Raw genomic sequence first — 55,108 nt, forward strand, 5'->3', positions numbered from 1 at the left:
GCAGCTCCTGCTGCAGATTGGCGATCGCTTCCATCGTCTCCTGATCGATGGGAGGCGTCCCTTCCAAAACGGCGCCCCCTTCCGAAACGGGCATCTCCCCGCTTGACTGCCCCGACGATTCGGTTTTGGTATCGGCTTCGCTCACCATGTTCACGACCGGGTTGATCGCTTCGGGAACCGGAGCGTAGTCGTAGATTTTGACGAATTCTTCCTTGACGGCCTGTACTTTTTCCTTGTTAACGGACGAAAGGGCATAAAGTGCGATAAAGAGCGCAAGCAGAAGGCTGAAAAAGTCGGCCGTCGGAACGGCCCATTTTTCCCCTGCGGGACACTCGGGACATTTTTTACATTTCTTTTTGCCCATTACGCTTGCCCGTTAGTTGAATTGACTGTGTTTCTCTTCGGCCGGAGAGAGGAAATTGAGCAGTTTGGCTTCGAGGGTACGGGGATTGTCGCCGTGAACGATCCCGATGATCCCCTCCAGCATCATTTTCTGTTCCTTGACGATGTGGTGCGATTTGGCCTTCATTTTCTGGCCGAACGGCCCGAGGAGGACGTACGCCGAGAAAATCCCCGTAACCGTCGCCGTAAACGCACCGGCGATACCGGCCGCCATCGCGGCGGGATCGTCGAGTTTCTGCAGTGCTAGAATGAGACCCATAACCGCACCGACAAGACCCATAACCGGAGAGGTTTCCCCCGCGAGGATCCAGTAATGGGCGCACCCGTGATAATATTCCTCGGTCTCTTCGATGACCAGTTCGAGCGCTTCAGCGATCGTATCGACTTCGTTTCCGTCGACAGCCATGCCCAGCCCCTGCTTTAAAAACTCGTTGTCGAGGTTGGCGACTTTTTGCTCAAGGGAGAGCAATCCGTCGCGTCGCGCCATGACCGCCAGACCGATGATCTCTTTGATCCGCTCTTCGAGGTTGACCGTCGATTTTTTAAAGACGATGGGGCCGAGATTTTTGAACGCCCCTTTGACGTAGGGACCGTCGGTCGCAACCATCGCGGCAAACATCGCCGTAGGGAAGATAATCAGCAACGACGAAATGTGAATCAGGTGGGCGGGATTCCCCCCCTCCAGTATGTCTCCGACCGAAAGAGACGTAATCGCCAGCAATATTCCCAATACAACCGTTAAATCCATTCAACACCCTCGCTTTTGTCTAATCGCACGCATCAAGATCATTAATTCTTCCGATAATTGTACCCATAAAAACTTTTAAATAGTTATGGTCTATATCGGCGAAAAAATGAATAAATGATTTTAATCGCGATCATTAAGAAAATTCCGCTCCCCATACTGGCCACGATAAACGCGTAATATTCATCGTGGGTGATGGCTCCGGCACCGTATCCGAGGGTCGCGATGGCCACCGTAAACGTCAGCGGCATCGAATCGCTGAGCGAAAACAAGACCGTGTTGCGAAACCCCAGATAGCCGCCGTAGGCGACAAACGAGCTGAGCAGGCGCACCCCGATGATCGCCCCGGCGATCGCCAACGCCAGCTGCAGGATTTTCGGATCGGTAAACGCATCCAGCGCCAGCGTCGAGCCGACGTGGATGAAAAAGATCGGCACCAGGAACCCGAAACCGAACGACGAAAGTTTCTCGGGAAGCTCGGTTTTGTGTTTGAAATAGGTCGCGATGAAAACGCCCGCCAAGAATGCGCCCAAAACGACGTCGATTTTGAGGTAGAGCATCACCGCGACCATGATAAACATCAGCGCCATGGAAAAGCGGACGTCCTGGTCTTTGCCGTCTTCATGGGGCATGATGAGGGTCTTGAGCCCAGGATACCACCAAAAAAGGATGCGGATTCCTTTGAAGAGCAGTACAAACGCAATAAGGAAAAGAAAAAGTCCTCCCAGCGTAAAGGCGAATTCGCGGTTGTATCCGTATTCGAGCCCTCCGCTGAGGATCGTAAGCGCCATGATACTCACCAGTTCCCCGATAATCCCGATGTTGAGCGCAAGCGCCAGCCACGGTTCGCTCTTCCCGTACTCTTTGACGAGGGCCATGAGCATTCCCAGTGAGAAGATCGGGAATGCGACCAGATAGACCGAACTGAGATCGAAATACAAAAACAGCGCCAACGAACAGGCATAAAGCATCACGAAATAGACGACGGTTCGGCGCAGGAGCGATTTTTTCTCGAAACCGAACGCTTTGAGGTTGACCTCCATCCCGGCCAGGAACATCAAGTACAAGAATCCGACCTTGGCGATAATCTTGAAGAGTTCGTTTTCGACGAGAAAGCCGAAATAGGCGGCCATGCTCCCCAGCAATATCTCGACGACGACAACGGGAATGCGGGTGACGCGCGACAAAAACGGCGAAAGGAGCACCAGTAACGAAAGGGTGATGATAACCGCGCTGTTGCTCATCCCTACCCTCTCAACGCTTTCCAGACCGCGATCGCCTGAACGTGCTCTTTCACGTCGTGAACCCGTAGAACCGTCGCCCCTTCTTCGAGTGCCTTGAGATGAACCGCGAGCGTCCCCGGCAGCCGTTCGGAAACCGCCGAAGGAGACAGCGCGTTGATCAGCGATTTTCGGCTGGCTCCGACGAGCAGCGGTTTGCCCAGCCGAAGAAAATGTTTTTGGTGGGTGATGAGGGCAAGATTGTCTTCGAGTCGTTTCCCAAAGCCGATCCCCGTGTCGAGAATGAGGTCGTTGATCCCGAATCGTTCGGCTTTTTCGATCCGTTCACGGAAAAACAGTTCGACCTCGTGAACGACCGATTCGTAGGTCGGGTTCTCCTGCATTGTCCTGGGGTCTCCCTGCATGTGCATCACGACCGCGGTAGCGCCGTACGTACCGCACAACCGTGCCACTTCGTCGTTGGCGAGTCCCGTGATGTCGTTGACGATCGAGAAACCTCTCTCCAGCGCGTAGGCGATGACCGAAGGTTCGTAACTGTCAAGGCTCAGCCGAACCCTCTCGTGAATTTTTTCACGGTACAACAGGTCGATCACGGGCGAAAGCCGCGCGAGCTCTTCGGCGGGGCTGACGCTTTCGCTGCCCGGACGGCTCGATACGCCTCCCAAATCGATGATGGAGGCCCCCTCTTCGATCATCGTCCGGATCTTCTCCAGTGCCGCTTCCCCCTGAAAACGGCTCTCGCGATGGAAGCTGTCATCGTTTGCGTTGACGATTCCCATGACCTGAACTTCAGGACGGAAAGGGAGTTTCAAAAAGCCCGACAGTTCGGCCGAAAGCTGTTTGAGTCCGAAGGGCTGGGCTTTTTCTTTCTGGATCAGTGCGGCGAGCTGCCGTTCGGTCGCAATGAGCAGCGCATCGACGCGCGGAGCGGACGCAGTGACGGTTCCCCTGGGGACCGCCAGATCGGCACCGACGCTAAGGGCGTCTTGTTTGAGGATATTGGCGGCGCCGACGTGGAGGTCGGAAATTTTGATCACATGGGAGGTTCCCTTGTCGGCGAGGATTGCAATCCCTCTGCCATCAACGCCCAGACGAACCAATTCGCGGCGAAGGTCGGTCGTATCCGAAAGTCTCTCAACGTACACGCTTCACCTCTTTGAGAAAATTCATCAGCACCATCACCAATACGCTCTGAAAACGGGTATTGAGTTCGATGAGGCGGATCGCTTTTTCGAACCCCTCAAGCTGGGACGCCGAAAGACTCAGTTGTTCGACGTGCACGGCCTGATGGGCCAGCCGCTCGATCAGTTCTTTGGCTTCATGCTTTTTGAGCCGATCGTTCTCTTTGACAAAGGAGAACATCGCCGAGAGGTCCAGTCGCCCCAATGTAATCGGCAGCGGTTCGTAGACGCGGCCCTCCCTTTCGACGCTCAGGCTCAGACGCGAGCGGACCGTCGGCAAAAAAGTGCTTTTGTTGGGGGCGAGGAGGACGAAAACGATGTTTCGCGGAGGTTCTTCGAGAATTTTGAGCAGGGCATTCTGCGCCGGTACGGTAAAACTTTTGGCTCCGAGGATGAGGGTTTTGGTTTGTGATTCGCTTTTGTAGGCTTCCGCGATCGCTTCCTTGGCGTCTTCGATCTTGAAATCGTCGCGCAGAAACGTCACGCACCGCAGGGGTCGCAACGATTCTTCGATCTGGGTACACCTCTCTTCGAGGCGTTCGGTGATGATGATGCCTCCCCGCTCACTCGTGAACATCAATCTCCCCGAACAGCATCGCGCCGAGCGTTTTGTCAAACAAACGGTAGAGCTGCAGCAGCTTGATGTCGATCAGCGGATCGAACGACCTCAGCCGCACCGCGTTCTGGAAACTCTCGTCCATGATCCACAGCAGGCTGCTGGCATTGCGTTTGGCGATGTCTGCGCGGCGTTCATCCCCTCTGCCGACGTACCAGAAGAAATATTCACCTTTGAAGGTGATGTCGAGCATGTCGGTGAGCGTATCGATCGCTTCGCCGCCGCTGATATGGTCGTAATGGGGAAAAAGCGCATCGATACAGACGATCGGAATCATCGGACGGTCCTGCATGCGCTTGTTGAGCGACGAGGTGATGTAGTGGGCGAACCACTTTCGATCGTGATCGGTGATGAGGACGATACTTTTCCCCTCCATCACCTGTTCAAGGGCATTGGCAACGGCCGGAGTCCACTCGAAACGCTGTTCTTCGAACCAGCTCATCGCCGCCCCTTCGGAGCGGATCGAATCCAACGTCCATTGATCGAAACGGCGCACTTACTGATCCAGTGAATAAGCGCTGTGCAGCGAGCGCACGGCCAGCTCCGCGTATTTCTCGTCGATCACCATGGATACTTTGATTTCGGAGGTAGAGATCATCATGATGTTGATGTTTTCGGAAGCCATCGTCTGAAACGCCTTGGCCGCTACACCCGTATGGGATTTCATGCCGACGCCGACGATCGATACTTTACAGATCCGCTCGTCGTAGCTCGCTTCGCTGATTTCCCCTTCGGAGATAAAGGTTTCGACCACTTTTTTCGCATCGATCAACTCGGTTTTCGGAACGGTAAAATCGAGATTCGTTTTACCGTCGTGGCCGAGGGTCTGGATAATCATATCGATGTTGACGCTGTTGTCGGCGAGACGGGTAAAAATATCCGAGGCGATCCCCGGACGGTCGATAACGCCGCCGAGTGAAACGCGTGCCTGGTTTTTATCGAGTGCGATACCGCTGACAAGTGGTTTTTCCATAATATTCTCTTCCTTTGTAATTAATGTCCCTTCCGCCTTACTGAAGCTGGAACGGGTAACGAGGTTGACGTTGAGTTTTTTGGCCAGTTCGACGGAGCGGTTCTGGAGAACTTTGGCCCCCAGGGATGCCAGTTCGAGCATCTCGTCGTAACTGATCTTGTCCATTTTGCGGGCTTTGGGCTCGATCCGCGGGTCGGTGGTGTAGATACCGTCGACGTCGGTATAAATTTCACACAGGTCCGCTTCCAGCGCGCCGGCAATCGCAACCGCCGAAAGATCCGATCCTCCGCGTCCGAGCGTCGTGACGTTCCCTTCTTCGGTAACTCCCTGGAAACCGGCAACGACGACGACCTTCCCTTCTGCGAGTTCGGCGTGCATGGCGGCGGGATCGATCGTTTCGATCCGCGCTTTCGTGTGAACGGCGTCGGTGACGATCCCGGCTTTACGGCCGCTCATCGATACCGCTTTATGCCCCATGGCATTGAGGGCGATCGAAAGGAGGGCCGCCGTAACGCGTTCGCCCGAGCTAAGGAGCATATCGACTTCGCGGCGTTCGGGCGAGTCGGTATAGTGTTCGGCATACGCGATCAGTTTGTTGGTCTCACCGCTCATCGCCGAAACGACGACGACGACTTTGTGCCCCTCTTTGAGGGTTTCAGAAACCCGGTTCGCGACGTTTTGGATCCGTTCCAGATCCCCGACGCTGGTTCCGCCGAATTTTTGTACGATTAGCATTACAGGTACCCCTTGGCTCTAAAATGGGAAATCACTTGTTCATAGACCGCTTTTTTGAAATGGGCGATGTGGTCGAACAGTTCATCGACCCCGACGAAACGGTAACGTTTGAATTCGGGGTGTTTGGTATCCAGATCGATCTTGGCTCCGGGTTTCAGCCGCACGAGGTAATAGCGCTGCTTCTGCCCCGCATACGGCGCCATTTTGGCGGCAATGTGGGGTGGAAAATCATACGCGATCCAATCGGGATATTCGGCGATGATCTCGACTTTTTTCGTCCCAATCTCCTCTTTGAGTTCACGGAAAAGGGCTTCTTCGCTCGATTCCCCCTCGTCGATCCCTCCCTGCGGAAACTGCCATACCCCTTCCAAATCGGTGCGCTCGGCGATAAAAATCTGCTTCGTTTCGGGATACTCACTCGAAACGATGATCGCCGCGACGTTCGGCCGGTAGAACAAATTATGTGTCATTCACCATCTTTACATTTTTTTGAGGGGATATTGTAAACTATTCGCCATTAAATAAGTATAATTCCCCATGCTTTTGTACATTCATATCCCTTTTTGCGACAGCAAATGTTCCTATTGCGCCTTTAATTCCTACGTCGACAAATTTTCTCTCCGCAAAAAGTACATGGACGCTCTCCTTGTACAGCTCGAACGGGAACTCGAACGGTTCGGAACGACGATTCAAAAGGGGATCGAGACGGTATTCATCGGCGGAGGAACCCCCTCGACCGTCGACGCTTCGCTGTACGCGCCGCTGTTTGCGAAAATCCGGCCGTTTCTGGCGCAAAAATGCGAAATCACGTCCGAAGCCAACCCCAACAGCGCCACCCCGGAGTGGCTGAGAGGGATGAGAGAACTGGGGGTCAACCGTGTGAGCTTCGGCGTTCAAAGCTTTGACGACGCCAAACTCGCCGCCCTCGGCCGCGCCCACAACGGCGCCCAGGCGACCGGCGCGATCCGCAACGCCGCACAAATCGGGTTCGAGCATCTCTCGCTCGATCTGATCTACGGCGTCGCGGGAGACACTCGTCCCCTTTTGGAACGGGACGTCACGACGGCCTTTTCGCTTCCGATCGACCACATCAGCCTCTATGCGCTGACGATCGAAGAGTCGACCGCTTTCGAAAAAACCCCCGAAAAAGCGCTCGAAGAACTCGACCTCACGCGGTGGCTTTTCCAAGAGATCGCCCTGCGGGGGTTCGAACAGTACGAGATCTCCAATTTCGGACGCTACCGGTGCCGGCACAACCTCGGATACTGGGAGCACAAGCCCTACATCGGACTGGGCAGCGGCGCGGTCGGCTTTTTGGAGAACCGCCGGTTTTATCCCCCGAGCGGCATCGAAACCTACATCGCCGATCCTCTCGCCGAACACGTCGAGGAGCTTTCGTCCAACGATCTTCTCAGCGAAAAACTTTTTTTGGGAATGCGCAGCGCGATCGGCATCGATACCGGGATACTTACCGCCGTACAGAAAAAAGAGGCCGACATTCTGCTCCGCTCCGGCCTCCTCGAAGAACGCGAAGGGCGTTTGTACAATACCGACTTCCTGCTTGCGGACGAAATCGCGCTGCGGATCGAGGGATTTTAGATCCTCCGTTCAGGGGTTTTAAACTTTGTTTCGATAAAATCTCCCGATTATTACCTTAGTTATTAGGATTGAGCGCATGTTTGGAATGGGTCTGGGGGAGATTTTCCTCATCATTATTATTGCGATCCTCTTTTTGGGACCGGACAAGCTTCCGACGACGATGGTCGAAATCGCAAAATTTTTCCGCCAGGTCAAAGGGACGGTAAGTTCCGCGCGTGCCACCCTCGAAGAGGAGATGAAGCTCTCCGAGATGAAGGAAAAAGCCCTCGATTATAAACGCGAACTGACCGATGCGAGCGCCGAGCTCGAGCGTCTTACCAACGTGACCGAAATCGGCAGCGAACTCGCTTCGGTGAAAAACGACCTGAACCTCAATACCCCCGAACCCGCACCCTCGGCCCCGAAAGAACCCGAAGTGATTACGTTCGCCCCGAAATCCAAAGATTCCAAACCCGCTGAAACCAAAACCGAAGAGAATGCCTGATGTTTGACGATTTGAAACCCCACCTCGCCGAGCTGCGCAAGCGGCTGGGCATCAGCGTCGCGACCGTGATCGTAATGTTTTTCGTGATGTTCAATTTCCACGAGCCGATCCTCTCTTGGCTCACCGCACCGCTCAACGAAGCCCTCGCTTCGGTAGGGAAAGTTTCCAAAAACGCCGCGGAAGGAATGGTAACGACGACACAGGTCGGAGGAACCTTTTTCGTCGCGATGAAAGTCGCCTTTTTCGGAGGTCTCCTCGCGTCGCTGCCGGTGATTCTGGCGCAAATGTGGCTTTTTATTTCGCCGGGCCTCTACGAAAACGAGAAAAAGATGCTCTACCCTTTTATTTTCGGGGGTACCATCATGTTCGTGGCGGGGGCGCTGTTTGCCTACTATGTCGTCACGCCGCTGGGATTTGAATTCCTCATTGCCTTCGGGGCGTTCGAATTCGTCCCGTTGATCAACATCGAAGACTACATCGATTTCTTCACCAAGATCATGTTCGGTTTCGGCCTCGCGTTCGAGCTTCCCGTCATTTGCTATTTTCTCGCACTCCTGGGGCTTATCGACGACCGGATGATGACCGCTTTTTTCCGTTACGCGATCGTACTGATCTTTATTATTTCGGCGATTCTGACCCCGCCGGACGTTATGACCCAGATCCTGATGGCCATCCCCCTCACCTTCTTGTACGGGATTTCGATCCTGATTGTCCGTGCGGTCAACCCTGCCCCGAAAGAAGAACCCTACATTGCCGAAGATGAAGAAGAGACAATTGACTAAATGCTCAATCCTCTTCTGACGTCGAGCTACGACTATGAGCTTCCCGAAGAGCTTATAGCCTCTTTCCCCGTCTCCCCGCGCGAACACGCAAAACTTCTTGTTTACAACCGCAGCGATCGCTCCATCACGCACACCCGTTTCGATAAAATCGACGATTTTCTCCCGGAAAACTGTGCGATCATTTTCAATGACACCAAAGTCATCAAAGCCCGTCTTTACGGGCATAAAGAATCGGGCGGAGCAATAGAGCTGCTGATCAACCGCCCGCTGGACGCCTATCGGATCAACGTTTACGTCCGGGGACGGGTCAAGGAAGGGACGAAACTTCTATTTGAACGCGATCTTGTCGCCGTTGTTGTGAAACTACATGAAGACGGCTCCCGTGACGTCGAATTTTCCCTCGGGGGACAACGTCTGCGGTTTGAAGAGCTACTTCCCCTGCTCGACGAAATCGGTCATATCCCCCTTCCCCCCTACCTCGGACGCGAAGACAACAGCGAAGACGAGCGGGAGTACCAGAGCGTCTTTGCACGTCAAGAAGGGGCCGTCGCCGCCCCGACGGCATCGCTGCACTTCAGCGACGAACTCTTCCGCGCGGTATGCGCGCGCCATCCGCACGCCTTCGTCACCCTTCACGTCGGCTCGGGAACCTTCAAACCCGTCGAAGTCGAAAAGATCACGGATCACCCGATGCACTCGGAGTATTTTGCCATCGGCGACGCGGCGTACAATCTTATCCGCGGTGATGCCCCCCTGCTCTGCGTCGGAACGACTTCGACCCGCACGGTCGAGTACCATGTCCGCACCCGCGAGCGCGAGGGGGAGGCAAACCTCTTTTTGCACCCGAACAATCCGCCCCTTCGGGTCAACCATCTTTTGACCAATTTTCACCTTCCGCAGTCGACGCTGCTGATGCTCGTCGCTTCGTTCGTCGGCCTCGAAGAGACCCACCGCATCTATGCCGAAGCGATTGAACAGAAATACCGCTTTTTTTCTTACGGCGATGCCATGCTTATACTCTAAATCAATTCTGTTTATGATAAAATAGTGATATTCCTTCACCAAGGCTTATCATGTTTAACCGCAGACATTTTCTCGGCGCCGGCCTGATCCTCGGCGCTTCTTCTCTCTTTGGCAAAGAGTCCTCTTCCAAAATCATCACCGATGCCAAGGAATTTGTCCCTCCCCACATTGCGTTTCCCCAAAAGAAACCTCTCAAGACAATCTCGGACCGTCCGCCGCTGCTCGAATCGCCGCGCGATATTTTCACCCAGGCGATCACCCCCAACGACCAGTTCTTCGTCCGGTGGCATATGCCCGACATTCCGACCTACATCGATCTGGCGGAGTTTCGCCTCGAAGTCAAAGGATCCGTCGAGACTCCCCTCTCTTTGAGCGTTGACGATCTGAAAAGCAAATTCGAGCCCGTACAGATCACCTCGGTCCTCCAGTGCGGCGGCAACAGTCGCAAATACTACGCCGCCAGCGGGCAGGCGACGCACGGCGTGCAGTGGGGCCACGGAGCGATGGGCAGTGCCGTCTGGAAAGGGGTCCGCCTCAAAGACATCCTCCACCGTGCAGGGGTCAAAGGAAGTGCCAAGTGGGTGGGCGTCAACGGCCTCGAAAAACCGGCGATGGACGCCACGCCCAAATTTTTCCGTGAAATGGCGATCGACGAGGCCCTCAGCGGCGAACTGATCGTCGCCTACGAAATGAACGGCGAAGACCTCCCCTACCTCAACGGCTTTCCGCTGCGCCTCGTCATCCCCGGCCATTTCTCCGACAGCTGGGTCAAAATGCTGAGTGAAATTACCGTTTTCGACGAGTATCAAAACAGCTTTTTCATGGACGTCGCCTACACCGTTCCCGACAACGACTGCGAATGCGTCGTTTCGGGAAGCGACTTCGAGTACAAACGCAAACCGATCGCGGAAATGAAAGTCAAATCGGTCATCGGCTATCCGACGCCCGGCACCGTGATCAAAAAAGGTTCGCGCGTCAAGGTGACCGGGGTCGCCTTCGATCAGGGGAAAGGGATCAAAGAGGTGATGATCTCCGTCGACGGCGGCAAAAGCTGGAGTGCGACGGCGCTACAAAAAGACTACGGTAAATACGCCTACCGTCAATGGGTATACGAATGGGAACCCAAAACCAAAGGGGCCCATACGATCATGGTGCGCGCCATCAACCGCATCGGCAACATCCAGCCGCAGGCGCATGAAATCGGCTGGAATGCCGGCGGATACCAATACAACGCCGTTGACGCCGTCAGCGTGCAAATCGTGTAAGGAGCGATCATGAAAAAATTCCCGTTGCTTGCCCTGTTGCTTGCCGCTTCACTAAACGCCCAGGTGGCCAAACCGATCGAAATGCCTTACGTCGATTATCCGATGGTCAAAGGGGACCACGACGAAGTGGCCCAACAATACTGCCTTATCTGCCACTCCTGGGGATACATCCTCAACCAGGGGAAAAAAAGCCGCCCGTACTGGACCGGTACCGTCCAAAAAATGGTCAATGAATTCAAAGCCCCCATCGGCAAGGAAGATCAGCAGATCATCGTCAACTACCTCGTCAAACACTACGGGTACGAAAGCTCGGCTCAACACTGAGCCGAACCCCTCTCAAACCGGGTAAACCCTTCCGTTTCTTACCTCGATCATGCCCCCCAGTTCCGCTTCGAATATTTCCGCAGGATACACCGTAACCGCTTCTTCGTACGTCGGTCCGTTCCGGCAATAGGCGATAAACGGGGTATCTTCGATCCGCTGACGCGATACACGGCTCAGTGATTCGACGAACCGATCAATGTCCTCGATTGCCGTTGCTTTGTTCTGGGCCAAAAGCCGCCGAGTCCCCCCGCTTTCTCCCAGCCGATGGGGCAGCACGTAGATCGGCTTCCCCATTGCCAACGCGTATTCGGCGCTGCGCATACTTCCGCTGTCGGGTTCGGCTTCGGCGATGACGAGTGCCGAACCCAGCGCAACGACGATTTCGTTGCGCGCCACGAAGCTCCACTCGCGCGCTTCGAATCCCGGTTCGAAATGGCTCAGCACCAGTCCTTGGGTAGCGATCGATTCGATCAGATCACGGTTCGAAGAAGGATAATGTCGGTCAATCCCGCACGGGAGGACCGCAACGGTACGGTTTACTCCCGCCCCTTCATGCGCGACGCGGTCAATCCCCGTTGCGGCACCGCTGATAATCGTCATTCCCGACTGTGAAAGCTTTCTGGAAAGTTCGAAAACCGCGCTACGGGCGTATTGCCCCGCGCGGCGGCTTCCCACGATCGATATTTTGGGAGTTTCGAGCAGTTCAAGCGAACCGCGGTAATAGAGTGTACGGGGATAGCGTTTCATCGATTCGAGTTCGGCGATCACGCCGGGTACGGTATTCACGATCCTCTCTCCTGGATGCTTTGGCAATACTATAGCCAAAACATTCCGTAAAGGGAAAATTATGTCAGGATGTCAAATTTGGTCGATCCCGACCAGCCGCACTTCCCCCAGCACCTCTTTGGACTCTCTCAGCGCGCGGATCGTGTCGGGACGCGGATGCCCGATGGCGACCGCGGTGCCGTGACGCTTGGCTTTTTCGACCGCTTCACGGATTTGGCGTTTCACGTTCGCAACGCCGCTTTGATGATCCAAAAAGACGTCTCGCCCGATGTAGCGCATCCCGTGTTTGGAAGCTGCCTGCGGCACTTTGCTTTTGGGTGTCGTGCGGCTGTCGACAAAGATGATCCCCTCTTTCTTTAACACCCCGATCAGTTTTTCCATCGCTTCGGAGTCGGCGGTATACTTCGATCCCGTGTGGTTGTTCATGTAGCGGACGTTGGGGTAGAGCTGTTTGAGCTGTGCGATTCTTTGGGCGATCTGTGCTTCCGAATCGCCCTGGCGAAGGGTGGAGGGTTCTTCGTCGTCGAAATGTTCCGCTTCCAGCGGAAGATGGACCATGTAGCCGTTTTCTCCCCGCGCCAGATCAGCCGATCCGGGATGGCGCGAGCTGGGGGGGAGAAACGACATCACAAGCGGCAGGCCGGTGGAACGGATCGCCCTGACATCGCGTTCGTACGACACGTCGTCGATGATGATGACCAGTTTCGCCCCGCTGCCCGAGGGGACTTTGGGACGGGTGTATGCCGGGGGGGGAGACGCTTTGGGCTCTTTGGGGGCATACTCGTGCTGGGGTTCGAGAGCACGCAGAGGACGCTCTTCTTCGAGCACCGTCTGCAGTTCCTTCTTCAAACGGCGTATCTCCTCTTCGCGTTTTCCCGCTTCGAGCCCGGTCGCTTCGTCGATCGAGGTGATCATTTTTATCTCATCGATAAGCTGGCGTGTCTGTTCCCTCTCACGGGTCAGTTCCCCCTCCATCTGCCCGTACCCGATGTAATATCCCACAAACAGCGAAAGGATACATAAGAGGGCGACGGCCAGAGCCAGGGCGATACGTTTGAGCCAGATACGAGGAAACGGGGAAGGAGTTTTGTGCATCGAAGGGAAAACCCCTGTAGTGGTGTGCGGGGCGCGTGCCCCGAAGAATCAGTTTTTGGACTGGTCGACGATTTTGTTCGCTTTAATCCACGGCATCATCGCGCGGAGGCGCTCACCCGTCACTTCGACAGGATGGGCAGCCAGGTTTTTGCGCTCGGCGTTCATGCGCGGATAACCCGCCTGTCCTTCGAGGACGAAGTCTTTGGCGAACTGGCCGTTCTGGATCTCTTTGAGAACCTGGCGCATCGCTTTTTTCGACTCTTCGTTGATGACGCGGGGACCGGAAACCATATCGCCGTACTCGGCGGTGTTGGAGATCGAATAACGCATATCTTTGATACCGCCTTCGAAAATCAGGTCGACGATCAGTTTCATTTCGTGCAGACACTCGAAATACGCCATCTCTTCAGGATAACCCGCTTCGACAAGGGTTTCGAATCCGGCCTGGATCAGGGCAGAGACACCGCCGCAAAGAACCGCCTGCTCACCGAAAAGATCGGTTTCGGTTTCGTCTTTGAACGTCGTTTCGATGATACCCGTACGGCCGCCGCCGATTGCCGAAGCATACGAAAGGGCAAGTTCTTTCGTGTTTCCGCTCGGATCCGCGTAAACGGCGATCAGATCGGGGATACCGCCGCCTTTGACGAACTCGCTGCGAACGGTATGTCCGGGTGCTTTAGGGGCAACCATCATAACGTTGATGTCTTTGGCCGGGATGATGCGTCCGTAGTGGATGCTGAACCCGTGTCCGAAAGCGATCGTCGCACCGCTTTTGAGGTTCGGAGCGATTTCGTTTTTGTAGATTTCCGCCTGGTTTTCATCCGGGAGAAGGATCATAACGACATCGGCGTACGCAGATGCTTCGGCGACCGTCATAACTTTGAACCCTTTTGCTTCCGCTTTCGTCCATGAGCTTCCGTCCTTGCGAAGACCGATAACGACTTCGACGCCGCTGTCACGGAGGTTTTCCGCATGTGCGTGACCCTGTGATCCGAAACCGATCATCGCCACTTTTTTGCTTTTGATGAGTGCCGTATTGCAATCTTTGTCGTAGTAAACGTTCAATGCCATAAAGGTATCCTTGAGTAAGCATACAAAGCTTAAAATTTCGCGGATTATACCCCACTTTTGCATAAATAAAAATTAGTGGAGCCTTATACCCCGATGCTAAATCGGCGTGTAAGTGTGTATGAACGGAGGCATGCTACAATTCACCCCAAAAACGGGATATCACGCCATGAAAAAGTTCAACCTCTTCAAAGAGATTATCATCGTCGAGCGCGCCGAACTGCTGCGTGCCGCTTCGTCCCAGAAAAAATTCGCGATTTCCCACCAGGGTGAAATCGTCTACGAACCGTTCCCGCCGACGCTGATTTCCGTTTTCGAAGGTTCGGTTCCTCCCCTCTCTCCTTTGAGTACCACGACGAACCGTCCGATCGGATCGATGCTGGGCGATGCTTACCGCATCGTCGAAGACGAAGACCGCGTCTTGATCAAAGCCGCCGGTGCGTGGCAGAACATCATCGGTTGGAACCGGTCTCGCGCATTGTATGACGACACGACAGGAGACGGCATCGACCGTTTTTCGGACAAGGAGCTCGAAACGATCGGATGGCACGCAACCGAATTTTCGATCACCTATCGCGACATCGTCGAACATCTGGAGGCGGCGACCGAGGGGATCGTGCTGTGCATCGAGCAAGAAGACCCCTACCGCTTCAGCGGCCTCGGCTTCCCTTCCGATATCGTCCATACCCGACAGGCGGGTTTTGCGTATTGCGCGGAAACGATCGAGAACAAACTCCTCACGGATTCCGACTACGCCACCCTGAGCGACGACGAAGAAGAGGCGCTCGCGTATTTTAGAGCACGCGCAGGTAACGTTCCAGGATGATTTTCGCCGCAAGCGAATCGACCCGCCCGTCGCGCTTGTAACGGATCTCTCCGCGCATCAGCGCTTCGGCTTCCTGCGAGCTGTTCGCCTCATCCTGATATGCGATTTCCCCTTTGAAATCGACCAGGTTCATAAAATGGGCGACCCGGCGGCGCATCTCGTCCTCGGTCGTACTCCCCATCGGAATACCGATCACCACCGTCTGCGCTTCGTATTCGTCGAGTACTTTTTTGACGTCGTTCGCCGCCTGATTGCGGTTGCGCCGTTCGACGGCGTTCAGGGGCGTTACGATGCCGTTTCCGTAACTGAGCGCCAGCCCGATCCGCTTGAGACCCAGATCGATCGCGATAACGGCTCCCATCATTTCCCCAGGCAAAACTGTCCGAACATCTTGTCGAACATCTCGTCAAGTTCGTATGGCCGGCTCAGCGAGGCAACGGAGCGGATCGCACGGTTGATGTGAAACGAAAAGAACTCCAGTTCCCCGTCCTGGAGCGGTTCGTGCGCGTCGTCGATGGCGCACAGCGCTTCGGAAACGGCGCTCACCTGCCGCTGCGAAATCAGCATCATCTCTTCGCTTTCGTTGTCGTGATCCATGTACGACGCAAGTGCGTCGGCCAAGGGATGCGTCTGTTCCCTGCAGCTCAGGCGGATCGGATCGTATTTCCCCAGCATCTCCCCCTCGAACCGTTCGGGCAGGTCCGCTTTGTTGAGGACGCAGATAAACGGTTTCTCCCCGCGGTAACGTTCGATCAGATCGATGATGGCACGGTCTTCGTCGTCGATCGTCCGACTCGCATCGAACAAAGCGATGACGATGTCGGCGTTTTCGACCGCGGCGATGGAGCGTTCGATGCCGATCTTTTCGATTTCGTCGCTGGCGGAGCGGATCCCCGCCGTATCCACCAGACGGATCAGATGGGTACCGATGCGTACCTGCTCTTCGATCGTATCGCGCGTCGTCCCCGCAATGTCACTCACGATCGCCCGCTCGTAATCGAGCAGCGCGTTAAGCAACGAACTTTTCCCGACGTTGGGTTTGCCGATAATCGCGACGCGGTACCCCTGCATCAGCCCGCTGCGACGACGGCTTGCTTCGAGGGTGCGCGACAGTTCGCTTTTGATTCGGGAAAGTTTGAGTACGATCTGGTCGACGACGTCGGGGGGAAGATCCTCTTCGGCGTAATCGATCACGACCTCCGAATAGGCGAGAATTTCGAGGAGCGAATCGCGGATCGTTTCGACGTACCCGCGCAGCTCACCCTTCATCTGGCGGGCCAGAATCCGCGCGGCGTCGTCGCTTTTCGCTTCGATCAGCGACGCGATCGCTTCGGCCTGTGTCAGGTCCAGCCGGCCGTTGAGAAACGCCCGCTTGCTGAATTCCCCCGGATCGGCGAGGCGCGCGCCCAAGGTCAGGACCGCGCGGAGGATCTTTTCGGCGACGATCAGCCCGCCGTGACACTGGAATTCGACGACGTCTTCCCCCGTAAAACTCTTGGGTCCCTGAAAATAGATGACAATCGTTTCATCGATCAGGCTTCCGTCCCTCTCGTAGAGTGACGCGAGGGTGGCATAACGGGGAGTGAGGGTTTGTCTGTGCGAGAGCGACAGGGCGATCGAAAGGGCCGCGTCGCCGCTGAGACGGATGATGGCGATCGAGCCGACGCCATGGGCGGTGGCGATCGCGGCGATGGTGGCGTTCATCAATACTCGTGGTAACTGTTGATGACGATGAATTTTCCGCCGTCGCGCGTCGAACGAATCGCCACGTACCGGTCGGGATATCGCTCGCGAAGCTGTTTGAGGGCGATCTGCACCAGGACGCCGTCAAGCACCTTGGTCTGGGCGCGCCCGTCCCGTTCGATCGTTTCGCATATTCCCACGAGATAGCGGGAAATCGATTCTTCCTGATTTTTGAGGAATTCGGCGATTTCGAGACGCAGCTGCATTCCGTAGACGGCATTAATCCAGTTGAAGAGCATGTACGAGAGGGCCTTGTAGCGGTACCCTTCTTTGCCGATCATGAGCGCCGCGTCGGGGCCGGTGAATTCGATGAGAAGGGTATTCTCGTCATACACGCTCACCTGCACCTCGTCGATGTCGAAGCACACCCCCGCGAACAGTTCGTTAATCTGGGCTTTCACTTCGTCGGCGCATTCCTGCGCGCTCATGTCGGGGTAATATTCGTCCCCTTCCTCGCCGTATTCGTCTTCATCGGCACCATAATACTCTTGCGTATCGGGTTCGTCGATTATGGGCTGTACTGGTTCATCAAGCAAAGAGGAAACGGGGGAAGCGGAAGAGGAGGAAGGCTGGGGAAGATTGGCAACGATGAGGGCCGATTTTTTAAACATCCCCAGTATCCCTTTCGAAGGGAAACGGATGATCTCGACCTGCAAGGCGGTGACGGAGCATCCGAACTCCGAAGCCGCCTTGGCATAGGCTTCTTCGAGCGTCGGCGCTTCAATCTTTTTCATGATGCTTTTCCGCAAGATGGGCTTCGTGACGGGCCGCGCGGGCCGCCTCGAACTGTTTGTTCACCAAATACTGCTGCGCGATCGAGAAGATATTGTTCACGAACCAGTACAGTACGAGCCCCGCAGGGAATGTAAAGAAGAAGAACGTGAAAATGATCGGCAGGAATTTGAAAATTTTCTCCTGCAGCGGATCGGTAAAGTTACTCGGCGTAATTTTTTGCTGATAATACATCGTCGCACCCATCAGGATCGGGAGGATGAAGTAAGGGTCCATGCGGGAGAGGTCGGTGACCCACAGCATCCACGGTGCACCCTGCAATTCGACGGCATTGAGAAGCACGCGGTAGATCGCGAAGAAGACCGGGATCTGGAGCAGAAGCGGCAGACATCCGCCCAGCGGGTTGGCGCCGTGCTTTTTATACATCTCCATGACCGCGGCGTTCATGCGCGCGGGATCGCCTTTGTATTTTTCCTGGACTTCTTTGATCTTCGGAGCGATCTCCTTGATCTTCTGCATCGACACCATCCCTTTGTGGGTGAGCGGATAGAGGAAGATACGGATGATAATGGTGAGCGCGATGATCGCCCATCCCCAGTTGCCGAAAATGCCGTGGAGCCACATCAGGACTTTGAAAATCGGGGTGGCAACGAACGTGAACCATCCGAATTCGATCGCGTTGACCAGTACGGGATCGATTGAGTGGAGCGTTTTGTATTCTTTGGGGCCGATGTATCCGTTAAACGCGAAATTCGGCGTCCCTTCCAGATAGGTGACGGGGTTGTTGCTCGCGTCGCGTTCCACCGTGACCTGGGTCGATTTGTCAAATCCGTACATGATCGACGCATAATACTGGTCAAACGACGAAGCAAGGTGAACGTCACTGAAAATCGAGCGACCTTCGACGTCGCCGTCTTCGAAAATCGTCGTCAGGCTGTCACCCGAGTAGACCATACTTCCTACGACCGTCATGATCTGTTCGATGATCTGCGGGTGCTGTCCCAGATAGACGAAATAGCGTTTTTCGTTCGAAAGGGCGATTTTCGCATCGTAGTGTCCGTCACTGTAAAACGTCAGTGTTTTGGTGAGTGTCACTCCCGGCAGCGCCTGCGTCAGGACTACCGTGGATTTGCCGTTCTCGCCGAGCGTCATGCTGTTGACGCTGGCCGTATAGGGAGTTTTGGATGCGGCATCGTTGAGCGCTTCGTCGGCAAAACGGACGTAGAGGGGTTTGGCACCGCTTGCGGAGACGAGCTCGGCAAGCTTGCCGTCTTTGCCGTTGTGTTTCGCGTTGCTCAGGACAACCGACGAAATACGGCCGAGCGTATCGATTTTCAGCGTGAACTCTTTGGCTGAAACGGTGGTGAGCGTATCGGTGGTCGTCATCGATACCGGCACCGCGGACGAAGCGTTCGCCTCCGTCGCGGTTGTTGTTACCGGATTCTGGGCCTCAGCCGCACGGACGACCGGTTTCTCGGTCGTGTTTTGCTCGCTGTTGGGGGTTTCGGGCGGGAATACGGTCGTATATCCGATAAAAAACAAAAACGATAGTGCAACGGCAACGAGGAGCCGCTGGTTCGGGGTAAACTTTTCTAGCACTGGGACCCTTTAAACTTAAAATTTTTGATCAGAAAATAATTCTGTTGATATGGAACAAACCAGTATTTTATCGTATTTACGGAAAGTTCTGCAGGCTTCATCGCCGGTTTGGCAATCGTCGGGTAGTCGATACCGCCACGAAAAAGTTGATTGCATCGAAGAATACGCAAAAATGTTGAACCGAAAGCGCGGGGGAGAGTGTTGCACTCGAACTGCCACAGGGCGTATTCCGAGCATGAAGGATAATGGCGACACGAACCTCGCGTCACCAGGGAGAAAGAGTGCCGGTAGAGCCAAAGGAGTTTAAGAAAGAACTTTCTTATTATCATCTGTCCCACACAAAGCACCCGTCCGTTTCAAAACATATTTGCAGTCGCGCCGCACGTTTTCAAAAGGGTTTTCGAACAAAGGCCCTTTGGCGACGAAGACGTACCATCCGTCCTGCGCATCGGCCGAAAACTCGGCAAAAAGAGCGCGCAAGCGCCTTTTACACCGGTTTCTCACCACTGCGTTTCCGACTTTTTTACTTGCGGTATACCCGACTTTCTTTTCTCCCGCAATCGGGAGATAAAACAGCGCCATCGAGGTGCTGTGCGCACCTTTTCCGCGCTGATAGACTCGCTGAAACTCGCTGTGGAGTTTGAGCATCGAAAAGCCGTTTACACAGCCAATCGTTTTCTACCTTTGGCACGACGAGCGTTCAATACGCGGCGGCCGTTTTTTGTCGCCATACGGGCACGGAAACCGTGTGTGCGTTTACGTGGCGTATTATGCGGTTGGTATGTTCTTTTCATAACCATTCCCTTTAGAAATTTTTAGCACGCAATAATAGGGCAATCTTACTTAAAGATCGATTAAGTTTCACAAAAGCTTCTTTAAACGGGGGCAACTACGGTTTCAAAAATTCCCGCAGCGTCGGCATCACCGACTGCCCTTTGGGTGCCATATCCAGTTCTACTTTTGTTTTCAGCTTCATGTGGCAGTCGCGGCACTCGCGGATCACCGCGTGTTCCGCGACCCGTACCCCTTCGATTTTTGCCATAGGATGGCAGGCGAAACAGTCGCTCCCGCATTCGGCCATTTTGGAAGGATTGGCGCTGTGACATTGGATACAGGTCGTCATCGGTTTATGGCGATGGTCGCTGTCGATGTTTTTTAAAAGGGCGGGATGACACGTCATGCAATCCCCCGTACATCCCCACAACGGCAACAATAACGAAATCAGCAGTGCGATCGTCTTCATAAGCGATATGGTAGCTCTTTTTTCCCGGCCCCGCAAGGGGCGGAAAATCAGGCCACGCTCACCTTCATCTCGTCTCCCTCGGCGTCAAAAGTGACCGACGATCCCTCGTCGACCTCCCCGCCGAGGATCAGGTCGGCCAGACGGTCTTCGACGATTTCGTACAAAGCCCGTTTGAGCGGGCGCGCTCCGTAGACGGGATCGAATCCCGCTTCGGCGATATGGCGCTTGGCCGCGTCGGTCAGGGTGAGGGTGATCTGCCGCTCCTCGACTTTGGCAGCGATCTCGCCGAAGAAGAGATCGACGATCGAGAGGATCTGCGCTTCACCCAGCGGGTTGAAGACGACGACGTCATCGAGACGGTTCAAAAATTCGGGTTTGAAATGGCGTTTGAGCTCATCGAGCACCAGCCCTTCCAGCTTCTCGTCCCCGTGATGCGCCATGATCTTGTCGCTGGCGATGTTCGAAGTGAGAATGATGATCGTGTTGCTGAAATCGACCACGACCCCCTTGTTGTCCGTCAGACGTCCGTCATCAAGCACCTGAAGCAGAACGTTGAAAACGTCGGGATGCGCTTTTTCGACCTCGTCGAACAAGATGACGCTGTAAGGTTTGCGGCGGACCGCTTCGGTGAGCTGTCCCCCCTCCTCGAATCCGACGTATCCCGGAGGCGCACCGACGAGGCGCGACACGGCATGTTTTTCCATGTATTCGGACATGTCGATGCGGATCATCGCTTCGGAACTGTCGAAGAGAAACTTCGCCAGCGTTTTGGCCGTCTGCGTTTTCCCGACCCCGGTAGGGCCCAGGAAAAGGAACGATCCGATCGGACGGCTTTTGTCGGAGAGCCCCGCTTTGTTCCGCTTGATCGCGCGGGCCACGGCATGGGTGGCGCGTTCCTGCCCGACCACCTCGCGGTTGAGCTCGTCCTCGATGTGGAGTATCTTCTCTTTTTCGCTCTGCAGCATTTTGGTGACCGGTATCTTCGTCCAGCGGCTTACGACGCCCGCGATGGAAGCTTCGTCGACGCTGTTTTTGAGGAGCGTTCCGGCACGCTGCATCTCTTTCCAGCGTTCCTGGAGCGCTTTTTCCTCTTCAAAGAGTTTGGGGATCTGGCCGTATTCGATCTCGGCGGCCTTGTTGAAATCGGCGGATTGTTTGGCACTCTCCGCTTCACGCCGTTTCGACTCGATCTGCCCCTTGATGCCCGAAATCTTTTCGAACACCTCTTTTTCATGGGCGAACTGCGCTTCGAGGTTGCGGCGCTCCTCACTCACGTCGGCGAGCTCTTTTTCGATCTCTTCGAGCCGCTTGGTATTGGCCGCGGACTCTTCCATTTTGAGCGCCTCTTTTTCCACCTGCAGCCGGGTCTGCTGACGCTTCACGCTTGCAAGGGCGTTGGGCTCGGATTCAATCTGCATCTTCAGCTCCGCCGCCGCTTCGTCGATCAGGTCGATCGCCTTGTCGGGAAGGAAACGGTCGTTGATGTAGCGCTCCGAGAGCTTTGCCGCCGCCACGAGGGCCGAATCGGTGATCGTGACGGTATGGTGCGCTTCGAGGCGTTCTTTGAGCCCGCGCAGAATCTGAAGCGACTGGTTAACGCTGGGTTCCTCGACATGAACCGGCTGGAAGCGGCGCTGGAGCGCGGCGTCTTTTTCGAAATACTTGCGGTATTCTTTGAGCGTCGTCGCCCCGATGGTATGCAATTCCCCGCGGGCCAGTGCCGGTTTGAGGATGTTGGCCGCATCCATCGACCCCTCGCTCGCCCCTGCTCCTACAATCGTGTGGATTTCGTCGATGAAGAGGATGACGTTGGCGGACTTTTTGACTTCGTCCACTACCGCTTTGAGCCGGTCTTCGAATTCCCCGCGGTATTTCGCCCCCGCGATGAGCGCACTCATGTCCAGCGCGATGACCCGCTTGTTCTGTAAGGAAAGCGGCACCTCTTTGTTAACGATGCGCTGGGCCAGCCCCTCGACGAGCGCCGTTTTACCGACTCCCGGTTCCCCCAGCAAAATGGGATTGTTTTTCGTCTTGCGGATAAGGATCTGCATCATCCGAGAAATCTCCTCGTCACGTCCGATGACGGGAGAGAGCTTCCCTTCGACCGCTTCTTTGGTGAGATCGATACCGTATTTGGAAAGCGATTCAAGCGTCTCATCGGCCGTTTGGGATTCGATCTTCTGTCCGGCGCGGGAGGCTTCGAACGTTTTGGCCAATTCGCGCAAATCGACGTATTTGCCCAGAATCTCTTTGAACGGGTCGTTTTGGAGATTCGCGACGACATACGTATCGATGGCAAGGAAGCTGTCTCCGTTTTTGGCCATCTCCCCCGCACTCACTTCGAGCGAATGGGCGAAATTGCGTGAAAGGCGGATGTTTTCCTTGCTGACGTGCGACGCCGAAGGAAGTTTGGCCGCCGCGCTTTTGACGTCGAGTTCGATCGCCGTTTTGTCGATGCTCATTTTGTTGAACATCTGGTTGAGGGGGGAGTTGCTGTTGGCCAGCAGCGCCCAGAGAAAATGGATCGGTTCGACTTCGCTGTTTTTATTATGAAGTGCCAGGGAGATCGACGATTCGATCATCTCGGTCATTTGGTGGGTCAGTTTTTCAAAAATATTCTGCATCGTAAAATCCTTTAGTTGAGTTACACGAATTATAATACTTTGAGTCACTTCATGTCAAGTGTATTGCAAAAAGCGAACTTAGACGATCAACGCCGACACCAATCCGATCGCCCCGCCGAAAACGCCGCCCCATACCACAAGCCATCCGAGGTGTTCCTTGATCAGGGTGTGGAGCATCTCTTTGACCATAGCGGGGGTCAATTCAGCCAGGCGCGATTCGACGATCTGTTCGATCGATTTCGCCAGATCGGGACTCCCCTGATGGAGGTGGGTATTGAGGGCCCTTAAAAACGACTCGCTCTGGGAAATCTCGATCGTCGATGCCTTGATCCGTTTGACGAAAGGCTCTTTGAGCTTTTCAACGACGACGTCGCCCCCGAACATCCCCAGCATCGCGCCGATCGGGGAGTCCATGACGCTGCGCACGAGCGCGTGGTATGCCGGGGTGAAATCGGTCGCTTCGATGATCGGGGTGAGATCGACGCTCCGTTCGTTCGCGCGTACGAACGATTCGATCTTGTCGGGGGTGAAGAACTGCTCCATCACCAGATTTTTGATCGCCGTTCTGATCGATTCGAAACGATCCAGAATAATTCCCGACCCGTAGAGGTAGGGAACCTTTTCAAAAAGCATGTGAATCGCCAGCTGGTTCGTCAGTGCACCCGAGAGGGCAAAAAGGCCCGCCATGCGCACCGCTTCGGCGGCCGTCCCCTCAAACCAATAGGAAGCTCCGGTCACTCCCAGGGCTGCGGCGTTAGTCAACCATCCTTTATCCATGAACGCAACTCCTTGTATTAATCCGATAATTATACAAAAATAGCTAAAGTTCGGTAAAAAGAGAGTATTCCGAATGTATCATACGATCCGCTCCCTTCTCAAATCGCACGACCTCGAAACGATTTCGGGGGCTTTCGGCACGGCGCTTGAACGCAGCGACGAAGCGCCTTTGTGGAAACAAAAGACACTTCCCTACGTCCGTGCGATCCTGAGTGTCCTGCTGCCGTTGCGGGAACAGGGACTTTTGTTCGATCCCGAAGGAAACCCCCACGCCGAACTGACTCCCGAACTGTTTTTGCGGTGGTGCGATCTCCTCAGCCTCAAGACTCTCGCGTTCACGCTGGCCAAAAGCAACGCCGACAAGCGCCTCGTCCGTACCCGTCATCGCGCCGACGCAGCAGCTGTCTACGTCCCGGTCGATCTTGAAGAACTCGGTAGGTACCTTGCTTCCTACAGCGTCAACCTTGAAGACGAATGGCTCGATTTTCCGATCACCAACTACAATCTCCACATCGGGATTACCTCGCTGATCGCCAAAATTCTTGAAGGAAAATACTGATGCGCGAAATCAAACCGCTCCAAATCAACGGCTATCTCGGACGCGAGGAGATCGCTTCGCACCTGGGCAACGTCGAATACATCGTGATGGCTGCGCCCTCGATGCTCGACGCACCCCGACTGCCGATCCATTTTACGATTTTTTTGAATACCGCCGATCCGATTCCCGAACCCGTCAAAGCAGCCATCTTCGAAAAATTTTGCCGCGAACACGCGATCACCGCGACCAGCGATCTGCTGTTCGAGCCCGGTCGCGTCGCGTTCGCCCTCACTTCTCAGGAAACTCCGATGCCCCGGCATCTGCTCGATCCCGCCGAAGCCAACATGATCCCCTGGGTCGTCTTGCAGGTGATCGATTTCCTGGGGGACTCCCGCGAATTCAAAGAGGTTAAAGAAGGGTTCAGCGGCTGGAGTTACAGCTACGCCCGATAGGCGCACATCGTTTCAACCTCTTCGACCGTTTTGGCGATCATCGCCGACAAATTCTCATGTCCGCTTTCGGTGACGAGGATGTCATCCTCGATCCGTATTCCGATTCCCCGGTAACGTTCGGGTACACTCTCGTCATCGGCGCGAAAATAGAGCCCCGGTTCGACCGTCATCACCATCCCTGCCTCAAACGCCAACGATTCGCCCGATTCATCGACATACGGACACGGATCGTGTACGTCCAGCCCCATCCAGTGACCGATCCCGTGGGGGGCGTATTTTTTGTGTTCTTTGGCTTCCATCAACGCATCCCGATCACCGTGCAAAACCCCCAGGCCGATCAACGCGTCGCAGAGCAACTCTTCACTGAATTTTTGGAGCCGATCGCGCTTCACCCCGGGTCTGAGGGCATCCATCACTTTGAGTTGCACATCCAAAACCGCGGTATATACCTCGCGCTGCGCATCGCTGAATTTTCCGCTGACCGGAAACGTCCGCGTAATATCGCTGGCGTAAAGTTCCCACTCGCACGCGGCGTCGATCAGCACCAGGTCCCCATCCCTCAGTTCGTCGCGGTTGTCCACGTAATGGAGGGTGTTGGCGTTGTTTCCCCCCGCCACAATAGCACCGTAGGCTTCGCTGCGGGCTCCGCCGTTCAGAAAAACATGCTGCATCGTCGATTGCAGCTGATATTCCCGCATCCCCGCACGGCATTTTTTCATTGCATCATGATGCGCTTCGGCCGTAATCGAAATCGCTTTTTTGATCGTCTCGATCTCTTCGGGATCCTTGATCAGCCGCAGCGTACGGATCAGGAAGGTAACGTCTCGAAACGAGCGGATATGGCGCTTGATGCCGCGCATCTCCCGCAGTTCTGAGGCCGCCGATTTGGCCTGTGCGAGAAACGGCGAATTTCCGAACAGGTCGATGTAGAGGTTGACATGTTCCCTCAGCAGCTCTTTGACCTCTTTGGAGTAATCGGCAACGTCGCCTACCACGTCGACACGGAACCGTTCGCGCGCCCCATCGATGCCGGTTTTCGCCCCGTTCCAAAGAGCGTGTTCGGCATCGTAGGCCTCGACGTAGAGGATACTTTTCGTCGCTTCGGCGGTTTTGACCAGAACCAGCACGGCATTACTCTCCGTAAATCCCGTAAGGTAATAAAAGTCGCTGTTTTGACGGTAGGGGTATTCGGTGTCGTTGGAGCGCAACGCGTGGGGGGCGCTGGCGATAATCGCAACGCCTTCGTCCATCCGTTCAAGAAGCCGAAGTCGGCGGTTAAAATAGTGGTGTTCGTTCATGGGGATATTGTGCCATAAAATAGGGAGTTTTCCACCTCCGAAGAGGCAGAGAAAGGTTTAGAAATTGCGCTCGAGAAGCTTATCGACCTTGAGGATCGTAATGATCCGGTCGGCCTGTTTGCCGACGCCGTCGATCAGGCTCTCTTCTTCCGAAATCGTTTCAGGCGCGGGACCGACGTCTTTTTTCGGGAGGCGGATCGCTTCGGTGAGGCGATCGATGACGAACCCGGCGACGTCGTCGCCGTTTTTCATCACGATAAAACGGGTCTCTTCGGTGTGTTTGATCATCTCAAGCCCGAAGCGCGAACGAAGGTCGATCAGCGGAATGACCGAGCCGCGAAGGTTGAATACCCCCAGAATGTAGGGAGGGGTTTGCGGAACGCGGGTCCAGCTGATCGGTTTGATGATCTCCTGGATGCTCAAAATGGGTACCGAAAATTCTTCATCCCCCACGATGAAACCGACCAACTGGATCACTTCATCGATTTTGACGTCGTCTCCGGCGAGGGTTTTGTGCTGTTTATTGATAATCTGTTGGAGTTTTTCGCTCATGGTTATAGCCCCTCGTTAAACTTGATATTGCGTTTGACGACATTCATCAGGTATTCCGGAGAATACGGCTTGGTGATGTATTCGACCATTCCCGATTCGACCCCGCGCATCCGGTCGGCTTTACCCGAACGCGACGTTACGGCGATCAACGGAAGGTTTTTGTATTTGTTGTATTTTTTGATCTCGCTGGCGAGGGTATATCCGTCCATCCGCGGCATTTCGATGTCGATGAGCATTCCGTCGAAGGTATGATCGCCCTGTTTGAGGACATTCAGCGCTTCGACCCCGTCGACCGCTTCGACGAGGGTGATCCCCATCGGCTCAAGTGCCTTTCGCATGATGGTACGGTCAGTTTTGGAGTCGTCGACGATCATCACGCAGTAGTCGCTGGCGGAGGTTTTGGCCCCGGCGCGCCCTTTGCTCTCGGCGCTCTCCTGCCCGACGGTCGATTTGACCGACTTGGCCATCTGCATCAGCGCGGCGACGTCGACGATCAGCGTTACGCCCCCGTCTCCGCGGATCGTCGCACCGGCGATCCCCTCAATCCCTTTGAGGTATTCGCCCAGCGATTTGATAACGATCTCTTCCTGTCCGACGAGCGAATCGACGATCAGGCCGATTTTGCTCTCCGCCAGTCCGAGAACGACGACGTAGGCGTGTTCGCTGTTGTCGAATACCCGCTCGACTTCGAAGATGTCGCCGATGTGCACCAGCGAGAGGACTTCGTCACGCAGACGCATGACCGAACGGCTTTCGACGGTATAGATTTCGTCTTTGCTGATCCGTACCGTTTCGAGGACGGATGCGAGCGGAATCGCGTAATACTCTTCCTGGACCCCGACCAGCAGTGCCTGGATGATCGCAAGGGTGAGCGGGATTTTGAGTTTCATCGACGTCCCCTGCCCCACTTCGGAGTCGATATCGATCATACCGTTGAGTTTTTCGATGTTCGTTTTGACAACGTCCATGCCCACGCCGCGGCCCGATACGCTCGTCACCTGTGCCGCCGTCGAGAAGCCCGGGCGGAAAATGAGGCCGTACGCCTCCTTGTCGCTCATCGTATCGGCCTCTTTTTCGGTAATGATCCCTTTTTCGACCGATTTTTGTTTCAGCATTTCAGGATCGAGCCCTTTACCGTCATCGATGATCTGGATGACGATGTGGTTCCCTTCGTGATACGCTTTGAGCTGGATCGTACCCGTTTCGTTTTTCCCTCTTTCGAGACGGAGTTCGGGGGTTTCGATACCGTGGTCGCACGAGTTACGGATGATATGTACGAGCGGATCGCCGATCTCTTCGACGATCGATTTGTCCAGTTCGGTCTCTTCACCCGTGATTTCGAGCTCGATTTTCTTGTTGAGCTCACGCGAAAGGTCGCGGATCATCCGCGGAAATTTGTTGAACACTTTTCCGATCGGAAGCATCCGCGTTTTCATGACCGCGATCTGCAGGTCGGTCGTTACGAGCGAAACGATGGAAACGACCTGGTTGAGCTCTTCGAGGAACGCTTCCCCCTCATAACGCTCTTCGACGTCGTCATTGATTTTGATCAGACGGTTTTTGCCCAGAACGAGCTCTCCGATCAGGTTCATCAGGTGATCCAGCCGTTTGACGTCGACGCGGATCGTCTGCTCGACCGCGCCCGCTCCGCGGTTTTCCCCTTCGTCTTTGTTTTCGTTGCGACGCGGTGCCGGAGCCTGCGGAGCCGCTTTCGGAGCGGCGGGGGCCGCTGCGGCGGCGGGCTGTGCCGAAGGTGCTGGAGCGGCGGCCGGAGGAGGTGTCGGCGCTTCAGGCTCGTTTTCGGGTTCGGATGAAGTCCCCTTCTGTGCCCGTTTCGCGGCGTCTTCCGCCTGGCGTTTCGCCAGCAGCCGCTCGATTTCGGCCTCGACTTCGGCATCGCTCATGCCGCTGTAGTCGGGTTCTTCTTCCTCTTCGCCGCTTTCGGATTGCTTTGCGGCCCGTTTCGCGGCGTCTTCCGCCTGACGTTTTGCCAGCAGCCGTTCGATCTCCGCTTCGACCTCCGCGTCACTCATACCGGCGTAATCGGGTTCTTCTTCAGCCGTAGCCGTAACCGCAGGTTCGGGCTCAGGTTCGTTCTGAACCGCGGCTGGGGCTTCGGAAGCGGCAATCGGGTTACCGCTGGCGGCCGCGTCGAGGCGGACGACGCACGCACTGACGTCAAGCCCGCCGTCAACGCCCGTATCGCGGATCTGAACGAGCAGGGCCTTCATCAAATCGATCGATTCGAGAATAACGTCCATAACGTCGGGATCGATGACGAGGTCCCCGTGACGCGCCAGGTTGAGGATGTTCTCCATGTGGTGGGTCAAGTGGGTCAACACATCGAAATTCAGGAACGAACTGGCCCCTTTGATCGTGTGGGCAACCCGGAAAATCCGGTTGAGCAGATCGAGGTCGTCGGGCCGTGACTCCAGCTCTACGAGGTCCTGGTCAAGCTGTTCGATCAGTTCGAACGATTCGACCAAAAAGTCCTGCAATATCTCTTGAAATTCATCCATACCATACACCCCTATTCAATATGTGCACGCACGACGCGGGCTACTTCATCGTAAAATAAATTGGAATCGAATTTGACCAGATAGGCTTCCCCTCCGGCCTCTTTTCCGCGAATCTCGCTGAAATGGTCGCTGATCGAGGAGTTGAACACGATCGGGATCATTTTGAACCGGTTGTCCGATTTCACCTTGGCGGCGAAATGGAAGCCGTCCATCAGCGGCATCTCGATGTCCGAAGCGATCAGGCGGAGTTTCGACGAAAGCGACTCTCCGTGTTTTTCGTACATATCTTCGAGGATTCTCAGCCCCTGCTCGCCGTCGGTCGCTTCGATGACGTCGAATCCCATCTGTTCCAGCGCGTCCTTGATGATGCGCCGTGCCGTGCCGCTGTCGTCGAGGAGCAGGACGTATCCCGAAAAGTTGTATTTTCCCTCTTCGAGCGTCCCGCTGGAAGGCTGATAGAGCCCCAGTTCCTGCACGACCCCTTCGAGATCGAGGATCAGCAGTACCGCATCGTCCTCGATCCGGGTAACGCCCGTCACTTTCGATCCGTCCAGACCGCCCTGGTTCGAGACGAACGAAGCGGGTTCGATGTCTTTCCAGTTGATGCGGCGGATCCGTTTGGCTTCGTGGACGACGAATCCGATCAGGATGTTGTTGAATTCGGCGATGATCACGCGGGCGTTTTTGTCCATCTCTTCAGACGATTCGACCCCCATCCATTTGGCGAGGTTGACGACGGGGATCACGACGCCGCGCAAATCAAAAATCCCTTCAACGAAAGGCGGAACGCCGGGAAGCTCGGTCAGTTTGGGAAAACGGATAATCTCGCGCACTTTGGCGACGTTCACCCCGTAAATCCCTTCGTAGATTTCATCGCCTTCACGCTTGAATATACGGAAGTCGACCAGTTCCATCTCGTTCGAGCCGACTTTTAAGATATCTCCATGTCCCATCATAGGGGCTCCTTGCGAAAAACTGCTTCGTGCAATAGCGGCTGATTTTGCGAGGATTGTACACTAAAGTATCTTTCGTTACAAGCAAATGCCGCAAGGTTGACGTACTCTCTCCCCTCGAGGGAAAACGCCCGGTTTTGATGGAAATGTCCCTCGATCACGACGTCGATCCCGGTCCATTCTTCTCCCCCAAGACGTCGGCGGATCAGCGGTTCGAATCCTTCGATCTCCCTACAGTGGTTTTTGCGCCGCATCGCTTTTTCCAGCGCGCGGACGATGAAACCTTTCCCGATGCGGTCGATCCGTGCGAGCGTTTTGAGAATCCGGGTGGAGCGGATCAGCGCGGTGTAGAGTTCGTACCCGATCCCCATCCGCGTATCGCCGTGCGAAAGTGCGACGGTTTTTTCGCCGTACCGTGCGATCCAGGGCTGCTGAGCGCGGGAAAACACCCGTACTTTCGGGAAGACTTCCGCCAAAGCGAAATCGTGGTTTCCTTCCAGGTAGACGACGTCGATTTTTTCGGAAATTCGGTTAATGAGGCTCACCGCATCGGCGTTGAGACGGCAGGTTGCTTCGACGGGGCCGAAGAGGAGGTCGAAAACATCGCCCATCAAAATCAGCTGGGGGGTCTGCAGCTTCCCCGCATCCAGGGCGCGCAGAAAATCGAGAAACGGGGTGCGCCACGGGGCGCAGTGGGCGTCTGCGACGAGGAACGCACCGGAGTGGAGGGTATCAGGGGACATACGCGATTCTGGGAATGCCCAGCGTTTCATCCAGCCCCATCATGATGTTGGCGTTGACCACGGCCTGGGAACTGGCGCCGCGCATCAGGTTGTCGATGGCGCACATCGCCACCAGAGCGTTGCCGTGGCGTGCGGCGTAGACGTCGGCAAAATTGGTTCCGGCCGTCATCTTCGTATGCGGGGGGGCGTTGCGTACCCGCACGAACGCTCTGGCCGCGTAATATTCGTTCATTACGGCATGCGGGTCGCACTCTTCTTTGAGCGTCGCGTAGACGCAGGCGAGCATCCCGCGGGTCATCGGTACCAGCGAAGGGACGAACGTCACTTTGACCTCATCGCCGCACAAAGCCGAAGCATGCTGCTCGATTTCGGTCGAATGGCGGTGTTTGATGATGTTGTAGCAGTTGATGTTGTCGTTGACGCTGACGTAATGGACCGTGGCAGTGGGCGATTTCCCCGCACCCGAGACTCCGGTTTTGGAATCGACGAACACGGGAGCGGTAAGGTCGATGTAACGCAAAAACGGGGCAAGGGCCAGAAGGGTCGCCGTCACGTGACATCCGGGATTGGCCACGAGGCGCGATCCTTCCGCCGCCCTGCCGTGCAGTTCGGGGATCGAGTAGACGGCATGCGCAAGATTGTCGCGGTCTTCGTGTTCACAGTAAAACTCTTCGTAATTTTCGGCGCTGAGCCGGTAATCGGCGGAGAGATCGACCACCTTGACCCCTCTTTCCAGCAGCCCTTTGGCGGTCTGCATCGCCGTTTTGTGCGGCAGGGCGAGAAATACCAGCTCGCATGCCGTCGCGGCGCGGTCAAGGTCGACCTTTTCGACGGCAAGGTCGCATACGCCCGCAAGCGCCGGATGAAGTTCGCCCAGAGTCGTCGCGCCTTCGGTATTGGCGCAGTAGGCCAGATGGAATACCGGGTGGTCGATCACCATTTTGACGAGTTCGAGCCCCGTGTATCCGCTGACGCCGATGATCCCGACGTTAATGGCACTCAAACACGATCTCCTGATATTTTACTTCGACCACTTCGAACGTTTTTTCGCCGCCGGGGAGACGGGCACTGAATTCATCCCCCTCTTCACGTCCCAGCAGCGCTTTGGCCAGCGGGGAATTAAACGAAATGAGTCCCATGTCGGGGTTGCTTTCACACCCCCCGACGATAGTGTAGGTCACCTCTTCGTCGCTGGAAAGATCGCACAGTACGACGGTCGAACCGAAACTGACGCGGGCGTGTTCGAGCTCGCCGGGGTCGACGATCTGCGCCCGGGAAATGACGTCTCCGAGTTCGGCGATACGGTTGCCGATGAAAGCCTGTTTCTCGCGCGCGGCGTGGTATTCGGAATTTTCTTTGAGGTCGCCGTATTCTTTGGCCCGTTCGATTTCGGCGTTTACGGCCGGAAGATCGATCGTTTTGAGGGTATTCAGCTCATCGGACAGGCGCTGAAACCCGTATTTGGTCATGGGTTCTTTTTGCTCCACGGTATTCTCCGGTAAAAATTAATCCCCTATTATACCAGCAGCCGGGTCAGTTGTTGATGATACGCAGGTTGTTCGGCGCCTTTTTGGCCGTTTTTTTCTCGACCGCAAAGCTTTTTTGGAGCTGGTCGGGCGAGGAGACGGACGATCCCTCCCCCAGCCGGACCACCACCGCGCTCACCTCCAGGAGCTTGAATTCGCACCGGTTGCCGTCACGGTCTTCGGCGACGATGCATCCGCGCTCACGGTCGGCTGCGTCGTAAAAATTGCGTACCTCTTCGGAGAACCGGGCGATCAGCGCTTCCACGTCGCCGCACACCCTCTCGAACGGGTAGGAATCTCCGAGGGGGGCGGCGATGAAAAAATCGTCGCCTCCGATATGCCCTTTGAAATACTCGGGCGAGAGCACCTTGTGCATCAGTTCGGTAAACAGCAAAATGACGCGGTCCCCGTTTCGAAAACCGTAATGGTCGTTGTAAGGCTTGAAATGGTTAAAGTCGAAATAACACGCCGCAAACGCTTCGCCCGTCTCGAAGATTCGGGCGATGTAGCCGTTAATCATGACGTTCCCCGGCAGTTTGGTCAGCGGGTTCTCGTCGCGGGCCCGCACCAGGTTTCGCTCGTGGATGACGTCGATCATGTCCCGGGCGCTCAGATAGCCGATGTAGCGCGACCCCTCCGTGATCAGTACTCCCGGAGCGTTCTGGGACAGGGAAAAGAGCTCCACGATCATCTCCAGCGGCGTCGCGGCGTCGATGACGGGGACCGGCTCGATGTACGTTTCGAGTACCGAAAGGTTCGACGAACGGTTCTGGATCAGCGAGCGCCCGTAGGGGGAATAGATCACCGATTTGAGACGGTGTTCGTGGATGATCCCCATCGGCAGATGCGCCTCGTCGACGACCGGGACCAGGAACATCTCCTCATCGGCCTTGAGGAGGTCCAGCAGCGATTCCATGCTCTCGCCGATCACGATCGGTTTGAGGTATTCAAGCCGTTTGAGAAGAATCGAGCGGTCCCGCCGTCCGCGTTTGTCGGACAGCGCCTCCGAGACGATATGGGGATAGGCGCCCGAAACGGCGGAGCACTCCAGCGTCGGCCGCTGGATGAAATACCCCTGCACCCGGTGACATCCGATCTCCTTGCACACCAGCAGCTCCCGTTCGTTTTCGATCCCCTCGGCGATGACGCTGCACCCCGTGAGCGTCGCCAACTTGACCATGTGGCGGGCAAGCAGCTTTTTTTTGGGGTCCTTGTCGATGGAACCCAGAAAGAAACGGTCGATTTTGATGATGTTCGGGCTGGAGTGGTAGAGGAGTTTGTACCCCGAATACCCGGTGCCGAAATCGTCGATCGCGATGCAGAATCCTTCGTCGGCGTAATGGTCCATCAGGGTGGTAAAGTGATCGAAGTCGACGATCTCGTTGTGCTCGGAGAGCTCGATCACCATCGCTTTTTGATCCAGCCCGTAGCGGCGAAGAATCTGCGAGGTGTTCCCTTTGGAAAAATCGGTCATCTCCAGCACCCGGTTGTCGATGTTGTAAAAAAGTTTGAGATTTTCGAATCCCTCGATCGTGCAGAACTTGGCGATCACTTTTTCCCGCAGCCCCAGATCGAACGTGTAGAGGACGTTCTCCTCGTACAAACGGTCGAAAAACGCCTCGATGCTCTCGAAACCGAGGGTATCCGTCCCCCGCAGCAACGCCTCGACGCCGAACGTCGCGCCGGTATGGATATCGACGATCGGCTGAAACGCGACGTCCAGGACGCGGAGATAATGTTGGTAAAGAGGGTGTAGAGGTTCCATGAGCGGGAGTATAAACCGCCCGCGTCACAAAGAGGTTACAAACCGATCCGCCGCAATGCCAGCGAACACATCGCCAGCCCGAAAGCGCCCGTCACGCCGACGAAACTCCCTTTTTCCTTGATCCGGGGGAGCTCCGCAGAGCAGATGCAGCTAAAATCGCCCCGGAATTTCCGCTTACGCAGTTCGGAGCGGATTTTCGCGGCGAAAGGGTCGCCGTCGGTTTTCCAGATCGAGCGGACCTCGATTTTCGTCGGGTCGAGCCGCTTGGCCGATCCGACGGAGCTGATGAGCTTTGGATGGCATTTCTCGATCACGGCGAGCTTGGCTTTCATGTCGTCGATCGCATCGAGGATCAGATCATAGGGTCCGAAATCGAATGCCTCGACCCATTCGGGGGTGATTTTGTCGCTGATGGCGACCACCTCGGGGTAGTGGGTTTTGAGCGCCTCGACTTTGAGCTCCCCCTCGTGGGTTTCGGAGTGCATCTGGCGGTTCTGGTTCGAGAGGTCGTAGCGGTCGAAATCGACGATCGTAATGTCGCGCACCCCGCTGCGGTAGAGACAATCGAGGCAAAAACTTCCGACCCCGCCGACCCCCAGTAGAAGAATCCTCGCGTTTTGGAGCCTGTCGAACGCCTCTTCCCCGAATACGAGCTTTGTGCGGACGTGTCTCACAGCCATTCCCGCAGTTTGTGGAGGGTGTCGTAGGAGGTCATATCCAGCTTGATCGGGCTGACCGAGACCATACCCCGCTCGATCGCCTCGAAATCGCACAATCCGTGGTCCAGACGCTCCGGACGCGCCTTGAACTCCAGCGGATGGAGCCCCAGCCAGTAATATTCGAGCCCTCGCGGATTACGGTGAAGATGGGCGTCGTTGGCATAGTAGCGGTATCCGGCGTAGGTGACGGCGAAATTGAGCTCTTCCGCGTCATAGGGGATGTTGACGTTCAAAAATTCCCGCTCCGCAAGAGGGAATTCCCCCTCGAGCACTTTTCGGGCAAGATGGCGTACCGCCCGTTTGGCGAGGGCGAAATCCCCCATCGGCTGCGTAAAATCCATCACCTGCGACACGGCGATCGAGGGGACGCCGTGAAGAACCGCTTCCATCGCCCCCGCGCACGTCCCCGAATAGGTGATGTCCTCCCCCATGTTGGAACCCTTGTTGATCCCGCTGATCACCAGATCGGGTTTGCGCTCTTCGAAGATCGAGTGAAACGCCAGGTACACACAGTCGCTGGGGGTGCCGTCGTCGAGTTTGAAGAAATCGTCCCCGACGCTGATGAAGCTCAGCGGACGCGTCAGGGTAAGCGAATGGCCGCAGGCGCTCTTTTCGGTCGTCGGCGCGACGACGGTGACCCGCCCGAGCCCATCGAGTGCTTCGATCAGGGCGAGAAGCCCCGGCGATTCATATCCGTCGTCGTTGGTAATCAGTATCTCTTTCATGCGGTCGGTTATTTCCTTTTGGTCGGTTTGAGCGGAACGATGATGAAACAGTTCAGATCGTCCCGCCGCTCATACGCCAGGACGCAATCGTGTTCTTTGAGGATCGCGTCGACGATGTAAAGCCCCAGTCCGAAGCTGTCTTTGGTCGGGTGGTCTTTGGTAAAGGGCTCGATGTAATACGTCAGGGGATTTTTGAGCGGTTCGCCGAGATTGGCAAAAACGATTTCATCTCCTTCCATCGTGATCCGGACCGTTTTGTCGGGCGAGTATTTGATCGCGTTATCGATCAGGTTTTTGACCGCCGTGACGAAAAGCTGGTAGTCCGCGTCGAACTTCACCGATGCATCCAGGGTTGTCCGCACGGTATCGGGATCCGCCATCGCCGCATCCACCGCACCGTCAATGATGTCGATGAGACGATACTCTTTTTTCTCCAGATGCTGATTCCCCGACGTGATCTCTTCGATCAGCGCGAATTCTCCGATCAGCGACTCGAGCCGCTCGAATATACCCTGAAAGCGCAGGCGGGGCTTTTCGTCCGAGAGCATCGTCGCGGCAATCCGTCCTTTGGCAATCGGGGTTTTGAGCTCGTGCATGATGTTGCGCAAAAAGAGCGTGCGCGAATCGATGAGGGATCGGATCTTGTTCTGGGTATTTTCCAGCTCGTTTGCGATCAGGGCGATTTCGTCGCTGCCGTGCATCCGGAAACTCACCCCCATGTCCCCTTCCCCGAAGCGGGCGATCTGTTTACGCAGCCGGCGCAGAGGGCGGAGGCGGTAGATGATGAGACCGAACGATACCGCCAGGATCGCCATGATCGTGCCGTAGGCCGAAACGAGCGTTACGGGCTGATAGGCCTGAACGCTCTGATCTTCGAGCAGCAGGGTATGGCGGGCCGACTCGACCCAGAAATAGATGTGCCCGCGGTATTCGATCATGGAAATCACGATCGGCTGAACCGCTTCGGTTTCAAAACTCAGTTCCAGCGGCGCGACGTCCTGGAGGGTCGGGTCGGGAGTGCCGTCGGTTTTGAGAATCGTGCCGTGACGGATGATGATCTCGTACCGGCGCGGGTCGGTGACCTCCTCGAGCGAATAGAGCGCGAGGTTGGCCTCGAACATCGGCTGGGATATCTGTTTGATGAGATAGGTATGGTAAATCTGGCTGATGAGGGAGTGTTTGGTAAAAATGTTGTCGATGTGTTTGGCGCGGTTACTGAGATAGAGCTGGTAGAAGGTGGAGCTCACGCTCGCAACCGTCACGGTGAGCGCAAAGACGACGGTAACGAGAACGGCGTTGTTTTTGAGCATTATTTGAGCAGCTTGTAGCCGATCCCCCGGATCGATTCGATCAGGCTTTTGTCCCCGAGTTTGTTGCGGATCCGGCCCACCATCACATCGATGCTTTTGTTGGACGAGTCTTCGTTGATCGCACTGACGTTGTGGATCAGGTCTTCGCGCGAGACGACCATCCCCTGCTTTTTGATCATGTACGAAAGGATGCCGTATTCGGCATTGGTCAGGTCGAGCGGACGGTTTTTGTGACTGATCTGCATCGCTTCTTCGTTAAGTTTGAAATCGCAGGCGTTCTCCGTAGCCATCGCCGCGTTCGCGTCGTAGCGGCGAAGCACCGAATGGATGCGCGCCTCGAGTTCCCGGGGATCATAGGGTTTGGGTAGGTAATCATCCGCTCCCAGCTCGAGGGCGTTGATTTTGTCGCTCACGTCCGAGCGGGCCGAAGAGATGATGATGGGGATGTTCTGGCGTTCGCGGATGGCCGCGCACACCTCAAGACCGTCCATCCCCGGCAGCGTCAGATCCAAAATCACGACATCGAATTTTTCGAGCTTTAAAATGCTCAGCGCCTTGAACGGATCGTCCTCCGTCATTACCTGGAAATCAAACTGTTCGAGAAATTCGGTGAGGATCTCGGCCAGTTCGAGATCGTCTTCAATCATTAATATTTTTACGTTACTCATGGCGCTATTGTAACGCAGCGAGGGTTAATCAAAAACTAACCCGCCATCAGCGCGACATGATAGGCGATGAACGCCAGCGTATAGGCCACGATCGTCGTAAAGAGAAAAAGATAGCCGAAGTATTTGATCCCTCCCGCCTCACGGGTAAAGACGACCGATGCCGCGAGGCAGGGGAGATAGGTCATGATGACGACCACAAACGCCACCGCCGAGGCGAAGGGGATCTGGGAACTGATCGTGTTCATCAGTCCCGCATCCTCCTCCGTCGCGTCGGAACCGAGCGAATACAATACCCCCAGAGTCGAAACGACCACCTCTTTGGCCGCCAGACCGGTCTGCAGCGCCACGGCCATCTTCCAGTCAAATCCCAGCGGCGCGAACGCGGGTTCGATGGCGTGTCCGATCATCCCCAGAAAACTCTGCTCGAGCTGTTCTTCGGAGAGCCTGTTCTCCAGCATCGTCGCCTCTTGGGCCGATGCGGCAGTCTCGATTTTCGCGGCGTAAAACGATTCGAGCGAAGCGTCTTTGGGATAGGTGCTTAAAAACCATACCAGCATCGATGCCGCGGCAATGAACGTCCCCGCTTTTTTGAGGTACATCATCGTTTTGGTCAGAACCGTGTGCCAGATCAGCTTCGCCGAAGGAAGACGGTATTTGGGCATCTCCATGACAAACGGTTCATCCGCCCCCTTGAACGCCGTCATTTTGAGCACCTTAGCCGCCACAAGGCCGATGATGGCGCCGAGGATATAGATCCCGAACAGAACGTTCCCCGCCATCTCGGGGCCGAAAAAAGCCCCCGTAAAAAGGACATACACCGGAAGGCGTGCCCCGCAGCTCATAAAGCCGATGACAAACAGTGTCAGAAGACGGTCGCGGTCGTTTTTGAGGATCCGCGCCGACATGTACGCCGGGATCGAGCATCCGAATCCCGTCACGAGTGGGATGAACGATTGGCCGTGAAGTCCGAATTTGTGAAAAAACCCGTCCAGCAAAAAAGCGACGCGCGACATATATCCCGTCGACTCGAGCAGCGCGATCCCGATGAAGAGAATCACGATATTGGGGATGAACAAGACGACCGCCCCCACCCCCGCGATCACCCCGTCGACGACCAGGGAACGGATCTCGTCGTTGGCGATCGTGCCGCCGACCGCCTCGCCGAACCAGACGAAAAACGCATCGATCCAGTCCATCGGGATGCTTCCGAGTTCAAACGTCAGCTGAAACAGCCCCCACATGAAAAAGAGGAAAATCGGTATCCCGAAAACGGGGTGGATCAAAACGGCGTCGACCTTTTCGGTCGTCGTCTTTTTCTCCGGCGCTTTGGGTTTGACCTTGACGGCTTCGGCGATCACCCCGCGGTTGAACGAGAGGTATTCCTCCGCCAGCGCCTCTTTCATGTCGTCGGTGTCGTGGTGCAGCAGGATATGACGGTCGGCTTCGATGAGAAGCGGCTGCAACTCGGTCCAGATCGGGTTGTCGTGCAGGGTACGATAGGTTTTTTTCTCTTTTTGCAGCAGATTGATCGCAATGTTGCGGTTGCTGATCGATGCTTTGAAACGGTGGCGGTCGAGATAATCGGTGATCACTTTGATCTCTTCTTCGACCGCTTCGCTGAAAATCAGTTTGGCTTCCTGCGTTGGCGCGTTGTACACCTCGATCACCCGCGCCATCAACTCTTCAAGACCCGTTTTGGCCGCCGCAGAGACCCGGACGCAGGGGATCCCCAGCAACTGCGAAAGATACGCTGCGTTGATCTCGATCCCTTCACGGTCGGCTTCGTCGCTCATGTTGAGTGCGATCACCATCTTCTTGTTCATGGTCATCAGTTCCGCGGTCAGCTGGAGATTTTTCTCCATGTTGGTCGAATCGAGAACGTTGATGATGAGATCGTAGTGTTCGTTGCACAGATAGTCGTGGGTTACCCGCTCTTCGATCGAATAATCGGTAAACGCGTAGGTGCCGGGGAGATCGACGACATTGAAAGCGTATCCCGCGTATTCGAACTCGACCTCGGTTTTCTCGACCGTCACCCCGGTAAAATTCCCGACGTGCAGCCGCGCGTTTCCGATCGAGTTGATCAGCATGCTTTTGCCGACGTTGGGCTGGCCGACGAGTGCGATGGTTATTTTATCAGCGGACATTGCTCACCTCGATCAGTTCGGCTTCCTCGCGACGCAGGGCGAGGGAAACGTTCCCTATTTTGATTTCAAACGTACTTTTCGCGGGCGCGCATTCAAGCATCTTCACTTCGGCCCCCTTCATCAGTCCAAACGAAAGGAGACGCTGTTTCAAAGCCCCCGTCGCGTTGACTTTGACGACCGTCGCGGTCCCCCCTTTGGTGCATGCACTCAGCAGTGTCATCGTTTCCCCATTCACATGTAATCCTTTAGAAATTGTAGCTCACGCGAACCAAAAAACGGCTGTAACCGCCATCGGTTCCGCTATCACCCGAATTGTCGTTGCGATCCTCGATGCGCGCATAGCTCGCATCGATACCCAGCCGCTCATTGAGTGCGTAGGCCGCGATGACGTCGCTTTCGCGAACGTCGATGTCGGCGGGTTTGCTTTTGAAAACTCCGTACTGTACGCTAAGGCTGAGCCCTTCGGCCCCCGCCGCAGCCATATCGATTTGAGCACTGAACCGATGCGCCCTGACATCTTCGAGCCCTTCGATCGTCATCTCTTCCATCGACGTCGTGTACGGCCCTCCGCCGAATCCGATAGGCGGAGTTTTCCCTTCATCGTTGCTGCCGCGGTTATACGCCGCGCCGACGGTCACAGGACCGGCATTGAAAGCAGCCTCCAAACCGTATACGCGGCCGTCGACGCCGCTTTTGGTTCCATCGGCCTGCGTGTCTTCTCTAAAGGCGGCATACTGGGCACTCAGTTCCAACCCCGTCTCTTCGCTAAACCAGATCGCGTAAGCCGCATCGGCATAATAGAGATCGGCCACCTTGTCCGCACCGTAGTACCACCCCTGCACCGACAGGTTTTCGATACTTTCGTTCATGACCCCGACCATCGCAACGCCGTTGCTCCCTTCTGCGGTTTTTTTGAATTTGGACATATCATCGCCCGAATCGTACCCCGCCCAGCATGTCATATATCCGCCCACGAGCGTCGTCGCTTCGATTCCGCGGTAACTGGCGACGGCCGCTTCAAACGTGTTGGGATGCATCCGGATATCGTCGGTATCGGCAAACGGCGTATCGATCATCTGACGACCGACACGGAGGTTCAGCCCCTCCATCGTGTAATCCAGGTAGGCTTCACCGACATAGGCATACGATTTTGTATCTTTGCCAAACAGATCGGCATTGGCTTTCCCCTCGTCGAACGAACCCGTTGCAAAATGGAGTTTTTGAGAGACATAAGCTCCGGCGCCCAGCTTCAGTCCGTTCCACTCCGCCGTCTCGTATTTCAAAATACCGCCGAGTGACGTTCCGTACGTATCCTGATCGACTTCATTGTCCTGGCTGACATAGGCCGCACGGATCTCACCGCCCACCTTGCCTTGCCCGAAAACATTATTCTCGGCCCCGTTCGCCCCGATAACCGATACAGCCGTCATTGTGATGATAAACGCTTTCATCGTTTTCGCCTCTTTGTCTTCAGCGAATCTATATTTTGATACGCATTATTAATTAGATGTCAAATGATAAATGTTATCACCTTACATCATGCTTAATAATGATAACTCTTTTCAATTAGATAGTTGCCTGCCGCTTTGGCTATAATGCCGGCATCCATTCAACCCTGTTCTTTTGAGGTGATCATGCACTTTTTATGGCGTTCGGAATCCCATTTCAATCTGGCCAACCTTTTTACGATGGCCAATATCACCTGCGGGTTGCTCGCGACCTATTTCGTGACGCAGCACGAATTCGTCTATGCGGTAATTCTCGCCTGGATGGGGGGAGCCTTTGATATTTTCGACGGTAAAATCGCCCGCAAATACGCCCTCTCCAACGAGTTCGGCGTCCAGCTCGATTCGTTCGCCGATTTCCTGAGCTTTGTGCTGGTCCCGACCTTCTTTATCTTCGAAGGGGTCTATTCGCAACTCAGCGGCTTCCCTCTTTTCCTCGCCTCGATCGCATCGATCTACTACGTCATCAGCGGCCTTCGCCGCCTGATCCAGTTCAACATCAACACCGACGCGGGAGAAGTCAGCAAATATTTTACGGGGGTTCCGACCCCGCTGGGAGCGATATTGCTCTGGCTCGTATGGCTGGGGTCGGGCTTTATCGGATGGGTGGGAGTCCTCGCGCTGATGGTACTCATCGGCGCGCTGCTCAATTCAAAAGTGAAAATTCCCCACTTATAAAAGAGATTCTTCTTCCTCGGCGTCCGCGAGGGAGGCGGGAAGCGCTTTCTTGGGTTTGAGCCCCAGTTTTCGCATCCCCTCGGCACGGCGGATCAGATTCCCTTTGCCGGTGCTGAGTTTGTTCATCGCCGCGTCGTAACTTTTCTGTGTCCGCGCGATCTGTTCTCCAATCTTCTCCATGTCCTCCACAAACGCCACCAGTTTTTCGTACAGCGCTTCGGCGGAAGCGGCGATCTCGCGCGCGTTGCGTTCCTGGTATTCGCTGCGCCAGATGTGTTCGATGGTACGCAGCGTCACGAGCAGCGTCGAGGGGGAGACGACGACGATGTTCTGCTCATAGGCGGTTTTGAAAAACGTGTTGTCGTTTTCGAGCGCCAAAAGAAACGCCCCCTCGATCGGCATGAAGAGCAACACGAAATCGAGCGTTTTGACCCCTTCGAGCTGCTCGTACCGCTTGGAGCTGAGTCCTTTGATATGGCTGTGAATCGAGAGAAGATGCTGTTTGAGGGCATGGGCGCGTTCCTCGTCGTTTTCGGCGCGGATAAAGGCGTCGTAGGCGACAAGAGAAACTTTCGAGTCGATGATGATGTCCTTGTTCTGCGGCAGATGGACGATGACGTCAGGACGGTATTTTTTCCCCTCCTCGTCGCTGAGGGTGCTCTGGAGCTCGTATTCATGCCCCTCGCGAAGGCCCGATTCCTCCAGAATCCGCTCGAGAACGATCTCCCCCCAGTTCCCCTGGGTTTTGTTCTCCCCCTTGAGCGCCTGGGTGAGGTTGATCGCATCCTCGCTGAGACGCTCGCTCATCGATTTGAGACGTACGATCTCGTCTTTTAGGCTCTGGCGCTCTTTGGCGTCGTGGATGAACTGCTCCTTGCTCTGCGCGGCAAACTGCGCGATCTGTTCGCGGAACGGTTTGAGAAGCAGATCGAGCCCCTTGGCATGCGCTTCGTCGAACGTCTTGGCCTTCTGCTCGAAAATCTGGGCGGCAAGCTGTTCGAACTGTACCTTCATCTGCACCTTGGCTTCGTCGAGGAGGCGGATCTTCTCCTCGAAGCTGCGGGTATTCTCTTCGCTGCGGGTATGGAGCACCGCGTAGTCGCGTTCCAAAACGCGGTATTCATTCTGGAGCTGATCCATTTTCGTTTGCAGCTCGAGGCGCTGGGAACGTTCCTGCGCGGCAATGGCCTGTATCTGTTCGGCCTGCGTATGCAACAAAGCGAGGTCCGATTTGGTTTTGAGGTATTGCCATCCCAGGACGGCGGCGGCACTGACGCCGAGTAATGTGGTTGTTTCGTAGATCATGGCGCCATTATAACCCACACTCCCTAAGAGGCAAAAAAGATGGCAGAGTGTAAGATGACGCTATGAAAATTTCCCCCAACGCCCCCTGCCCCTGCCACAGCGGCAAAAAGTACAAACACTGCTGCCAGCCCTACCATAAAGGAATACTCCCCGCCACTGCGCTTTTGTTGATGCGCTCGCGCTATTGCGCCTACGCACTGGGGTTCGCCGGTTACATTATGAAAACGACCCATCCGGACAATCCCGATTACGCTCCCGATGGCGAGGAGTGGGAAAAAGGGATTTCGGAGTTTTGCCGGAACACCGTTTTCACGGGGCTGAAAATCACAGAATTCATCGACGGCGAAAGCGAAGCGTTCGTGACGTTCGAAGCGAAGTTGGGAGAGTATACGATGAAAGAGAAAAGCCGCTTTTTGAAAGTGGAAGGGAAATGGCTCTACGAAAGCGGTGAGTTTAAAGAATAGCAAGCACGCGTTAGCGCGCGCGGGCTTTTACTCTCGGAGCGTGCAAAATCAATGATAGGGATCGCCGTTGATGACGAGGCGAAAACCGATGTCGTTGGAGACGAAATCGGGACGCGAATAGCCACGGAACGAACTTCGCAGGCAGAGGTAACCCGTCTTGAAACTCCCGCCTCGGCGTACTTTGAACGATTCCCCCTCGATCCCCTCGGCCCCGACGAGCCGCGCGCGCCCGTCAGAGGGGGCATTGTTGTAGTTGGCGAAAAAATCGTCCTCGCACCACTCCCAGACGTTTCCGATCAGATCGTAAATCCCCAGGCGGTTGGGCTGCTTGGAACCGATCACGGCAGTGCGTAAGTTGGCCGTGTATTCGTAGACCGCGTAATCATCGAGCATCGCTTCGGAATCGCCGAACGTGAAGCGGGTATTTCCCCCCGCTTTGGCGACGTATTCCCACTGCGCTTCGGTGGGAAGGGCATAAAAGTGGGCTTTCCCTTCGTAACGGTTGAGCAGTTCCACGTAGGCCTTGGCGTCGAACCAGCTCACCTGCTCGACCGGATGGCGCCGGGAGCTCTCCTCTTCGACCTTGTCGTTTTTGAAATAGGAGGGGTTGATGCGCGTCAGCTTGAAATACTGTTCCTGCGTCACGGGGTATTTCGCGATCCAAAATCCCCCCACCCTCACCGGATGAGGCGGCGACTCGACGTCTCCCCCCTCTTCGTACTGGGGGTTTCGTCCCATCGTAAATTCCCCGCCGTCGACGTAGAGAAATTCCATTCCGAGCGAATTCGTAAACTCTTTGGGGGTCTCGGCGACAGGGGTCTGAACGGGAGCGGGTTCCGGTTTTTTCTTGAAAATATCGAACAAATTGGCCCTTTTGCGACTTCATTACCGTCGAACGGTTTTCAAACCGCTAGCAAAAACCGTTCACATCCCGCCATTTAAGATACAATTTTGTCATGAAAGCGTTTTTACTCTCGATTCTCATGACGGCTACGCTCTACGGCGCTCCCCTGGAAGGGTATGCGACGGTGGGGATGCTATCGCACCATTTCGGGACCACCGAATCGGGCAACGGGTACAACGGCAACCACGACGCCTACGGCGCGGAGCTCGTATATGACCGCCGCTACACGCTCGCGTATCTGCATTTCGTCAATTCACGCGACAAAAATACCGACATCGCGGCGGTAGGATACCGCTACGAACTCTACAAAGGATTCGGTCTCTACGGCGTCGTAGGCTACCAGAAGGGGTACTGTTTCGACGGCCTCAAATCGGTCGAGTGCAAAGAGGGGCGCGACAACGACGGGATCGCCTTCATGCCGATGCTCTATTACCGACACGACTACTTTACCCTCGATTTCATCACGCAGGGGACGATGATTGCCCTGAAACTGAACCTCAAACTCTTTTAACACCCCATGATCGTGATGCAGTCTTCCCCTTTGGGAACGAGGCACAAAAAGCGGTACGCTTCGTCGCCGAGGGTCTCGTAACTGTGGGGGACATTCGCAGGGATATAGAGGATGTCGCCCGCTTTGGCTTCGAAGCTCTCGTCCCCCACGCGCACTTTCGCGCGGCCTGAGAGGACGAACTGTTCGTGTTCGACGGTGTTGGTGTGGTGGGGCATATGTCCCCCCGCTTCGATCGTAAAACAGCGCATCGCGAAATTGGGAGCCTCCTGCAGCGAGAGGAGCATCTGCATGCTGACCCCCTGCCCCGCCTTCTGTGCGGCGGACGGAACCGAAGCGAGTTCTCGGTGAATCATGACCTTTCTCCTTTTTTTGGGTGCATTATCCCATAATTCCCTCTTTCTTGACAACCCTTCGGGCGATAGATTATAATGTCACAGCACAATTGCACAAGCAAAAACTCCGTATCTTACACATACCACATCTTCTTCCAAGGCATTCACCGCATGAGCGATACCACTGCGAAAACCCCCAAAAACAACTCGAAAAACCGTACGCACATTCCCGTCGAAGGGTTCACGATCGAAGCGCTGCGAACGAAAAAACTCGAAGACCTTCTCGAAATCGCCAACACACTGGGGATCGAAGATCCCAACGAGCTCAAACGCCAGGATCTGATCTTTGAGATCCTCAAAACGCAGGTTCAGCAGGGAGGCTTCATCCTCTTTACGGGAATCCTCGAAATCATGCAAGACGGATACGGGTTTTTGCGTGCGGTGGACCAGAGTTTCAGCGACTCGCTCCACGACGCCTATGTCTCGAGCACGCAGATCCGCCGTTTCGCGCTGCGTAACGGGGACATCGTCACGGGCCAGGTACGCGCTCCCAAAGACCAGGAGCGTTACTACGCCCTCCTCAAAGTCGAAGCGATCAACTACCTCCCCCCCGAAGAATCCAAAAAACGTCCCCTGTTCGAAAACCTCACGCCTCTCTACGCCCTGGAGCAGATCAAGCTCGAATACCAGCCGACCAAACTCACCGGCCGGATGATGGACCTTTTCGCTCCCATCGGTAAAGGGCAGCGCGGACTCATCGTCGCCCCTCCCCGTTCGGGTAAAACGGAGCTGATGAAAGAGATCGCCCACGGGATCACCAACAACCACCCCGAAATCGAACTGATGGTCCTTCTCGTCGACGAGCGCCCCGAAGAGGTGACCGACATGGAACGCTCCGTCAAAGGGGAAGTCTACAGCTCCACTTTCGACGAACCGGCCAAAAACCACGTCAAGGTCGCCGAGATGGTGATCGAGCGTGCCAAACGCCGCGTCGAGCTGGGCAAAGACGTCGTGATCCTGCTCGACTCGATCACCCGTCTGGCCCGTGCCTACAATACCGTTACGCCATCATCGGGCAAAGTCCTCTCGGGCGGGGTCGACGCCAACGCCCTGCACAAGCCCAAACGCTTCTTCGGTGCGGCGCGTAACATCGAAAACGGCGGAAGCCTCACGATCATCGCCACGGCGCTCATCGAAACGGGAAGCCGGATGGACGAGGTCATTTTCGAAGAGTTCAAAGGGACCGGAAACTCCGAAATAGTCCTCAGCCGCCGCATTTCCGACCGCCGTATTTTCCCGGCGATCGACATCCTCAAATCGGGAACCCGCAAAGAGGAGCTCCTCATCGGACCGGAAATCCTTCAAAAAGTTTTCGTCCTGCGCTCCATGCTGCATAAACAAGAAGACGAGGTTGAAGCGCTCCGTTTCCTTTACAATACGATGCTCAAATCAAAATCAAATATTGAATTTCTTGAGAGCATGAATGCGGATAGCAAATAACTGAAAATGACTATCGGCGTCTTTGATTCGGGTCTGGGCGGCCTCACGATCGTCGCCGAAATGCTCCGCCACCTCCGCGGCGTCCGGATCGTCTATGTCGCCGACACCGCAAACGCCCCCTACGGGGAGAAAACCCCCGATCAAATCCGCGATTTCTCCATCCGCATCACCGAATACCTGATCGCACACCATCGCATCGACGCCCTCGTAGTCGCATGCAACACCGCCACCTCCGCCGCCATCGAAGCGCTGCGCGAACGCTATCGCGACCTCATCATCGTCGGAACCGAACCGGGGCTCAAGCCCGCCATTTCCCATTCGGTGAGCAAAAACGTCGGCGTCCTCGCGACCCCCGCGACACTGGAAGGGGAAAAATACAAAGCCCTCGTCGGGATGCTGAGCCAGCATTACCGGGTGCGGGTGTTCGAACAGCCCTGTCCGGGCCTCGTTCAACAGATCGAAGCGGGCGAAACCGATACCCCAAAAACCCTTGCGATGCTGGAGGGGTGGCTCTCCCCGATGCGCGATGCGCAGGTCGATACAATCGTGCTGGGGTGCACCCATTACCCGCTCATCAAGCCGGCGATACGGCAGGTCATGGGGCAAGAAATCACCTTCGTCGACAGCGCCGAAGGGGTCACGAACCGCCTGCTCCATCTGATGGAGCAAAAAGGTCACCGCAACGAGGGGGAGGTCTCTCTGTCGCTGTTCGCGACCGGAGCGATCGAGCAGACGATGGTAGAAACGATACTGGGCAAAAGTTTTAGCGTAACCATGCTAAACTCACTGAATTAGAACCCCAGCCGGAGCAAAGATTGCCTCCGGCGGGGCAGAATCACACCGTGGAGAGGCTGCATGGGCACATCCGAAGTACTGGCACTCAAATACCGTCCGAGACGTTTCGAAGAGCTCATCGGGCAGGAGAGCATCTCCCAAACCCTCTCGCTGGCGCTCGATTCGGGACGCCTCTCCCACGCCTACCTCTTCTCGGGGCTGCGCGGTTCGGGGAAAACCTCGACGGCACGGATCTTCGCCAAATCGCTCATCTGCGAAAACGGCCCCACCTCGGCCCCCTGCGACGTTTGCAGCCACTGCGTGATGGCCAACGAGGGGCGCCACATCGACATCATCGAGATGGACGCCGCCTCCAGCCGTAAAATCGACGACATCCGCGATCTGATCGAACACACCAAATACCGCCCCGCCAGCGCCGCGGTGAAAATCTTCATCATCGACGAAGTGCACATGCTCACCAAAGAGGCGCATAACGCGCTGCTCAAAACCCTCGAGGAACCGCCGTCGTATGTCAAGTTCATCCTCGCGACCACCGATCCGCTCAAGCTACCCCCTACGATTCTCAGCCGCACCCAGCATTTCCGCTTCAAACGGATCAGCCATCCCAACATCGTCCACCACCTCACCCACATCCTTAACAAAGAGGGGATCGAATTTCAGGGGGAAGCGCTCGACATCCTCGCCCGCAGCGGCTCGGGAAGCCTGCGCGACACCCTGACCCTGCTCGATCAGGCGATCATCTACTCCAAAGGGTACGTCGACGTCAAAACGGTCGCCGACATGCTGGGGCTCCTCGATCCCGAATACATCGGTTCACTCTTTGACGCCGTATTTGCCAAAGACCGTTCCCGCCTCACCGAAATGCTCAAAGAACTCGAAGCCTACGAGGCCGAAATGGTGATCGACGAGCTGATCGCCTATCTCAAAGAGCGCCTCTACGAAGCCGACCACCGCTTCAGCCCGCTGGTGATCGAGCGTTTTTTCCGCATCCTCAGCGACGCCAAAACCCTCTTTGCGATCAATGCCGACGGCGGGTTCGTGGTGAGTCTGGTGCTGTTCAAGATGATCGAAGCCCTCAAGATAAAAGAGATCGACGAGATGATTGAATCGCTCGAATCGCGCACGCCGCACCACCATGCAGGCGCATCCGCGCCGGTTGAGCGGCCGGTGGCAGAGAGTCCCAAAAGCGTGAGCGTCGAACCCCTCGCCCCCGCCAAAAGCCCCTTCGAAGTGCTGTGCGAAAAAATCCGCGACCGCAGCCTGGAACTGGGGGAATGTTTCGAGAAAAACGTCACGTACGTCGCGTACGGCGACGGGGTCCTGACGTGGGAAAGCTGCGCCGAGGGAGAGGATAAGGAACTGCTCAAAAACAGTTTCGGCATCATTCGCCAGTTTGTCCGCGAAGTCTACGGCATCGAAACACAAATCCGCTCCGAAGCGTGCAGCAAAGCCCCCTCCCCCGCAGAGCCCGAACCGGCCGATGAGGCGGTATCCGAAAACAGGGAGAGTCCGGGGATCGATGAAAACGCCTCGATGATCGAAGAGGCCGAAGTGGGAGTGGGGAGCTGCGTCGCGTCGTGCGACGAGACGAGTACAAAAGAGTTCGACGGCGGCGACCTCCTCAAAGAGCCGATGATCCAGAAAGCGGCCGAGCTCTTCGAAGCGGTGAAAATCACCGTCCAGTCAAAAGTATAATCTTAGTTGTTCGTGCCCCGGATCACGCGCTTGACGTCATTGACGCCGTCGCTGACACCGTCGTTGAACTCTTTGACCGTACAGCCGCCGAATACCGCCGCGGCGACCAATCCCGTAATAAACCAGCGAATCATACATTCTCCTAAAACCGTTTGAAATCAAAGCGCCATTATAACGCTTTTACGGTTCACGCTCCGTTTACATCCCCCGACCCTTTCAGCGGAGGCGCGCTACAATTGCGCCATGAAAACGCAGATCCTTTTTGACAACGACGGCGTCCTCGTCGATACCGAACACTGGTACTATACCGCCAGCGCCGAAGTGCTCGCCTCGCACGGGTTCATCCTCACCCCCGAACGCTACCGCGACATCATGATCGCGGGGCATAGCGCGTTTCTCATCGCCGAGGAAGAGGGAGTCGACATGAGCGTCACCGATCTCTGGCGGGCCGAACGCAACCGCCTTTACCAGCACTATCTGCGCACCGAAGAGATCGCGATCCCCGGCGTGCGCGAGGTGCTCGCCGAACTCTCCGGCCGCTACCGGATGGGGATCGTCACCTCCGCGCTGCGGTGCGATTTCGAACTGATCCACGCCTCGCGCGGCCTCGTCGATTACATGGAATTTGTCCTTTGCAGCGGCGAATACCCCCGTGCCAAACCGTTCCCGGACCCCTACCTGCAAGGGCTTGAACGGCTGGGAGGCGCCAAAGAGCAGACGATCGTGGTCGAAGACTCCGAACGGGGGCTGCGCGCCGCCGTCGCCGCGGGGATCGAGTGCGTCATCGTCCACAACCGCTTTACCGAAAACCACGATTTCGACACGGCAACCCACCGCATCGGAAAGCTCGACGAACTGATCGCGTTGCTGTAATGGGTAAAAAAAGGAAATTTCCGCTATACTGTCTGCATTGAAAGATGATTTAGAGTCTCATCTTTGGCTGCTTTTTATTGACTTCTATCAGTACGACCCGCCTTTAGACCGCTCCATTTTATGATTTCGACCACCCGGCAACCGCCGGGTGTATTTACACACCAAAGGCTGCAACATGGCAGAATTACTCAACGGAACCGTCAAATGGTTCAACGGCGAAAAAGGTTTTGGATTCATCCAACAAGACAACGGCGATAAAGACATCTTCGTTCACTTCCGTCAGGTCAACCGCACCGGTTACGGCCGCGTTTCCCTCGACGAAGGGCAAAAAGTGACCTACACGGTCGGTCAGGGCGACAAAGGTCCCCAAGCCGAAAACGTCACGGCGCTCTAAGCCTCTCAGGCGGCCTGCGCCGCCTGCGTTTTATTAAGACCCCGAAGGGGGTTTTAACAAACCGACACAAGGGGACCACATGGAAAGCAGAGACGCCGTACTCGACGCACTCAAAAAAGGCAAACGCCTCACCAGCGTCATCACGGGGATGCAATACACCCTTATCGGCGGAAAACTCCATTCCCGCCACGGTGACAAGACCGACTGGCGCGAAAGCGGACTGCACTTCGACAATCCCCCCTCCTGGCTCAACCTGCGGGAATAACCTCATGAACGGCAAAGAGCGTAAAAATATCCAAAGCGGCAAACGGGTCGCCATCGTCCTCAAACAAGATCAGCCAACCGGAAAGCTCACGGAAGGGATCGTCCGCGACATCCTCACCAACTCCCCCACCCATCCCCACGGGATCAAAGTACGGCTGATGAGCGGGGAAGTGGGACGGGTCAAAGAGGTGTTTTAAATCCTCATAACGTCAAGCTGATCCGCTCGACGTTCACCGCTTTCCCCCGACTATTCCCCTTCACATACTCCACAATCATCCCATGAAACCGCGCAAACGCCGCATTTAGCTGCACTTCGTCGAAGTAATTACGCACCCCCGCTTCGCACCACTCCTGCAGCTCGTCGTAACTCTCGAACTCATAGCCGAAGGCATTGAGGAGCCGCGCCGTGTAGGCGTCGACGACCATGACGGCTCGCGCGCAGGCGTAGCATAGGATGCTGTCGGCGCTCTCGGGGCCGATCCCCTTTTGCGACAAGAGCCACTCCCGATCCACCGAGAGGGAAAACGTCTCGAAATCGCCGTATTCGTCAAGCAGGTTTCGGCACAGACGGATCAGGTTGGCGGCTTTGGCTTTGAACAGTCCGCTGGGGCGGATCAGCTCCATCAGGCTCTCGTTGTGGCATTGTGCGATCATGGCAGGGTCGAGCAGTTCGCGTTCGCGGAGGTTGGCGAGGGATTGCTCGACGCGGCTCCACTGGGTGTTCTGGGTGAGGATCGCACCGACGACGACCTCAAAGGTTCCGTACGACGGCCACCAGAGCGGCGGGGAGTTTTCGAGGAGTTTGAGGCGCTCCAGTGCGCTGAAAAGTTCAAAAGAGTCCTGCAAATGCATTACTCCTCGATCCACGCATCCGTACGCAATACTCTGCCGTCGTCGAAGATTTTGAGCTTGAACGCGTCGGTGCATTTGCCCGCTTCGAGGTTCAGTATGGCGATCTGGAGGATCTTGCGGCATTTTTCAGGGACTTCGAACCGTCCCGATACTCCGGTCAAAAACCGCTCGACGGGGACGGAGGCATCCATCCCGATGACGTTGTCTCGGCAGCCGGTGAGGCCGATGTCGGTCATGTACGCCGTCCCCTGCGCAATCTGGAAATCGTCGCTGGCAACGTGGGTATGGGTGCCGATAATTCCGCTGACTTTCCCTTGCAAAAGCATCATCATCGCCCGTTTTTCACTCGTAACTTCGGCATGGAAATCAAGAAAGATATTCTCTACCCCCTCTTCGCGCAACGACGCAACGCTATCGCGGGCGCAGCGAAAGGCATTGTCCACGTACGGCATCCCGTAATGCCCCATGATGTTGAGGACCGCGAGTTTCTCCCCCGCGACCTCGAAAATCCGGCACCCGCTGCCGGGGACCCCTTCGGGGTAGTTGTGGGGGCGCAGCAGCGGCAGGGAGGCCAGAAGTGGTTCGACCTCTTTTTTGTCCCACGTGTGGTTCCCGCCGCTCATGCAGTCGATCCCCATAGCCAACAGCTCGTGGGCGTTTTTGACCGTGACGCCGAAGCCGTGGGAGGCGTTTTCGTAGTTGGCGATCACAAAATCGATCCCGTATTCGCGGCGGAGGCGCGGGAGGTGTTCTTTGATCATGCTTCGTCCCGGACGGCCGACGATGTCCCCGATAAACGCGATTTTCACTCTTTGATCTCCTTTAATTCTTCACGCAGCCGTTTTTTTCCCTCACGGAAGCTTTCGCTGTCACCGTATTCGAAAAAACGCCGATAGCGCGAATGCATCGACCTCACCCGCTCGGCATGGCGGATCGGGCACCAGTACTGCTCGGTACGCCCCGCAATCTCGGTGATATAAGCAATAAGACCGTTAAAATAACTGCAATAGAGGCAATTGAGTTTTTCGACCAGGTTCAGATACCCCAGCCGGTGGCGGTCGATGATGATGTAATCGTTCCGCCGTACCCGCTCGATCTTATAGATCGGAAAACAGATCCGCTGGTACAGGGTGACGAACAGATCGAGGATCAGTGCCGGAAAAAGGACCGACCAGATCACCGGGGCACTGAGCAGATGCAAAAGAGGGGCGCGCGCCACGTACACAAACAGGTTCTGGCGATCGCGTCGGTACCGGGCGAGCACCTCTTCGCGTTTTTTGGTGATTTCGCACCGGAAATCTTCGTATTCACGGTGCAGTTCACTCTCCAGCTCGGCCTCGAGGGTTTTGATCCGGGCGATCAGTTCATCGATTTTAGGACGTTCCATCACCGAGCCCCTTTACGCAAAATTTTAAAACTATACTATAATCCCCCCATGCAATCGCTAAAGTACCTCGCCCACTATCCCGAAGAACTCCGTGCGCGGGTGCGCGATCTCATCGAGCGCAACGCGCTGGGGGAACATCTTCGGGACAAATACCCCGAGCTTCACCCCTACACGACCGACAAGGCGCTTTACGGCTACGTCACCGAACTCAAAAACGCCCATCTGCGTAATGCCCCGCCGATTGCCAAAGTCCATTACGATGCGAAAATGCGCGATCTCACCTCGGCCCTGGGAACCCATACGTTCGTTTCCCGGGTTCAGGGGGGAAAGCTCAAGGCCAAAAACGAGATCCGTATCGCCAGCCTCTTCCGCACGGCCCCCGAGCCGTTTTTACGGATGATCGTCGCCCACGAGCTCGCCCATCTCAAAGAGAAAGAGCACAACAAAGCGTTTTACAAACTCTGCTGTCACATCCTCCCGCACTATCATCAGCTCGAATTCGACGTGCGGCTCTATCTGACCTATCTGGATCTTTTCGGGGAACTTTACACCCGCGACAATTCGACCAAAACCTCGTAATGGGGGGTGTGAGGAAACATGTCGAACATCTGTACCCTCTGCGCGCGGTAGCCGTTGAGCTGTTCGAGATCCTTGGCGAGTGAGAGCGCGTTACAGCTGGAATAGATGATCCGATCCGGCGCGATTTTGGAAAGCCATTTGCACAGATGCTCCCCCAATCCCCGGCGGGGAGGGTTGACGATGACCGTATCGGGATGTTCTCCCGCAGTGGCGCTGAACGTCGCGGCGTCGAGGCTCTCGAACCGCAGTCCTGAGTGTCCCATCATCTGTGCCGATTCGCGGGCGCATGCGATCGCTTCGCTCTCGATCTCGATCCCCGTGATCTCTCTCCCCTCGCCCGCGCAGTGGAGGGCGAATCCCCCGACGCCGCAAAAAAGGTCCCAGACGCGGGAGGGTTTGTTCTCCAGCGTCCAGTCCGCGGCGGTGCGGTAGAGTTTTTCGGCGACGGCGGGGTTGGTCTGGAAAAAGCTTTTGGGGCGGATAAAAAGGGGGACGCCGTTAAAACGCTCCTCCAGACGCTGCGCTTCGGTGAGGAAGATCTCTTCCTCACCCTCCAGGATCGCCATGTGGATGCTTTGGATGTTGGCGGTGACGACTTTGAGCTCGGGGGCGCGTTGCATCAGCGTCCCCAGCTCTCCCTGCAGCCGGGGGATGATTCCGTGCGAACGGAGCACGAAACGCAGAAGCATCCCCCCCTGCGTACTGCGGGTGAGGAGAACGTATTTGAGCTCCCCTTTTTTCTTTTTGAGATCGTATCCTTTGATCCCCAGCTCGCGCAGCCACTCCTGCACAACGTGCAACACCCTCTGCATCGACGCGTCGTACAGGGGGCACTCGATCAGGCTGGATTCTTCGTCCAGCCCCAGCACAACCCCCTCAAGGGTCGGTATCGCAACCATTTTGGCCTTGTTGCGGAACCCTTTGAGCGGGCTGGGAACGGGTTTGAGCCAGTGCGCGGGGGCGTAGGGGGAGAGGAGCTCGTGCAGGTGCGCCTCTTTTTGTTTCACCTGTTCGGCGTAAAAATAGTCGATCCAACCGCACGAGCGGCACTGATAGGTATCGAAATACGAACAAAAACTCATCAGAGCACCTTCGGCTTCGCGGTACGGAGGTATTTGAGGACTGCGGCGATCAGGTCGTCGTCGTCCTTGCTCGGGCTTTGAAGCGTCTCTTTCGAGCCGTTTTGGTATTCGATCGTGATGTTCTGGTTGTAATTGCTGACCATTTTCACCTTTTTCTCGATGCACAGCAGTTTGATCACCATGATATCGAAAAACTGGCGCGTCGGGGTA

General features: G+C 55.8%; 65 protein-coding genes (2 of these 65 only partly in view). 20 read left to right on the forward strand and 45 right to left on the reverse strand.

The annotated features are described in order from the left end of the window. The 8 genes from motB to AB1763_00530 all read right to left on the reverse strand — a co-directional run. On the reverse strand, positions 1 to 364 hold the start of the coding sequence (gene motB / locus AB1763_00495) for a flagellar motor protein MotB (GenBank protein ID MEW5831300.1). 479 nt of this gene lie to the left of the window's left edge; the window shows 364 of its 843 coding nt (coding positions 1-364); it begins with the start codon at positions 362 to 364; its stop codon lies off the left edge, out of view. Between the two features lie 12 nt (positions 365 to 376). Further along, positions 377 to 1,150, reverse strand: a complete 774-nt coding sequence (gene motA, locus AB1763_00500) for a flagellar motor stator protein MotA (GenBank protein ID MEW5831301.1) — start codon at positions 1,148 to 1,150, stop codon at positions 377 to 379. An 83-nt stretch (positions 1,151 to 1,233) separates the two neighbouring features. After that, positions 1,234 to 2,391 (reverse strand): cation:proton antiporter, encoded by a 1,158-nt coding sequence (locus AB1763_00505; protein ID MEW5831302.1) that lies wholly within the window; start codon positions 2,389 to 2,391, stop codon positions 1,234 to 1,236. Between the two features lie 2 nt (positions 2,392 to 2,393). Then, a complete protein-coding gene (folP, locus tag AB1763_00510; GenBank protein MEW5831303.1) occupies positions 2,394 to 3,533 on the reverse strand; it encodes a dihydropteroate synthase in 1,140 nt (379 codons plus the stop codon). After that, complete coding sequence (locus AB1763_00515) at positions 3,523 to 4,146, reverse strand: DNA polymerase III subunit delta' (GenBank protein ID MEW5831304.1); 624 nt, start codon at positions 4,144 to 4,146, stop codon at positions 3,523 to 3,525. The genes folP and AB1763_00515 overlap by 11 nt, the downstream gene beginning before the upstream one ends. Continuing rightward, on the reverse strand, positions 4,133 to 4,681 hold the full coding sequence (locus AB1763_00520; protein ID MEW5831305.1) for a HobA family DNA replication regulator: 549 nt from the start codon (positions 4,679 to 4,681) through the stop codon (positions 4,133 to 4,135). The genes AB1763_00515 and AB1763_00520 overlap by 14 nt, the downstream gene beginning before the upstream one ends. Beyond that, entirely contained in the window at positions 4,682 to 5,893 is a 1,212-nt protein-coding gene (locus AB1763_00525) for an aspartate kinase (GenBank protein MEW5831306.1), read from the reverse strand. Then, the gene (locus AB1763_00530; GenBank protein ID MEW5831307.1) at positions 5,893 to 6,363 is read right to left on the reverse strand and encodes an RNA pyrophosphohydrolase; all 471 of its coding nucleotides are present in this window, start codon (positions 6,361 to 6,363) and stop codon (positions 5,893 to 5,895) included. The genes AB1763_00525 and AB1763_00530 overlap by 1 nt, the downstream gene beginning before the upstream one ends. A gap of 67 nt (positions 6,364 to 6,430) precedes the next feature. Here AB1763_00530 and hemW point away from each other — a divergent pair, with 67 nt between their 5' ends. The 6 genes from hemW to AB1763_00560 all read left to right on the forward strand — a co-directional run bounded on the left by hemW (position 6,431) and on the right by AB1763_00560 (position 11,370). Continuing rightward, entirely contained in the window at positions 6,431 to 7,492 is a 1,062-nt protein-coding gene (gene hemW, locus AB1763_00535; GenBank protein MEW5831308.1) for a radical SAM family heme chaperone HemW, read from the forward strand. 76 nt (positions 7,493 to 7,568) lie between these two features. Beyond that, a complete protein-coding gene (gene tatB, locus AB1763_00540) occupies positions 7,569 to 7,976 on the forward strand; it encodes a Sec-independent protein translocase protein TatB (GenBank protein ID MEW5831309.1) in 408 nt (135 codons plus the stop codon). After that, complete coding sequence (gene tatC / locus AB1763_00545) at positions 7,976 to 8,758, forward strand: twin-arginine translocase subunit TatC (GenBank protein MEW5831310.1); 783 nt, start codon at positions 7,976 to 7,978, stop codon at positions 8,756 to 8,758. Before tatB ends, tatC begins: the two co-directional genes overlap by 1 nt. Continuing rightward, positions 8,759 to 9,781, forward strand: a complete 1,023-nt coding sequence (gene queA / locus AB1763_00550) for a tRNA preQ1(34) S-adenosylmethionine ribosyltransferase-isomerase QueA (GenBank protein ID MEW5831311.1) — start codon at positions 8,759 to 8,761, stop codon at positions 9,779 to 9,781. It begins immediately after the preceding gene. Positions 9,782 to 9,831: 50 nt separating this feature from the next. Beyond that, positions 9,832 to 11,046 carry a molybdopterin-dependent oxidoreductase gene (locus AB1763_00555; protein ID MEW5831312.1) on the forward strand — a complete coding sequence of 405 codons (1,215 nt, stop codon included), beginning with the start codon at positions 9,832 to 9,834 and terminating at the stop codon, positions 11,044 to 11,046. A gap of 9 nt (positions 11,047 to 11,055) precedes the next feature. Next, positions 11,056 to 11,370, forward strand: coding sequence for a sulfite:cytochrome C oxidoreductase subunit B (locus AB1763_00560; protein ID MEW5831313.1), 315 nt, complete (start codon positions 11,056 to 11,058; stop codon positions 11,368 to 11,370). A 12-nt stretch (positions 11,371 to 11,382) separates the two neighbouring features. On the opposite strand, the gene AB1763_00565 is transcribed toward AB1763_00560, so the two are convergent. From AB1763_00565 to ilvC, 3 genes are all read right to left on the reverse strand, one after another. Next, a complete protein-coding gene (locus AB1763_00565) occupies positions 11,383 to 12,156 on the reverse strand; it encodes a DNA-processing protein DprA (protein MEW5831314.1) in 774 nt (257 codons plus the stop codon). A gap of 72 nt (positions 12,157 to 12,228) precedes the next feature. Beyond that, on the reverse strand, positions 12,229 to 13,251 hold the full coding sequence (locus AB1763_00570; protein ID MEW5831315.1) for a divergent polysaccharide deacetylase family protein: 1,023 nt from the start codon (positions 13,249 to 13,251) through the stop codon (positions 12,229 to 12,231). 48 nt (positions 13,252 to 13,299) lie between these two features. Continuing rightward, positions 13,300 to 14,322, reverse strand: coding sequence for a ketol-acid reductoisomerase (ilvC, locus tag AB1763_00575; protein MEW5831316.1), 1,023 nt, complete (start codon positions 14,320 to 14,322; stop codon positions 13,300 to 13,302). 130 nt (positions 14,323 to 14,452) lie between these two features. On the opposite strand from ilvC, the gene AB1763_00580 reads away from it, so the two are divergent. Next, positions 14,453 to 15,145, forward strand: coding sequence for a hypothetical protein (locus AB1763_00580; GenBank protein MEW5831317.1), 693 nt, complete (start codon positions 14,453 to 14,455; stop codon positions 15,143 to 15,145). On the opposite strand, the gene ruvX is transcribed toward AB1763_00580, so the two are convergent. From ruvX to AB1763_00630, 10 genes are all read right to left on the reverse strand, one after another. Then, positions 15,114 to 15,506 (reverse strand): Holliday junction resolvase RuvX, encoded by a 393-nt coding sequence (ruvX, locus tag AB1763_00585; GenBank protein MEW5831318.1) that lies wholly within the window; start codon positions 15,504 to 15,506, stop codon positions 15,114 to 15,116. The genes AB1763_00580 and ruvX overlap by 32 nt on opposite strands. Continuing rightward, a complete protein-coding gene (gene mnmE, locus AB1763_00590) occupies positions 15,506 to 16,849 on the reverse strand; it encodes a tRNA uridine-5-carboxymethylaminomethyl(34) synthesis GTPase MnmE (protein ID MEW5831319.1) in 1,344 nt (447 codons plus the stop codon). Before mnmE ends, ruvX begins: the two co-directional genes overlap by 1 nt. Next, complete coding sequence (locus AB1763_00595) at positions 16,849 to 17,622, reverse strand: Jag N-terminal domain-containing protein (protein ID MEW5831320.1); 774 nt, start codon at positions 17,620 to 17,622, stop codon at positions 16,849 to 16,851. Before AB1763_00595 ends, mnmE begins: the two co-directional genes overlap by 1 nt. After that, entirely contained in the window at positions 17,609 to 19,219 is a 1,611-nt protein-coding gene (gene yidC, locus AB1763_00600; protein ID MEW5831321.1) for a membrane protein insertase YidC, read from the reverse strand. The genes AB1763_00595 and yidC overlap by 14 nt, the downstream gene beginning before the upstream one ends. Then, positions 19,213 to 19,548 (reverse strand): membrane protein insertion efficiency factor YidD, encoded by a 336-nt coding sequence (yidD, locus tag AB1763_00605; GenBank protein MEW5831322.1) that lies wholly within the window; start codon positions 19,546 to 19,548, stop codon positions 19,213 to 19,215. Before yidD ends, yidC begins: the two co-directional genes overlap by 7 nt. Next, a complete protein-coding gene (rnpA, locus tag AB1763_00610; GenBank protein MEW5831323.1) occupies positions 19,523 to 19,867 on the reverse strand; it encodes a ribonuclease P protein component in 345 nt (114 codons plus the stop codon). Before rnpA ends, yidD begins: the two co-directional genes overlap by 26 nt. An 11-nt stretch (positions 19,868 to 19,878) precedes the next feature. Beyond that, complete coding sequence (rpmH, locus tag AB1763_00615; protein ID MEW5831324.1) at positions 19,879 to 20,013, reverse strand: 50S ribosomal protein L34; 135 nt, start codon at positions 20,011 to 20,013, stop codon at positions 19,879 to 19,881. 95 nt (positions 20,014 to 20,108) lie between these two features. Further along, a complete protein-coding gene (locus AB1763_00620; protein MEW5831325.1) occupies positions 20,109 to 20,462 on the reverse strand; it encodes a hypothetical protein in 354 nt (117 codons plus the stop codon). A 47-nt stretch (positions 20,463 to 20,509) separates the two neighbouring features. Then, entirely contained in the window at positions 20,510 to 23,086 is a 2,577-nt protein-coding gene (locus tag AB1763_00625; GenBank protein ID MEW5831326.1) for an AAA family ATPase, read from the reverse strand. A gap of 78 nt (positions 23,087 to 23,164) precedes the next feature. Next, positions 23,165 to 23,863, reverse strand: coding sequence for a DUF445 domain-containing protein (locus AB1763_00630; GenBank protein ID MEW5831327.1), 699 nt, complete (start codon positions 23,861 to 23,863; stop codon positions 23,165 to 23,167). Positions 23,864 to 23,936: 73 nt separating this feature from the next. On the opposite strand from AB1763_00630, the gene AB1763_00635 reads away from it, so the two are divergent. Together AB1763_00635 and AB1763_00640 are read left to right on the forward strand one after the other, a co-directional pair. Then, positions 23,937 to 24,422: a hypothetical protein gene (locus AB1763_00635; protein MEW5831328.1), complete on the forward strand. Its 486-nt coding sequence runs from the start codon at positions 23,937 to 23,939 to the stop codon at positions 24,420 to 24,422. Continuing rightward, complete coding sequence (locus AB1763_00640) at positions 24,422 to 24,853, forward strand: hypothetical protein (GenBank protein ID MEW5831329.1); 432 nt, start codon at positions 24,422 to 24,424, stop codon at positions 24,851 to 24,853. The genes AB1763_00635 and AB1763_00640 overlap by 1 nt, the downstream gene beginning before the upstream one ends. On the opposite strand, the gene AB1763_00645 is transcribed toward AB1763_00640, so the two are convergent. Genes AB1763_00645 through AB1763_00715 form a run of 15 tightly spaced genes read right to left on the reverse strand, consistent with a single transcriptional unit; the run spans position 24,841 to position 41,229 of the window. Next, positions 24,841 to 26,151, reverse strand: coding sequence for an aminopeptidase P N-terminal domain-containing protein (locus AB1763_00645; protein MEW5831330.1), 1,311 nt, complete (start codon positions 26,149 to 26,151; stop codon positions 24,841 to 24,843). The genes AB1763_00640 and AB1763_00645 overlap by 13 nt on opposite strands. Before the next feature lie 57 nt (positions 26,152 to 26,208). Next, complete coding sequence (locus AB1763_00650) at positions 26,209 to 26,703, reverse strand: chemotaxis protein CheW (GenBank protein MEW5831331.1); 495 nt, start codon at positions 26,701 to 26,703, stop codon at positions 26,209 to 26,211. A 2-nt stretch (positions 26,704 to 26,705) separates the two neighbouring features. Continuing rightward, on the reverse strand, positions 26,706 to 29,222 hold the full coding sequence (locus AB1763_00655) for a chemotaxis protein CheW (protein ID MEW5831332.1): 2,517 nt from the start codon (positions 29,220 to 29,222) through the stop codon (positions 26,706 to 26,708). An 11-nt stretch (positions 29,223 to 29,233) separates the two neighbouring features. Further along, entirely contained in the window at positions 29,234 to 30,175 is a 942-nt protein-coding gene (locus AB1763_00660; GenBank protein ID MEW5831333.1) for a chemotaxis protein, read from the reverse strand. After that, positions 30,175 to 30,948, reverse strand: a complete 774-nt coding sequence (locus AB1763_00665) for a metallophosphoesterase (protein ID MEW5831334.1) — start codon at positions 30,946 to 30,948, stop codon at positions 30,175 to 30,177. Before AB1763_00665 ends, AB1763_00660 begins: the two co-directional genes overlap by 1 nt. Then, the gene (gene argC / locus AB1763_00670) at positions 30,908 to 31,921 is read right to left on the reverse strand and encodes an N-acetyl-gamma-glutamyl-phosphate reductase (protein MEW5831335.1); all 1,014 of its coding nucleotides are present in this window, start codon (positions 31,919 to 31,921) and stop codon (positions 30,908 to 30,910) included. The genes AB1763_00665 and argC overlap by 41 nt, the downstream gene beginning before the upstream one ends. Continuing rightward, the gene (greA, locus tag AB1763_00675) at positions 31,908 to 32,405 is read right to left on the reverse strand and encodes a transcription elongation factor GreA (GenBank protein ID MEW5831336.1); all 498 of its coding nucleotides are present in this window, start codon (positions 32,403 to 32,405) and stop codon (positions 31,908 to 31,910) included. The genes argC and greA overlap by 14 nt, the downstream gene beginning before the upstream one ends. Positions 32,406 to 32,451: 46 nt before the next feature. Further along, positions 32,452 to 34,209, reverse strand: a complete 1,758-nt coding sequence (locus AB1763_00680; GenBank protein ID MEW5831337.1) for a GGDEF domain-containing protein — start codon at positions 34,207 to 34,209, stop codon at positions 32,452 to 32,454. Between the two features lie 35 nt (positions 34,210 to 34,244). Then, a complete protein-coding gene (locus AB1763_00685) occupies positions 34,245 to 34,883 on the reverse strand; it encodes a tRNA threonylcarbamoyladenosine dehydratase (GenBank protein ID MEW5831338.1) in 639 nt (212 codons plus the stop codon). After that, on the reverse strand, positions 34,880 to 35,653 hold the full coding sequence (gene surE / locus AB1763_00690; GenBank protein ID MEW5831339.1) for a 5'/3'-nucleotidase SurE: 774 nt from the start codon (positions 35,651 to 35,653) through the stop codon (positions 34,880 to 34,882). The genes AB1763_00685 and surE overlap by 4 nt, the downstream gene beginning before the upstream one ends. 8 nt (positions 35,654 to 35,661) lie before the next feature. Further along, positions 35,662 to 36,963: an ArsS family sensor histidine kinase gene (locus AB1763_00695; GenBank protein MEW5831340.1), complete on the reverse strand. Its 1,302-nt coding sequence runs from the start codon at positions 36,961 to 36,963 to the stop codon at positions 35,662 to 35,664. Further along, a complete protein-coding gene (locus tag AB1763_00700) occupies positions 36,963 to 37,631 on the reverse strand; it encodes a response regulator transcription factor (GenBank protein MEW5831341.1) in 669 nt (222 codons plus the stop codon). The genes AB1763_00695 and AB1763_00700 overlap by 1 nt, the downstream gene beginning before the upstream one ends. Positions 37,632 to 37,666: 35 nt before the next feature. After that, complete coding sequence (gene feoB, locus AB1763_00705; GenBank protein ID MEW5831342.1) at positions 37,667 to 39,778, reverse strand: ferrous iron transport protein B; 2,112 nt, start codon at positions 39,776 to 39,778, stop codon at positions 37,667 to 37,669. Then, complete coding sequence (locus AB1763_00710) at positions 39,768 to 39,998, reverse strand: FeoA family protein (protein ID MEW5831343.1); 231 nt, start codon at positions 39,996 to 39,998, stop codon at positions 39,768 to 39,770. Before AB1763_00710 ends, feoB begins: the two co-directional genes overlap by 11 nt. A gap of 25 nt (positions 39,999 to 40,023) precedes the next feature. Then, positions 40,024 to 41,229 carry an OprD family outer membrane porin gene (locus AB1763_00715; GenBank protein ID MEW5831344.1) on the reverse strand — a complete coding sequence of 402 codons (1,206 nt, stop codon included), beginning with the start codon at positions 41,227 to 41,229 and terminating at the stop codon, positions 40,024 to 40,026. Between the two features lie 183 nt (positions 41,230 to 41,412). On the opposite strand from AB1763_00715, the gene AB1763_00720 reads away from it, so the two are divergent. Further along, the gene (locus AB1763_00720) at positions 41,413 to 41,961 is read left to right on the forward strand and encodes a CDP-alcohol phosphatidyltransferase family protein (protein ID MEW5831345.1); all 549 of its coding nucleotides are present in this window, start codon (positions 41,413 to 41,415) and stop codon (positions 41,959 to 41,961) included. On the opposite strand, the gene AB1763_00725 is transcribed toward AB1763_00720, so the two are convergent. Beyond that, positions 41,956 to 43,266 (reverse strand): DNA recombination protein RmuC, encoded by a 1,311-nt coding sequence (locus AB1763_00725; GenBank protein MEW5831346.1) that lies wholly within the window; start codon positions 43,264 to 43,266, stop codon positions 41,956 to 41,958. The two genes, AB1763_00720 and AB1763_00725, sit on opposite strands and share 6 nt — an antisense overlap. A 62-nt stretch (positions 43,267 to 43,328) precedes the next feature. Between AB1763_00725 and AB1763_00730 the strand changes: the two genes are divergently transcribed. Continuing rightward, on the forward strand, positions 43,329 to 43,730 hold the full coding sequence (locus tag AB1763_00730; protein MEW5831347.1) for a YchJ family metal-binding protein: 402 nt from the start codon (positions 43,329 to 43,331) through the stop codon (positions 43,728 to 43,730). A 48-nt stretch (positions 43,731 to 43,778) separates the two neighbouring features. Here the strand turns inward: AB1763_00730 and AB1763_00735 are convergent, their stop codons facing one another. Continuing rightward, positions 43,779 to 44,594 (reverse strand): formylglycine-generating enzyme family protein, encoded by an 816-nt coding sequence (locus AB1763_00735; protein ID MEW5831348.1) that lies wholly within the window; start codon positions 44,592 to 44,594, stop codon positions 43,779 to 43,781. Positions 44,595 to 44,686: 92 nt separating this feature from the next. Between AB1763_00735 and AB1763_00740 the strand changes: the two genes are divergently transcribed. Continuing rightward, positions 44,687 to 45,145: a hypothetical protein gene (locus AB1763_00740; protein MEW5831349.1), complete on the forward strand. Its 459-nt coding sequence runs from the start codon at positions 44,687 to 44,689 to the stop codon at positions 45,143 to 45,145. Here the strand turns inward: AB1763_00740 and AB1763_00745 are convergent. Beyond that, entirely contained in the window at positions 45,142 to 45,498 is a 357-nt protein-coding gene (locus tag AB1763_00745; protein ID MEW5831350.1) for a cupin domain-containing protein, read from the reverse strand. The genes AB1763_00740 and AB1763_00745 overlap by 4 nt on opposite strands. 150 nt (positions 45,499 to 45,648) lie before the next feature. On the opposite strand from AB1763_00745, the gene rho reads away from it, so the two are divergent. From rho to AB1763_00760, 3 genes are read left to right on the forward strand one after another with little or no spacing between them, the layout of a single operon-like run. Continuing rightward, positions 45,649 to 46,977, forward strand: coding sequence for a transcription termination factor Rho (rho, locus tag AB1763_00750; GenBank protein ID MEW5831351.1), 1,329 nt, complete (start codon positions 45,649 to 45,651; stop codon positions 46,975 to 46,977). Between the two features lie 6 nt (positions 46,978 to 46,983). After that, positions 46,984 to 47,772, forward strand: a complete 789-nt coding sequence (murI, locus tag AB1763_00755; protein MEW5831352.1) for a glutamate racemase — start codon at positions 46,984 to 46,986, stop codon at positions 47,770 to 47,772. 60 nt (positions 47,773 to 47,832) lie between these two features. Beyond that, on the forward strand, positions 47,833 to 49,467 hold the full coding sequence (locus tag AB1763_00760) for a DNA polymerase III subunit gamma/tau (GenBank protein MEW5831353.1): 1,635 nt from the start codon (positions 47,833 to 47,835) through the stop codon (positions 49,465 to 49,467). Positions 49,468 to 49,469: 2 nt separating this feature from the next. Here AB1763_00760 and AB1763_00765 read toward each other — a convergent pair whose 3' ends face one another. After that, entirely contained in the window at positions 49,470 to 49,601 is a 132-nt protein-coding gene (locus tag AB1763_00765) for a hypothetical protein (protein MEW5831354.1), read from the reverse strand. Between the two features lie 109 nt (positions 49,602 to 49,710). Here AB1763_00765 and AB1763_00770 point away from each other — a divergent pair, with 109 nt between their 5' ends. The 4 genes from AB1763_00770 (at position 49,711) to AB1763_00785 (ending at position 51,195) form a co-directional block, all read left to right on the forward strand. After that, the gene (locus tag AB1763_00770) at positions 49,711 to 50,340 is read left to right on the forward strand and encodes an HAD family phosphatase (GenBank protein ID MEW5831355.1); all 630 of its coding nucleotides are present in this window, start codon (positions 49,711 to 49,713) and stop codon (positions 50,338 to 50,340) included. A gap of 175 nt (positions 50,341 to 50,515) precedes the next feature. Beyond that, positions 50,516 to 50,734 (forward strand): cold-shock protein, encoded by a 219-nt coding sequence (locus AB1763_00775; GenBank protein ID MEW5831356.1) that lies wholly within the window; start codon positions 50,516 to 50,518, stop codon positions 50,732 to 50,734. 79 nt (positions 50,735 to 50,813) lie between these two features. Then, entirely contained in the window at positions 50,814 to 50,999 is a 186-nt protein-coding gene (locus AB1763_00780; GenBank protein ID MEW5831357.1) for a hypothetical protein, read from the forward strand. A 4-nt stretch (positions 51,000 to 51,003) separates the two neighbouring features. Next, positions 51,004 to 51,195 (forward strand): YwbE family protein, encoded by a 192-nt coding sequence (locus tag AB1763_00785; protein ID MEW5831358.1) that lies wholly within the window; start codon positions 51,004 to 51,006, stop codon positions 51,193 to 51,195. A gap of 4 nt (positions 51,196 to 51,199) precedes the next feature. Here the strand turns inward: AB1763_00785 and AB1763_00790 are convergent, their stop codons facing one another. Genes AB1763_00790 through AB1763_00800 form a run of 3 tightly spaced genes read right to left on the reverse strand, consistent with a single transcriptional unit; the run spans position 51,200 to position 53,237 of the window. Then, positions 51,200 to 51,850, reverse strand: a complete 651-nt coding sequence (locus tag AB1763_00790; protein ID MEW5831359.1) for a 3-methyladenine DNA glycosylase — start codon at positions 51,848 to 51,850, stop codon at positions 51,200 to 51,202. Then, positions 51,850 to 52,659, reverse strand: a complete 810-nt coding sequence (locus AB1763_00795; GenBank protein ID MEW5831360.1) for a TIGR00282 family metallophosphoesterase — start codon at positions 52,657 to 52,659, stop codon at positions 51,850 to 51,852. The genes AB1763_00790 and AB1763_00795 overlap by 1 nt, the downstream gene beginning before the upstream one ends. After that, positions 52,656 to 53,237, reverse strand: coding sequence for a hypothetical protein (locus AB1763_00800; GenBank protein MEW5831361.1), 582 nt, complete (start codon positions 53,235 to 53,237; stop codon positions 52,656 to 52,658). Before AB1763_00800 ends, AB1763_00795 begins: the two co-directional genes overlap by 4 nt. 48 nt (positions 53,238 to 53,285) lie before the next feature. On the opposite strand from AB1763_00800, the gene AB1763_00805 reads away from it, so the two are divergent. Next, the gene (locus AB1763_00805; protein ID MEW5831362.1) at positions 53,286 to 53,816 is read left to right on the forward strand and encodes a M48 family metallopeptidase; all 531 of its coding nucleotides are present in this window, start codon (positions 53,286 to 53,288) and stop codon (positions 53,814 to 53,816) included. On the opposite strand, the gene rlmC is transcribed toward AB1763_00805, so the two are convergent. Then, a complete protein-coding gene (rlmC, locus tag AB1763_00810) occupies positions 53,783 to 54,898 on the reverse strand; it encodes a 23S rRNA (uracil(747)-C(5))-methyltransferase RlmC (GenBank protein MEW5831363.1) in 1,116 nt (371 codons plus the stop codon). The genes AB1763_00805 and rlmC overlap by 34 nt on opposite strands. Further along, positions 54,898 to 55,108: the final stretch of a transcription-repair coupling factor gene (gene mfd, locus AB1763_00815; protein ID MEW5831364.1), read on the reverse strand. 2,777 nt of this gene lie beyond the right edge of the window; only the last 211 of its 2,988 coding nucleotides appear in the window; its start codon lies beyond the right edge, outside the window — the gene reads right to left on this strand; its stop codon occupies positions 54,898 to 54,900. Before mfd ends, rlmC begins: the two co-directional genes overlap by 1 nt.

The organism is Campylobacterota bacterium, from assembly GCA_040752835.1.
Lineage (GTDB): Bacteria > Campylobacterota > Campylobacteria > Campylobacterales > Sulfurimonadaceae > Sulfuricurvum.

Bases quoted from the DNA above. Each gene is read 5' to 3' on its own strand.
- motA (MEW5831301.1), bottom strand. From the start codon at position 1,150: ATGGATTTAACGGTTGTATTGGGAATATTGCTGGCGATTACGTCTCTT.
- AB1763_00505 (MEW5831302.1), bottom strand. From the start codon at position 2,391: ATGAGCAACAGCGCGGTTATCATCACCCTTTCGTTACTGGTGCTCCTT.
- AB1763_00515 (MEW5831304.1), bottom strand. From the start codon at position 4,146: ATGTTCACGAGTGAGCGGGGAGGCATCATCATCACCGAACGCCTCGAA.
- AB1763_00525 (MEW5831306.1), bottom strand. From the start codon at position 5,893: ATGCTAATCGTACAAAAATTCGGCGGAACCAGCGTCGGGGATCTGGAA.
- AB1763_00530 (MEW5831307.1), bottom strand. From the start codon at position 6,363: ATGACACATAATTTGTTCTACCGGCCGAACGTCGCGGCGATCATCGTT.
- hemW (MEW5831308.1), top strand. From the start codon at position 6,431: ATGCTTTTGTACATTCATATCCCTTTTTGCGACAGCAAATGTTCCTAT.
- tatB (MEW5831309.1), top strand. From the start codon at position 7,569: ATGTTTGGAATGGGTCTGGGGGAGATTTTCCTCATCATTATTATTGCG.
- tatC (MEW5831310.1), top strand. From the start codon at position 7,976: ATGTTTGACGATTTGAAACCCCACCTCGCCGAGCTGCGCAAGCGGCTG.
- queA (MEW5831311.1), top strand. From the start codon at position 8,759: ATGCTCAATCCTCTTCTGACGTCGAGCTACGACTATGAGCTTCCCGAA.
- AB1763_00555 (MEW5831312.1), top strand. From the start codon at position 9,832: ATGTTTAACCGCAGACATTTTCTCGGCGCCGGCCTGATCCTCGGCGCT.
- AB1763_00560 (MEW5831313.1), top strand. From the start codon at position 11,056: ATGAAAAAATTCCCGTTGCTTGCCCTGTTGCTTGCCGCTTCACTAAAC.
- AB1763_00570 (MEW5831315.1), bottom strand. From the start codon at position 13,251: ATGCACAAAACTCCTTCCCCGTTTCCTCGTATCTGGCTCAAACGTATC.
- ilvC (MEW5831316.1), bottom strand. From the start codon at position 14,322: ATGGCATTGAACGTTTACTACGACAAAGATTGCAATACGGCACTCATC.
- AB1763_00580 (MEW5831317.1), top strand. From the start codon at position 14,453: ATGCTACAATTCACCCCAAAAACGGGATATCACGCCATGAAAAAGTTC.
- ruvX (MEW5831318.1), bottom strand. From the start codon at position 15,506: ATGGGAGCCGTTATCGCGATCGATCTGGGTCTCAAGCGGATCGGGCTG.
- mnmE (MEW5831319.1), bottom strand. From the start codon at position 16,849: ATGAACGCCACCATCGCCGCGATCGCCACCGCCCATGGCGTCGGCTCG.
- AB1763_00595 (MEW5831320.1), bottom strand. From the start codon at position 17,622: ATGAAAAAGATTGAAGCGCCGACGCTCGAAGAAGCCTATGCCAAGGCG.
- yidD (MEW5831322.1), bottom strand. From the start codon at position 19,548: ATGATAATAAGAAAGTTCTTTCTTAAACTCCTTTGGCTCTACCGGCAC.
- rnpA (MEW5831323.1), bottom strand. From the start codon at position 19,867: ATGCTCAAACTCCACAGCGAGTTTCAGCGAGTCTATCAGCGCGGAAAA.
- rpmH (MEW5831324.1), bottom strand. From the start codon at position 20,013: ATGAAAAGAACATACCAACCGCATAATACGCCACGTAAACGCACACAC.
- AB1763_00620 (MEW5831325.1), bottom strand. From the start codon at position 20,462: ATGAAGACGATCGCACTGCTGATTTCGTTATTGTTGCCGTTGTGGGGA.
- AB1763_00625 (MEW5831326.1), bottom strand. From the start codon at position 23,086: ATGCAGAATATTTTTGAAAAACTGACCCACCAAATGACCGAGATGATC.
- AB1763_00630 (MEW5831327.1), bottom strand. From the start codon at position 23,863: ATGGATAAAGGATGGTTGACTAACGCCGCAGCCCTGGGAGTGACCGGA.
- AB1763_00635 (MEW5831328.1), top strand. From the start codon at position 23,937: ATGTATCATACGATCCGCTCCCTTCTCAAATCGCACGACCTCGAAACG.
- AB1763_00640 (MEW5831329.1), top strand. From the start codon at position 24,422: ATGCGCGAAATCAAACCGCTCCAAATCAACGGCTATCTCGGACGCGAG.
- AB1763_00645 (MEW5831330.1), bottom strand. From the start codon at position 26,151: ATGAACGAACACCACTATTTTAACCGCCGACTTCGGCTTCTTGAACGG.
- AB1763_00650 (MEW5831331.1), bottom strand. From the start codon at position 26,703: ATGAGCGAAAAACTCCAACAGATTATCAATAAACAGCACAAAACCCTC.
- AB1763_00655 (MEW5831332.1), bottom strand. From the start codon at position 29,222: ATGGATGAATTTCAAGAGATATTGCAGGACTTTTTGGTCGAATCGTTC.
- AB1763_00660 (MEW5831333.1), bottom strand. From the start codon at position 30,175: ATGGGACATGGAGATATCTTAAAAGTCGGCTCGAACGAGATGGAACTG.
- AB1763_00665 (MEW5831334.1), bottom strand. From the start codon at position 30,948: ATGAAACGCTGGGCATTCCCAGAATCGCGTATGTCCCCTGATACCCTC.
- AB1763_00680 (MEW5831337.1), bottom strand. From the start codon at position 34,209: ATGGAACCTCTACACCCTCTTTACCAACATTATCTCCGCGTCCTGGAC.
- surE (MEW5831339.1), bottom strand. From the start codon at position 35,653: ATGAAAGAGATACTGATTACCAACGACGACGGATATGAATCGCCGGGG.
- AB1763_00695 (MEW5831340.1), bottom strand. From the start codon at position 36,963: ATGCTCAAAAACAACGCCGTTCTCGTTACCGTCGTCTTTGCGCTCACC.
- AB1763_00700 (MEW5831341.1), bottom strand. From the start codon at position 37,631: ATGAGTAACGTAAAAATATTAATGATTGAAGACGATCTCGAACTGGCC.
- feoB (MEW5831342.1), bottom strand. From the start codon at position 39,778: ATGTCCGCTGATAAAATAACCATCGCACTCGTCGGCCAGCCCAACGTC.
- AB1763_00710 (MEW5831343.1), bottom strand. From the start codon at position 39,998: ATGACACTGCTGAGTGCATGCACCAAAGGGGGGACCGCGACGGTCGTC.
- AB1763_00715 (MEW5831344.1), bottom strand. From the start codon at position 41,229: ATGAAAGCGTTTATCATCACAATGACGGCTGTATCGGTTATCGGGGCG.
- AB1763_00720 (MEW5831345.1), top strand. From the start codon at position 41,413: ATGCACTTTTTATGGCGTTCGGAATCCCATTTCAATCTGGCCAACCTT.
- AB1763_00725 (MEW5831346.1), bottom strand. From the start codon at position 43,266: ATGATCTACGAAACAACCACATTACTCGGCGTCAGTGCCGCCGCCGTC.
- AB1763_00730 (MEW5831347.1), top strand. From the start codon at position 43,329: ATGAAAATTTCCCCCAACGCCCCCTGCCCCTGCCACAGCGGCAAAAAG.
- AB1763_00740 (MEW5831349.1), top strand. From the start codon at position 44,687: ATGAAAGCGTTTTTACTCTCGATTCTCATGACGGCTACGCTCTACGGC.
- AB1763_00745 (MEW5831350.1), bottom strand. From the start codon at position 45,498: ATGATTCACCGAGAACTCGCTTCGGTTCCGTCCGCCGCACAGAAGGCG.
- rho (MEW5831351.1), top strand. From the start codon at position 45,649: ATGAGCGATACCACTGCGAAAACCCCCAAAAACAACTCGAAAAACCGT.
- murI (MEW5831352.1), top strand. From the start codon at position 46,984: ATGACTATCGGCGTCTTTGATTCGGGTCTGGGCGGCCTCACGATCGTC.
- AB1763_00760 (MEW5831353.1), top strand. From the start codon at position 47,833: ATGGGCACATCCGAAGTACTGGCACTCAAATACCGTCCGAGACGTTTC.
- AB1763_00765 (MEW5831354.1), bottom strand. From the start codon at position 49,601: ATGATTCGCTGGTTTATTACGGGATTGGTCGCCGCGGCGGTATTCGGC.
- AB1763_00770 (MEW5831355.1), top strand. From the start codon at position 49,711: ATGAAAACGCAGATCCTTTTTGACAACGACGGCGTCCTCGTCGATACC.
- AB1763_00775 (MEW5831356.1), top strand. From the start codon at position 50,516: ATGGCAGAATTACTCAACGGAACCGTCAAATGGTTCAACGGCGAAAAA.
- AB1763_00780 (MEW5831357.1), top strand. From the start codon at position 50,814: ATGGAAAGCAGAGACGCCGTACTCGACGCACTCAAAAAAGGCAAACGC.
- AB1763_00785 (MEW5831358.1), top strand. From the start codon at position 51,004: ATGAACGGCAAAGAGCGTAAAAATATCCAAAGCGGCAAACGGGTCGCC.
- AB1763_00790 (MEW5831359.1), bottom strand. From the start codon at position 51,850: ATGCATTTGCAGGACTCTTTTGAACTTTTCAGCGCACTGGAGCGCCTC.
- AB1763_00800 (MEW5831361.1), bottom strand. From the start codon at position 53,237: ATGGAACGTCCTAAAATCGATGAACTGATCGCCCGGATCAAAACCCTC.
- AB1763_00805 (MEW5831362.1), top strand. From the start codon at position 53,286: ATGCAATCGCTAAAGTACCTCGCCCACTATCCCGAAGAACTCCGTGCG.
- rlmC (MEW5831363.1), bottom strand. From the start codon at position 54,898: ATGAGTTTTTGTTCGTATTTCGATACCTATCAGTGCCGCTCGTGCGGT.